Below are 57671 nucleotides of genomic sequence, written 5' to 3'. Positions count from 1 at the left end.
ATGAAAGGTTTTTTTTTATTTGTTAGAAACCACAAAAAGAGCAGAAAATAAATTTCCTGCTCTTTTTAAAAGGATTACATCTTGTTTATGGTAGCGCATTTATTAATGCCGTTAAACCAGCTTCTGTTCCTGTGTTTGTGTCTTCTAAAGTAAAAGTAATTACATGGTTTGCAATGATGGTAACAGGTTTTATTGCGTATCTCCAAACACCATTATCTTCGGTAACAAAAATAACGTGACATTCTAAACCAATTGGTATTGTCCGTAATGTTCACTAAAAATACTCGTAGCATCATCATAAGTATCTAGATAGGCTAATGCAGGAGCTTCACCATCATACGATAAATAAACAGCACTATTTAAGTTTGTATAACCAGCAGGAGGTTGTACTTGAATTGGTGTTTTTGGTCTAGTGTCGCTGTAAAAACGATCTACATTTGTCCAACCAAAATCTAGAAAAGCATAATACGAATTCGCTTCAACAAACACTTCTCCTTCTCCTACGGCAGGTAGTAATTCTTCCCAAGTTAAATTATCTTCATTGTCTATTTGCCCCTCCCATAAAGTCATTGCTGTATCTGGACCTCCAGTTAAACTAGCAGGAATAACCATTTGTATATCGCAATTTGTAGCTAATTGGTTTCCGTTTTGTGTAGCTTCGATAAAAAACTCACCACCAGAAATTAATAAAGCTTTATCGCCATTTGGTAATTTTCCCATGGTAGGTTTGTTGGTGGCTAACATGTTTCCTTTTTCAAACAGTTCTACAAATTCTATATCTACTTGTCCTGTTATTTCGTTTCCGTTTAAGGTTAAGCAATCCCCATTAATGTTTATTTGTACTCCAGCTTCTGATGTTAGTGTTATGTTTCCATCATCTGAGTTAAACTGAAAAGTTTGTGTTACATTTTCTAAAGCTTGATCTTTTAATGCTGAAAATGCTTCCGCATCTGGTACGTATTGTATTGTGCTAGAAGTACCATCGTCATCCGGATTACAACTTGTAAATAATATAGTTGCGAAAATTAAGCTTCCAAAGACTTGCTTTAATGTGTTGTTTACCACATTTCTGATTTTTAATTGTTGATTTAAATTCTTCATAATTAGTAAGTTTAACGGTTATATATTTATATAAACTGGGTACTCCTTTTGTTACCCAGTTTTTGGATTTGTTTTATTATTTCGGGCTACTAGCAATTATTCTGTAGTTAATGATGTCTCCTTTTGCTACTAATTGAATCATTCTTTTCGCTGTAAATTCTGTTGAAGCAAATCCTTGTGCTTTTGCGGTTTCGCTATTTACTTCCCAGTAATACAGTCTAGATTCCTTTTTATTTAGTTCACTAGCAAGCATATAATAGCTGTTTATTTGTCTTTCTAAAACAACTTCTGCTTGACCAACAATATTTGCCATTCGTTTTGCATCAAATAAGCTTAATGCTGTTCCCGAAAATTCGCCACTTGTTGTTTTTACTGTCCAATCATATACTTGTATTAAATCGTCTTTTGTAATTTCTACACTAGTTGTTGTAGTGTTAAGGTTCTTGTTACTTGTTGTAGCATTTAGGTTTAATAATCCGAATACTACTGTTGCGATAATTAAAATTGATTTTCTCATAATTTCTAAATGTTTATTATTTTATAATTTGTTTTTTTCTCGTTTGCCATATTGGCTTTTACAACCTTATATCAAAAGCATTTAAAAATTGTTACCCTTTTTTTGTAAAGTTTTTTTAAATTCGTTGGCAACCAACCGAAAACAAAAGGTTTATGAGTGAAAAGAAAATACACGAAGACCAAAAATATATAGAAGGATTACTTCAAAACAACTCCTTTATTATACAAGCTATCTATGATACCTTTGTGCCCAAGGTTGTTAATTACATAAAACAGAATAGTGGAGATGCAGATCAAGCACAAGATGTTATTCAAGAAACATTAATCACAATATATAATCAGGCTAGTCAAAAAAAACTACAGTTAACCTGTCCTTTCGATGCTTACTTTTTTCTACTATGTAAACGTAAATGGTTAAATGAATTAAAAAAGAAAACCAATAAAGAGGTAACAATTAATGAAGAAGTACTATCTAAAGATGACGACTCGCAAGAATTAGCTTTCGAAACCTCTTTATTTGGTGAAAAACAAGAATTGTTTAATACCATGTTTCAAAAGTTAGGGAATGCATGTAAAGATTTATTAAAAGCAACTTTTAAAATAAAGTCTATGGAAGAAGTTGCCAAAAGTTTAGGCGTAACTTATGCGTATGCTAGAAAAAAGAAGTCTTTATGTATTGGTAAATTGACCAAGATGGTTCAAGAGTCGCCCCAATTTAACCAACTTAATTATTAGAAAGATGAAAGAAGAAGATTATATATTATTTGAAGCCTATTTAGCTGAAGAGTTATCAGTTGAGGAAAAAACAGCTTTTGAAAATCGATTAGAAACAGATGCCGCTTTTAATGCAAGCTTCAACACTTATAAAGAACTATCTGGATATTTAGAGCATACTATTAAAAACGAAGCGGAAACAAATGCCTTCAAATCAAACTTAAAGTCTATTTCTAATCAGCATTTCAATAAGACGAAAGGAGCTTCCGAAGGAAATAAAAAATCGACAACATTTAGTCTGTTAAAATATGCTATTGCAGCATGTGTTGTTTTACTATTTGGTATTGTTACATTTAATAAAATGAACCAGCCTGCTTATAGTGATTATAACGAGCATGGCATTATGGATCTAACCGTTAGAGGCGGAAACATTGGTTTATTAATTAAAACAACAAAAGCTTTTAATAATAAGGAATATGAAAAAGCTTCGGGTTATTTAGAAACCTTATTAGAAGAAGATCCAGAAAACAAAGAATATCAATTGTATTATGCGGTAACGAATATTGAGTTGGATAAGTTTGAAATCTCAGAACCAATATTACAAGATATGGCAAAAGGAGATTCGGCATATAAAAACAGAGCTATTTGGTATTTAGGACTAAGTAATTTTAAGCAAGACAAAGAAGAAGAAGCTATAAAATGGTTAAAACAAGTTCCGGAAGGAGCAGATTATTATCGTCAAGCACAAGAGCTTTTAAATAAATTAGAATAATAAGGGAAAGCGATACGGTTTTAAATTAGCTATTTTTGCAAAATGATAATTACAGATACACATACACATTTATATAGTGAAGCCTTTGATGATGATAGAAACGAAACCATACAACGTGCTATCGACGCCAATGTTACTCGTTTTTTTATTCCTGCAATAGATTCTACGTATACAGAGTCTATGTTGCAATTGGAAGCAGATTTTCCAGAAAACGTTTACTTGATGATGGGTTTACATCCAACACATGTAAAAGAGAATTATAAAGAAGAACTGGCGCATGTAGAAGAGATGCTAGCTAAAAGAAAATTTGTAGCTATTGGCGAAATTGGTATTGATCTTTATTGGGATAAAAGCACTTTAGGTATACAACAAGATGCTTTTAGACATCAAATTAAATTAGCAAAAAAATATAAGCTTCCTATAGTTATTCATTGTAGAGATGCTTTTGATGAAATTTTTGAAATTTTAGAAGAAGAAAAAGACGATACCCTTTTTGGGATTTTTCATTGCTTCACAGGTACTTTAGAACAGGCACAGCAAGCAATTTCGTATAATATGAAGCTTGGTATTGGAGGTGTAGTGACTTTTAAAAACGGAAAAATAGATCAGTTTATAAATCAAATAGATATAAAACATATTGTTTTAGAAACCGATTCGCCATATTTAGCACCAAAACCATATCGAGGAAAGCGTAACGAAAGTAGTTATATTGTAAAGGTATTAGAAAAACTAGCGGAAGTTTACGAAGTTACTGAAGAAGACGTTGCTGCCATTACTACAGAAAATTCAAAAGAAATTTTTAGTCTATAATAATATGCCTAATAAAAAGCCAAACATTCTGTTAGTATATACAGGAGGAACTATAGGAATGATTAAAGATTCTAAAACGGGAGCTTTAAGGGCTTTCGATTTTAAAAATCTATCTGATAAAATTCCGGAACTTAATTTATTAGACTGTACTATTGAGGCAATTTCCTTTAGTGAGCCCATAGATTCTAGTAATATGAATCCAGAATATTGGTCGCAAATAGCGACTATTATTCAAGATAATTATAATCAGTTTGATGGATTTGTGGTTTTGCATGGTAGTGATACTATGAGTTATACTGCATCTGCTTTAAGTTTTATGTTAGAAAATTTAAGCAAACCAGTAATATTTACAGGATCGCAATTACCAATAGGGGATTTGCGTACAGATGCAAAAGAGAACTTAATAACCTCTATACAAATAGCTTCTTTACAAAAAAACAAAAAGCCCGTAATTCAAGAAGTGGGTCTATATTTTGAATACAAATTATATAGAGCCAATAGAACCACTAAAATAAATGCAGAACATTTTGAAGCTTTTGCATCCTTAAATTATCCAGATTTAGTAGAATCTGGAGTCCATTTAAAAGTCTATGAGGAGTATTTGTTAAAACCTAAAAAAGCGAGTAAGTTAAAAGTCTTTAAAAATTTTAATGAAGATATTGCATTGATAAAACTATTTCCAGGAATCTCAAAAGCACTTTTAGAATCCATTTTTGCTACTCCAAATTTAAAAGGAATTATTTTAGAAACGTACGGCGCAGGAAATTGTACAACCGAAAAATGGTTTACAGATTTGCTAGAAAATGTGATACAAAAAGGGATACATATTATTAATGTAACACAGTGTTCTGGCGGAAGTGTTGCCATGGGACAGTATGAAACAAGTGAAAAACTTAAAAAAATAGGCGTAATTTCGGGAAAAGACATAACAACAGAAGCTGCTATTTGTAAATTAATGTATTTATTAGGGCAAAAAATAATGGCTAAAACGTTCAAAATCACATTCGAAACTCCTTTGCGAGGAGAAATGGGTTAAAATTAACCTTCAAAATTTTACCAACTAAACTTTTTTTTGTTATTTGCTCTACTGTAATTAATGATTAAAAAACTATAGAGAGGTGGCCGAGTGGCTTAAGGCGCACGCTTGGAAAGCGTGTATATGTTAATAGCGTATCGAGGGTTCGAATCCCTTCCTCTCTGCAAAAGATTTTTATAAACAAACTAAAAATTCTTTTGTTGTTTATATAATAGGAAGAATTAATAATAATTTTTTTCCTTATGTATAAGCCGTATTTTTATTTTTTAATTGCATTTTTTTTATATCTTTAACACTTTAACTAATAAAATTAAGATCAAGAACCAATGAAAAGATTATTTTCAATTCTAGCCATAGTATGTTTTATGGCTTTCGGAACAGCAAATGCAACAACTAACGCAAGTACTATTGCAACTACAGTTGTTACAACTCAAGATGATGCAGCAGATGCAGCAACAGTTGAATCAGAAGGATTTCACCAAGAACTTAAAAGACGATTTATCGAAGGTGGACCAGGATTCATGGGAATCGTATTATTATGTTTAATTCTTGGATTAGCAATTGCTATCGAAAGAATTATCTTTTTAAACTTATCAAGTACTAATACAAAGAAATTAACACAAAACGTTGAAGACGCATTACAATCTGGTGGTTTAGAAGCTGCTAAAGAAGTATGTAGAAACACAAAAGGACCTGTTGCATCTATATTCTATCAAGGATTAGATAGAGCAGACGGAGACTTAGAAGCTGCTGAAAAAGCTGTTGTAGCTTACGGTGGTGTTCAAATGGGTCAATTAGAGAAAAACGTATCTTGGATTTCTTTATTTATTGCATTAGCACCAATGTTAGGGTTCATGGGAACTGTAATTGGTATGATTCAAGCGTTCGATAGAATTGAAGCTGCTGGAGATATGCAACCTTCTCTTGTTGCAGGTGGTATTAAAGTAGCACTTTTAACAACAGTATTTGGACTTGTAGTAGCAATTATTTTACAGATCTTTTATAATTATATCATTGCAAAGATTGACAGTATCGTTAACGACATGGAAGATTCTTCTATCAACTTAATGGATATGTTATCAAGATATAAGAAGTAATAGTAACAATTCTAATTTTAAAAAATATTATGAATTCACAAAAAATAATTACCATAATAGCAGGAGTAATTGGCGTTATTGCCATGTTCTTCCTAATTAGAATTATTGGAGTAGGTGATGAAGCTATTAAAGCTGGCGAGTCTAGCGGGATAGTAAACACCTTTATGTATATTGCTTATGCTATATTAGCTCTAATACTAGTTCTAGTGGTGCTATTTACATTGAAAAATATATTTTCTAACGCTGCAACATTAAAGAGTACTTTAATGGCTGTAGGAGCGTTTTTAGTAGTAGCTTTAATTTGTTATTTTCTAGCAACAGGAGTAGAAACAGAAATGAAAGAAGGTGAAATGCTTTCTGCTGGCGATTCTAAATTAATAGGAGCTGGATTATACATGTTTTATGCACTTGCTATTATAGCAATAGGATCTATGTTATTCTCTGGAATTAAAAAAATGATTAAATAAAATAAGATGGCAAAAAGAGCAGCACCAGAAGTAAATGCAGGATCGATGGCTGATATCGCTTTCTTGCTTCTCATTTTCTTCTTAGTAACAACAACTATTGAAACAGATTCTGGTTTAAACAGAAAACTGCCTCCAATGGAAGAGTCGGAAGATGACGTTATTATTAAAGAAAAAAACATTTTCCAATTAGAAGTAAATAGAAGCAATCAATTGTTTTTAAAAACCGGAGGAGAAGAAAAGATTATTGAAATTAAAGATTTGCGTAAAGCTGCAGTTTCTTTTTTAGATAATGGAGGAGGAGCAGGAGATAATGCTTGCCAATACTGTCAAGGAGAAAAGAACCCTAGATCATCTGATAATTTTCAAAAGGCTATTATTTCTTTACAGAATGATAGAGCAACGCACTATGATACATATATAGCAGTACAGAATGAAATTATTGCTGCTTATAACGAGTTAAGAGATAGAGAATTTAAAAAAGCAAATCCAAGTTTAGATTTAAGCTTTGTGGAAGCTAGTAATGCATATTCCGATGCTAGAACGGCTCCAGCAACAAAAGCAAAACTAAAGGTGAAATTGCAAGAAATTAAAGATAGAGTACCTCAAATATTCTCTGAAGCGGAACCAAAAAAGTCTAATTAGAAAAAAACTTAAATATGTCTAAATTTAAAAAGAAAAAAGGAGGCGAAATGCCAGCAGTGAATACTGCATCCTTACCAGATATTGTATTTATGTTATTATTCTTTTTCATGGTAGCTACTGTAATGAGACAAAACACTTTAATGATTGAGAATAAATTACCTCAAGCAGATCAAGTTGAAAAACTAGATAAAAAGAGTTTAGTAATGTATATTTATGCTGGTAAACCAAGTACAAATTACAAAAGTCAATACGGTAGTGAGGCTAGAATACAGTTAAACGATAAGTTTGCTGATGTTAAGGATATTGCCGCTTTTATAGCTTCTGAAAGAGCTTCTAAAAGAGAAGAAGAAGTACCTTTTCTTACTACTGCTTTAAAAGTAGATAGTAAAGCAAACATGGGACTTGTAACAGATATCAAACAAGAATTGCGTAAGGTAAATGCATTAAAAATTAATTATACAACTAGAAAAGGGGATGCCTTAGAAGGTTTAAAGAAATAATTATAAATCTTAATTTTATTAAAAGGCGTTTTGAGAAATCATAACGCCTTTTTTTATATAACAAATGAAAAATATTCTTTTAATTTTACTGTGCTTATTTAGCATTACAAGCTCTTTTTCGCAAGAAGAAAAGGCTGAAGAACAAGTAGTAGATTCTTTGTATAAAGAAGATCAATTTTATATTGGGGTTACCTATAATTTATTGGTTAAAAGACCTAAAGGAGTTTCACAAAGTGGTTTTTCTAGCGGATTTCACTTGGGTTATATAAAAGACATGCCAATAAATGTAAAACGTAATTTGGCCATTGGTGTAGGTTTAGGGATTTCTAGTAATTCTTTTAACCAGAATATGTTAATTGTTAAAGATAGCAATGGCGATTATAACTATTCGGTTATAAACGATAGCGAAACGTCTTATACCAAAAACAAATTTACTACATATATGATAGAAGCTCCTATTGAGTTTAGATGGAGAACTTCTACACCAACAGAGTATAAATTTTGGAGGATATACACAGGTTTTAAATTTGGCTATGTGATTGCAAATTCTTCAAAGTTTGTTGGAGATAGTACCATTAAATATAACAACATTTCAGATTTTAATAAAATGCAATATGGTTTTACTATAAGTGCAGGCTATAACACTTGGAATATTCATTTCTACTATGCGTTAAACACACTGTTTAATAAAGAAGCACAATTTGATAATTCAAGCCTAGATATGCATGCTATTAAAATTGGTTTAATGCTATATCTTCTCTAAGTTAACCAGTAATTTAATAATGTAAATTGCGGTAAGAAACCAATACAAAAACCAGCAATTAACTCCACATTATTATGTGCCTTTAAATGCAATCTTGAGGTTGCTATCGCTCCCGTAATTATAGCCATAAGCGCTAATGTTCCATTTATGTTTATACCAAAATGTAAGCTTAATGCGATATAAAACATAAACACTCCAGAAATAGCTATCATGTGTATGCTTGCTTTAAATTTTAATATAGCAAGAATGAAGCAAGTAATATTAGATAGCAATATACCTATGAAAAAATAGTAAAGCTCTATAATCTCACTAGGAGGAAAAATACGCTTTACAATTAAGTAAATAATAATACAATTAACGCCTAAAGGTAAAATACGCTCTTTTGCAGTTTTTAAATAGATACTATGTGTTTTACCTAATGTTTTTAGTAAATAATAAATAAGGATTGGTAATATTACCGTCAATATGGTGATAGAAATAAGCTTTGCTTGTATTATTTCTATTGGAATAAATCTTGGTGATTTTGAAAAGTAAAAAATCACACCAAGTAATGGCATGATTAAAGGGTGGAAAATAAACGATATACTTTTTAAGATGTGATGCATTAAATCTTCTTACGTAAACGAGCCACAGGAATATCTAACTGCTCTCTATATTTAGCAACGGTACGTCTAGCAATTGGATAGCCTTTTTCTTTTAATATTTTTGCTAAAGCTTCGTCTGTTAACGGCTTTTTCTTGCTTTCTTCTTCAATGACTGTTTCTAGTATTTTTTTAATTTCTCTAGTAGAAACTTCTTCTCCTTTATCATTAGTCATCGACTCGCTAAAGAACTCTTTAATTAACTTAGTACCATAAGGCGTGTCTACATATTTGCTATTTGCAACACGGGAAACGGTAGAAACATCCATTTCAATTTCGTCTGCAATATCTTTTAAAATCATTGGTTTTAGATTACGCTCATCTCCAGTTAAAAAGTATTTTTCTTGATAATGCATAATCGAACTCATGGTAACAAAAAGCGTTTGTTGTCTTTGTTTAATGGCTTCAATAAACCATTTAGCTGCATCTAGTTTTTGTTTGATAAACATAACAGCATCTTTTTGCGACTTGCTTTTTTTCTTGGTGTCTTTATACCCTTTAAGCATGTTATTATACTCTCTAGATACATGAAGTTCTGGTGCGTTTCTTCCGTTTAAGGTAAGTTCTAGTTCTCCATTTACAATCTTTATAGCGAAGTCTGGAACTACGTGTTCTACTCTTCGGTTGTTTCCTGCATAACTTCCTCCTGGTTTAGGGTTTAAGCGTTCTACCTCGCGTATAGCGTCTTTAAGTTGTATTTCGCTTATGTCAAATTTTTGTAAGAGTTTTTTGTAATGCTTTTTTGTAAACTGCTCAAAAGCTTTATCAATAATATTAGTTGCTAGTGCTACATCTGGATGCTGTTCTTTTCTATGTAATTGTATAGATAAACACTCTTGTAAATTTCTAGCACCAACTCCTGCGGGATCTAATTGATGTACAATTTTTAGTACCTTTTCTATGTTTTCTTCGGTAGTAAAAACGTTTTGCGTAAACGCTAAATCGTCCATAATATCAGGCAATTCTCTACGTATATATCCGCTTTCGTCTACACTACCAACCAAAAATTCTGCTATATCGCGTTCTTCGTCGCTTAGTCTATAAGTGTTTAATTGGTTTATTAAATGTTGGGTAAATGAAGTTCCTGCAGCATAAGGCATCGTTTTTTCTTCATCATCTGCACTATAATTATTGACTTGTGTTCTGTATTCTGGTACTTCATCATCGCTTAAATACTCATCGATATTAATATCTCCAGCATCAATAGTTTCGTTATCATCATACTCATCTTTGGTGTTATCCAGGTCATCATCATACTCACTATCGTTTTCTTCTTTGCCACCTTCTAATGCTGGGTTTTCTTCCAGTTCTTGCTTTAAACGTTGTTCAAATGCTTGTGTTGGCAACTGTATCAATTTCATTAATTGAATTTGTTGTGGCGACAATTTTTGAGATAATTTGAACTGTAAATATTGTTTAAGCATTGTTGAATTTTGATTTAAGCTAAAAATAAAAAAAACAATCTAGATTATAACTAATCTAGATTGTTTTAATTAAAATATTTTTAAGACGTGCAGTTATTCCGTGGCTTTGTTATCCTTGAAATATTTATAAAGAATACTAACAGCAAGAAAACTCCAAATTAGTCGGTATACCCAAATATTTAATTCCATACCAAATATAGAAGAGTGCTTTACATTACTGAAAAAACTATAAACTACGTTTGCTATAGCTAATATTCCTATTATTAATGATAATTTTCCTTTCATATTTATTTGGTTTCTTATTTACTAGGTTCGTAATAAAGTAAAGTGCTTTGTCGTTACGACTAAAGTGGAGAAATCTTTTTTGTATTTTATATAAGAGATTTCTCGGCAAGCTCGAAATGACAAAACAAATATTTTAAAACTCTGCGTTTTGTGGTGTTCTTGGATAAGGTATTACGTCGCGAATGTTTGTCATTCCTGTTGCAAACATTACTAAACGTTCAAAACCTAAACCAAAACCAGAGTGTACAGCAGTACCATATTTACGTAAATCTAAATACCACCAAAGCTCTTCTTCTGGCATATCTAGTGCAGCCATTTTTTCTTTTAAAACTTCTAAACGTTCTTCACGTTGTGCACCACCAACTATTTCTCCAATTCCTGGAAAAAGAATATCCATAGCACGAACCGTTTTACCATCTTCATTTAAACGCATGTAAAATGCTTTAATATTTGCTGGATAATCAAATAAAATCACCGGACATTTAAAATGCTTTTCTACTAAGAAACGTTCGTGTTCACTTTGTAAATCTGCTCCCCATTCTTCAATAATATAATTGAATTTTTTCTTTTTGTTTGGCTTCGAGTTTCTTAAAATATCGATAGCTTCGGTATAACTAACACGTTTGAAGTTATTATCTACAACGAATTTTAATTTTTCAATTAAACTCATTTCACTTCTTTCGGCTTGTGGTTTCGTTTTTTCTTCGTCTAATAAACGAGTTTCTAAGAATTCTAAATCTTCACGATTGTTTTCTAAAATATAGTTTATAACCGATTTCATAAAGTCTTCCGCTAAATCCATATTTCCAGCCAAATCCATAAAAGCAACCTCTGGTTCAATCATCCAAAATTCAGATAAATGACGCGAAGTATTCGAGTTTTCTGCTCTAAATGTTGGTCCGAAAGTATATACTTTACCAAGAGACATGGCATATGTTTCTGCTTCTAATTGTCCCGAAACGGTTAAGTTGGTTTCGCTTCCAAAGAAATCTTCTTTAAAATCTACTTTACCTTCCTCTGTTAATGGAGGGTTTTTAGCATCTAAATTAGTTACTCTAAACATTTCACCAGCTCCTTCGGCATCACTTCCTGTTATAATAGGTGTGTGCATGTAGTAAAAACCGTTTTCATTAAAGTATTTATGTACCGCAAAAGATAAGCTAGAACGTAAACGCATGATGGCACTAAATGTGCTAGTACGTGTACGTAAATGTGCGTTCTCGCGTAAGAATTCGAAAGAGTGCTTTTTTGGTTGAATCGGGTAGGTTTCCGGATCAGAATCCCCAAGTATTTCAATGCTTTTTACCGCAATTTCTACTTTTTGACCTTTACCTTGGCTTTCTACTAATTCCCCTTTTATATGTACTGCAGCTCCTGTTGTTATGCGCTTAAGCGTGTCTTCGTCTGTGTTTTCAAAATCCACAACACATTGTATATTGTTAATGGTAGAACCGTCATTTAAGGCAATAAAACGTTTCGCACGAAAAGTTCTTACCCAACCGTTTATTTCTATTTCTTGACCAAATTGGTCTTTAGCTAATAATTGTGAAACTGTGTTAGTGTTCATTGTATTTTAATTTTTGTCATCTATGCCAAGGCTTCGATGTATATGGATGCAAATATAATTTATTGTTGTATTTATTCTTTGGAAAGATCTAAATTTTCATCTTCATCATTTTCTTCTGGAATAATATTTATCGCTGGTTCTCTTAAGACTTCTTTGTTTGCTATACTTCTTTCTAACGAAAGTAATAAAGATGGTAAAAGTAATAGGTTAGAAAGCATGGCGAATAATAGCGTTGCAGAAACTAAAGCTCCTAATGCTACGGTACCACCAAAACTAGAGAATGTAAATACTAGAAAGCCGAAAAATAATACGATAGAGGTATAGAACATACTTACTCCAGTTTCTCGTAATGCTGCATAAACCGATTTTTTAATTTTCCAGTGGTTGGCAATTAATTCTTGTCTGTATTTTGCTAAAAAGTGAATGGTATCATCTACAGAAATACCAAATGCAATACTAAATACCAATATGGTAGATGGTTTTATAGGCACTCCTAAATACCCCATTAATCCAGCAGTTATTAGTAATGGTAGTAGATTCGGAATTAAGGAAACAACAATCATTCGAAACGATCGAAACATATATGCCATAAATAAGGCTATTAATAAAATAGCAAGTGATAATGAAATGGCTAAATTTTTAACTAAATACTTTGTTCCTTTTTGAAAAACCAAAGCTTTACCGGTCATGGTAATATCAAAGTTTTCAGCAGGAAAAACCTTATCTATTTTAGTTTGTAGGTTTTCTTCAATACGTTCCATTTTGTCTGTACCAATATCTTTCATAAAGGTGGTGATACGTGCATATTGCCCGGTACTATCAACAAAGTTTTTCAGCAAGTCTACATCTGAAGAGGAGTTTTTTGCATAAGACATGATAAAACTATTTTCTTGACTTGTTGGCAATTGATAGTATTTCGGATTACCATTATAGTATGCTTGTTTAGAATATTTCACTAAACTTACCACAGAAATGGGTTTAGAAAGTTCTGGTGTTTCTAGAATTACTTCTTCTAGCTGATCCATTCGTTTTAAGGTGGAAAGTTTCATAACCCCTTTTTTACGTTTGGTGTCTACTAGGATTTCTAAAGGCATAATACCATTAAACTCTTCTTCAAAGAAACGAATATCTTGAAAGAATCCAGATTTTTTAGACATGTCTTCAATTAGACTACCAGAAATTTTAATCTGAAAAATACCAATGATACTTAATGTTAATAGTACAACGGATGTGATGTAAATGGTAATTCGTTTTTGTTTTACCATGCGCTCTACCCAATCCACAAAACCACCAATCCATTTTTTATTTAGGTGTTCTAAATGTCTGTCTTTTGGATACGGAAGAAAGGTATATATAATAGGAATGATCAATAAGCATAACATGAAAATGGCTAAAATGCTTAAAGATGCAACAATACCAAATTCTTTTAAAAGCTGACTTTCGGTTAAAATAAATGTAGCAAAACCAGAAGCAGTGGTAACATTGGTCATTAATGTAGCATTACCAACTTTGGTAATTACACGTTGTAAAGACCTTACTTTGTTACCATGTAACTTTACTTCTCTTTGGTATTTGTTAATTAAGAAAATACAGTTAGGTATTCCAATTACAATAATTAATGGCGGAATTAACGCGGTTAAAACCGTGATTTCATATTTAAGTAAACCAATAATACCAAAGGTCCACATTACACCAAAGCAAACTACAATTAGCGAAATGAAAGTTGCTCTAAACGATCTAAAAAACAAAAAGAAAATTAATGATGTAACAAGAAGGGCTAGTCCAATAAAAGTACCAATTTCGTCTACAATATTTTGTGCATTTAGAGTTCTAATATAAGGCATTCCAGATACCCTAACATCTAGATTGGTTTCCTTTTCAAAAGCAGCAATTTTTGGTATTAGGTTATCAAAAACAAAATCTTTTCTTGCAGCAGTATTTACAATTTCCTTGTTCATGTAAATTGCTGTACGAACTGTTTTTGTGTTTTTATTGAATAGAAAGTTATCGTAAAAAGGATATTTCTCAAACAGTTCTTCTTGCAGAAGATCTATTTGTTCTATAGAAGTGATAGAGTCTTTTATAAAAGGTTCTAGCGCAAATTTTTCGTTTTTGGTATCTTTAATAAGCTTTTGAAGATCGCTAATAGATACAACAGTTTCTATTTCGTCAATGTTTTTAAAGCTTTGAGAAAGTTTGTTCCAAGCGTTTAATTTTTCGACAGTAAAAAGGGTAGTATCTTTTACTCCTAAAACAATAAGATTTCCTTCTTCACCAAAATATCAAGAAAGTTATTATACTTTATGTTTACTTCGTGATCATCTGGTAATAAATTAGCTTCGGTATACGTAAAACGCATGTATTTCCATTGCGTAGCAAGTAATCCTGTAGCTAGTAATATACCAAGAATAATGGCAATCTTATTACGTAGTATTAGTCTTGCAACAACATCCCAAAAACTTTTTGTAAATAGTTTGAACATAGTATGATTAAAAAAAACAATTTAATTACTAGTAATAGCTTTAAATTTTAGCGAGATTAGGTAGTTAAATTGGAGTGCAAAGGTAGGAAAAAGCTAGGTATAACAAAGTCTTAAATTGTTATAAAGTAACGTTAAAAGTAAATTTTAATGCCATATTATCTTCTAGCTTAGGTAAATGATATGCACCATATCTATACGTGAAACTTAAACCGAAACCAAAAAGGAGTTTATTGATTTCTAATCCAGATTCTGTAAAACCTTTTTCAAGGGTGTTGAATGTTATTTGTTGATGCCTTTCTGTATTGCCCATATTACCAATGGCAAACCTAGAAATTAATACCAATTCTGGTTTAAATCGTTTACTTATTTTAAACGGACTCAAGTGGTGTTTAAATTGTAATGTTGTAATCCTATCTGAAAAAAACTCGTTAAAAAACATGGTTTCAAAACTAGTCACTCCAGCAACAGAAAATCGTTGCATTACGGTTTCCTTATTTATATTATTTGGATAGGCGTGATATAAATGAGATAATGGCGTTTTTCCGCTTGCCAATCCTGCTGTTACTGTTAATAAGGAAAATGCTTTGTTGCCATATTCTTTTTTAAAGATGGTTCTAAAGTCTAGTTTCGAAAAATTAAGATCTCCTTTAAAAACATCACTAAAACTTTTAGTGTATTGTAATGTGAATTTTGGATAGCCTTCTTTTAATATTTTAAATTTATTATCTACCGTTTCAAAAGAACTAAAAGGACTCCATTGTACTGCTGTTTTAGAAGTGCTTAATCGTATTTGGTTGTATATCGTATTGTTTGCTTCAAAAGTATAATCGTAAGTAGTGTTTATTTTACTAACGGCAAACTCGGTTTCTCCAATTAAACTTGGTGTTAGTTGATGCTCTAAGGAAATCGTTTTTGTAATGTGCTTATAAAACAAATTAATATTTAAAAGTCTTGGTTCAAAAAGCTGAAAAAACCTGCTGTCTGTTAAAAAAGTAGAGCTCCCGGTTTCGCTTAAATCATCCGTGTACGAAAAGTTTAGCCATGTGTTCGTTTTTTGGTTTAATTTAATTCCGGAACCAAAACTATATTTAAAAGCATCATCTCTAAAACCATAAACGACGTAGGTGTTGAATCTTATTTTTTCTGAAAAAGCATTATTTGTTTGTCCGCCAAGTCCGTTTCTAGAGCCTTCATATTGATTGTATTTCACTAAATATCTTAAGTCTATATCAAAATATTTTGTTGGGAAATAACCATTACCTAATTGTTGTAAGAAGACTTTTCTTTTAATAGAGTCTTTTTGTACAATTTTAGTAGAATCTGTTGCATTAGGGGTTTGTGCTTTACTTAAAAAGAAGGATAAACAAAAGACAAGGGTAAAGCAGTATTTTTTCATTAATGTTTATAATGATGCATTAATTGAAGTAGCTAATACTTCTTTGATGTTTGTTCTATAACCTATTTCTTTAAGAACAATTTCGCCTTTTTTATTAATAACAATACTTGTAGGGTAACTATTTACACCATACATTTTTATTACATGATTAGCATCTGCTAGAATGGTATATTGAAAGGGGGTGCTTTCTAAGAATTGATTTACCACTGCTTTTTTATTAAAAGTTAGTGCTAAAAACACAACATCTTTATCCTTAAAATTAGAAGCTAATGTATTTAGTTGTGGCATTTCTGTAATACAAGGTCCACATTTTGTAAACCAAAAATTAAGCACAACTACTTTACCTTTTAATTCGGAAAGCTTATAGGTTTTACCATGTATATCTTTCGCTATAAAATCTAAAGCTCTTTCTCCAGGAGAAAATACAGCTTCTGGATTTTGTTTTATTAAAACAGATTGATTACTTTTTTTAATAAAGATGAGACTTTTTACTATCCCTTTATCATTTGCATAAAAAATAGGTTTGTAGTCTGTATTTGTCATTAAAGACAAGCTAGACATAGGAAGTAATTTTCCTTTTTCATTAAACAATAGTACGTCTGGAGTAATATTAATTGGTGTGCTAGCTATTTGCGTATCTGTTAAGGCATACTGATTGCTAGGAATAAATGGATATTTATTTGCGCAACACCAAGTGCATACTGTAGTATACATATTAATAAAAAAAAGTACCGTTTTTTATGCATCATTAGATAAACGAAAAATATATGTTATTGGTATAAAAAAAGCGACAATAGCGTCGCTTTTAATTATACTGTCATGATTTCCTTTTCTTTAACAGCAAAGACTTCATCAATTTTTTTGATATAGTTATCTGTTAAGCCTTGGATATCTTGTTCTGCATTTTTTTGATGATCTTCAGAGATGCCATCAGCTTTTTTAATATCGTTATTCGCTTCTTTTCTGGCATTTCTAATACCAACTTTAGCATCTTCAGCTTCCGCTTTCGCCTGTTTTGCTAAATCACGTCTGCGTTCTTCTGTTAATGGTGGAACATTTATGATAATAGTATCTCCATTATTCATCGGATTAAAACCAAGGTTTGCATACATAATACCACGTTCAATTTCTTGTAACATATTTTTCTCCCATGGTTGTACCGTAATGGTTCTACCGTCTGGAGTATTTACATTTGCTACTTGTGCTAATGGCGTTTGTGAACCATAATAATCTACCATAACACTACCAAGCATTGCAGGACTGGCTTTACCAGCTCTAATATTGGTTAGTTGTTTTTCTAGATGCTTCATAGCATTAGCCATTGCTTCTTTTGTTCCGTCTATTATAAATTGAATTTCTTCGTTCATTTTTAAAAATTTTAATATACTAGTTTAGTTTTCAAAAACTAAGCCAAAGTTTAGGTTCTCTTTTTAAGAGAGTTATCATTTTGGTTGCAACAAGTTAATTACTTGTTACGAAATTTACAAGTTTACTTTTGTTCCTATATTTTCTCCAGAAACTACTTTCATTAGGTTTCCTTTTTTGTTCATATCAAAAACAATGATAGGTAATTTATTTTCCTGACTTAATGTAAATGCTGTAGTGTCCATAACTTTAAGACCTTTACGTAATACATCATCAAAAGTGATATGTTCAAATTTAATGGCATTACTATCTTTTTCTGGATCTACATCATAAATACCATCTACACGAGTTCCTTTTAAAATTACATCTGCTTCAATTTCTATAGCACGTAAAACGGCTGCAGAATCTGTTGTGAAATAAGGATTTCCTGTTCCTCCACCAAAAATAACAACACGCCCTTTGCGTAAATGACTCATTGCTTTTCTACGAATGAAAGGTTCTGCTACTTCGTTAATTTTTATTGCTGTTTGCAAACGGGTTTTAACATCTGCATCTTCTAATGCATTTTGTAATGCTAAACCGTTTATAACGGTTGCAAGCATTCCCATGTGATCTCCTTGTACACGATCCATACCATTCATGGCTCCAGCAACACCTCTAAAAATGTTTCCTCCACCAATTACAATGGCAACTTCTACACCTAGTTCTGTAATTTCTTTAATGTCTTTGGCGTATTCTGCTAAACGTTCTGGATCTATACCATATTGGCGGTTTCCCATTAATGCTTCACCAGATAATTTTAAAAGAATTCTTTTGTATTTCATTTTTTGTTTAGCTAATTGTGAAATTCCAGCTTTTGCAGGAACTTGCCGTTTAGCAAATATAATCAATATCTTTTTTTAAGAAAGCAGAATGTTAGAAATAAAAAAACCACTACGTCTTTTTAAAAAAGAGTAGTGGTTTTTAGTATTGTGAGATTCCGTATCAAGTACGGAATGACAAGTCTATCCTAAAGATACACGTTTAAATGCAGTAACTGTAAGATTTTTTGATGCTACATATTCTGCAACAGTCATTTTTTCATCTTTAATAAACTTTTGATCTAATAAACATTGTTCTTGATCTAAAGTTGTGTTATCGCTAATAAAACGCTCCATTTTTCCAGGAAGAATTCTATCCCAAATTTGTTCTGGTTTCCCTTCTGCTTTTAATTCTGCTTTTGCAGTTTCTTCAGCTTGTGCTAAAACTTCTGGAGTTAATTGTGCCATAGAAATATATAGAGGTACGTTTTTAAGTGTTTTACCTAAACGACCTAACTCGATATTATCTTTTTCTATAACTGCAATTCTTGCTTCTGTTTCTGATGCTACAAATGCTGGATCAAAATCTTTATAAGATAAAGAAGATGCTCCCATAGATGCTACTTGCATTGCTACGTCTTTTGCAACGGTTTCAGAATCTGCTGTTTTTTCAGATAAACCAACTAAAGCACCAATTTTGTTAATGTGTACGTAAGTACCAATATAAGCTGCTTCTAATTTTTCAAAAGCGTTGATTTCTAATTTCTCTCCAACAACACCTGTTTGTTCGATTAATTTTTCGGCAACTGTCATTCCTTCAAAATCTGCTGCTAAGAAATCTTCTTTGTTGTCAAAGTTGATTGCTATATCTGCAAATTGGTTAGCTAAAGCTAAGAAAGATTCATTTTTACCAACAAAATCCGTTTCACATCCTAATACGATAGTAACACCAACAGTGTTATCTGCATTAATTTTAGAAACTGCTGCACCTTCGCTAGAATCACGATCTGCTCTTTTTGCTGCTACTTTTTGTCCTTTTTTACGTAATACTTCAATTGCTTTATCAAAATCACCTTCCGCTTCTACTAAAGCTTTTTTGCAATCCATCATACCAGCTCCTGTAGCTTGTCTTAATTTGTTTACTTCTGCTGCTGTTATTTTTACCATAGCTTCCATATAGTTTTTTAATTAAAAAAGTCGTCCATCAGATTTCTAAAGAGAAAAAAAACGAAACGACTTTTTTTATGTTGTGTTTACTTGTTTTATTCTTCCTCGTCTTTTGCTACTTCTGCTTTTTCAGCTTTTTTAGCTGGAGCTGCTTTCTTTTCTGCTTTTGGAGCATCTTTTTCCGCTTTGCGCTCAGATAAACCACCTGCAATTGCATTAGTAACATGCGTTAAAATCTTGTCAATTGATTTAGAAGCATCATCATTTGCTGGTATAACGTAATCTACTTGACGTGGATCAGAGTTAGTATCTACCATTGCAAAGATAGGAATGTTTAGTTTTTGTGCTTCTTTAATTGCAATATGCTCACGCTTAATATCTACAACAAATAAAGCTCCTGGTAAACGAGTCATGTCGTTAATAGAACCTAAGTTTTTTTCTAACTTCGCTCTTAAACGATCTACTTGTAATCTTTCTTTTTTAGAAAGTGTCATGAATGTTCCATCTTTCTTCATTCTATCAATAGTAGCCATTTTTTTAACAGCTTTTCTAATAGTAACAAAGTTGGTTAACATTCCACCAGGCCAACGCTCAGTAATGTAAGGCATGTTTACTGCTCCTGCTTTTTCTGATACGATGTCTTTTGCTTGTTTTTTTGTAGCAACAAATAAGATTTTACGTCCTGAAGCTGCAATTTTAGCAAGTGCATCTCCAGCTTCGTCCATCTTAGCTGCTGTTTTATAAAGGTTGATTATATGGATACCATTACGCTCCATATATACGTAAGGGGCCATGTTTGGATCCCACTTACGTGTTAGGTGACCAAAGTGTACACCTGCTTCAAGTAATTCTTTTACTTCTACTGCCATTTTGTAATAGTTTACGTTCTGTTGATTAGCAATGTTCCAATAGGCTTTTAGTATATAACTAATAGCTTCTGGCTTCATTTAGATGCTTAACTAAATCCTGCGGTCTTATATTAAAGACGCTAGGACAACAATAACTGTTTAAATTTTGTTTTGTGAAATGTAATGCTTCGACAAGCGTAGCATAACATTTCAGGATAATATTAACGTTTAGAGAATTGGAATTTCTTACGCGCTTTCTTCTGACCGAATTTCTTACGCTCCACCATTCTTGGATCTCTTGTTAATAAACCTTCTGGTTTAAGAATTAATCTGTTTTCAGCATCTATTTCGCACATTGCACGAGATAAACCTAAACGGATTGCTTCTGCTTGACCTGTAATACCTCCTCCGAATACATTTACTGTAATATCAAAGTTGCCATCGTTGTTAGTCATAACTAAAGGTTGATTTACTTTGTACTGCAATGTTGCAGTAGGAAAGTAATCTGTCATGTCTTTTTTATTTACTGTTATCTTACCAGTTCCTGCGGCAAGATATACACGTGCAACAGCCGTTTTTCTACGACCAATTTTGTGAATTACATCCATGTTATTTGAATTCTTCTAGGTTAATTGTTTTCGGTTTTTGAGCTTCATGAGTATGAGCTGCACCTACAACAACATTTAAATTACGGAATAATGCTGCACCTAATTTGTTCTTAGGAAGCATTCCTTTTACTGATTTTTCCACTAATCTTGCTGGATCTTTTCCAAACAATTCTGTAGCAGTTAAACTTCTTTGACCACCTGGATAACCTGTGTGACGGATATAAGTTTTGTCCGTCCATTTTTTTCCAGTTAAGTTGATTTTTTCTGCATTGATAACAATTACGTTATCTCCACAATCAACATGTGGTGTGAAGCTAGGTTTATGTTTTCCTCTTAAAAGTTTTGCAACTTTAGAAGATAAACGACCCAAAGTTTGACCTTCAGCATCCACTAATACCCACTGCTTATCCACAGTAGCTTTGTTTGCTGAAATCGTTTTGTAGCTTAATGTATCCACGTTATTAATAATTTTTTTACCTGTCTTTGACTAGGTAGATTAAACATTCCTCTCTTAAAAAAGAGTTTGCAAATTTACGATTATATATTTGAATACCAAATACTGCGGTAACTTATTTTTTCGGTGATTTTCAATAGGTTAAAGTTCTTTACCTAAATAGGATGTTTTATAATGGATTTTTAAAGCCATTTCTACTATCTAATGTTCTCTTTTATTAGCTTTGCACTTTTTAAAAATATATAGATATGATTTCAGTAGATGCCTTAGCAGTAGAGTTTAGTGGTCACACCTTATTTAGTGATGTGTCTTTTACTATTAATGAAAATGATAAGATTGCCTTAATGGGTAAAAATGGCGCAGGTAAGTCTACCATGATGAAGATTATTGCTGGTGTACAAAATGGAACTCGCGGACATGTACGTTATCCTAAAGAAGCAGTGATTGCTTATTTGCCACAACATTTATTGACCGAAGATAATACTACTGTTTTTGACGAAGCTTCTAAAGCCTTTAGTCATGTGTATACTATGCGTGATGAAATGGATGCTTTGAATAAACAATTAGAAACGCGTACCGATTATGAATCGGATGAATACATGAAAATCATTGAACGTGTATCCGATTTAGGTGAGAAATATTACGCATTAGAAGATGTAAATTATGATGCCGAAGTAGAAAAAGCGTTAAAAGGTCTAGGGTTTAAGCAGGAGGATTTTACAAGACTGACCAATGAGTTTAGTGGTGGATGGCGAATGCGAATAGAGCTTGCTAAAATTTTATTAAAAAAACCAGACCTTATATTATTGGATGAGCCAACCAATCATATTGATATAGAATCGGTGATTTGGTTGGAAGATTTTTTAGTTAATAAAGCGAATGCCGTAGTGGTGATTTCGCATGATAAAGCATTTATAGATAATATTACCAATCGTACCATTGAAGTTACTATGGGACGTATTTACGATTATAAGGCAAACTACAGTCATTATTTGCAATTGCGTGAAGATAGACGTTTACACCAAATTAAAGCATACCAAGAACAACAGCGATTTATTGCAGATAATCAAGCGTTTATCGACCGATTTAAAGGAACGTTTTCTAAAACCAATCAGGTGACTTCACGTGAGCGTATGTTAGAAAAGTTGGAAATTATTGAAGTGGATGATGTAGATACTTCTGCATTAAAACTACGTTTCCCAAAAACACAGCGTTCTGGTGATTATCCGGTAACTGTGAAAGATGTTTCTAAATCCTATGATCAACTTGTGGTATTTAATAATGCCAACATGTCTATTGCTCGTGGAGAGAAAGTGTGTTTTGTAGGTCGAAATGGAGAAGGGAAATCTACCATGATTAAAGCCATTCTAGGTGAAATTGATGTAGAAGGAGAGTGCGCTTTAGGTCATAACGTGAAAGTGGGATATTTTGCACAAAACCAAGCTGCTTTGTTAGATGAAGGATTAACTGTTTTTCAAACCGTAGACGAAGTTGCAAAAGGGGATATACGAACTCAGATAAAAAATATTTTGGGTCGCTTTATGTTTAAAGGCGAAGACATTGATAAAAAAGTAAGTGTGCTTTCTGGTGGTGAAAAAACAAGATTGGCAATGGTGAAACTTTTATTAGAGCCTGTAAACTTGTTAATTTTAGATGAGCCTACAAACCATTTAGATTTAAAATCTAAAGATGTATTAAAGGAAGCGCTACTAGATTTTGATGGTACTTTAATATTAGTATCGCATGATAGAGATTTTCTACAAGGGTTATCGAACAAAGTATTCGAGTTTAAAGATAAACGTGTGATTGAACACTTTGAAACAGTAGATGATTTCTTAGTTAGAAATAGAATTGAAAGCTTAAAAGCGATTGATTTATAGTACCTTAATTTAGTAAGGTTTTTAAAAGCTTTTCATTTTTGGAATCGTTTTTGTAATTATCATAATGCACAATATTTAATGTAACCATTAGTTATGTCCTTATGAGAGTAGTATTAGCCATCGTATTTCTGTTGAGTTCTCTAAGTTCTTTTGCACAATTAAAGCCAGGTTTTAATGTGCACGAAGTAACTTCTACTATTGCCATGTGTAATAGTTTTAATTTTATAAAACAATTTGGTACTAGCGAAACTATAATTCCGGAGCATTTTAATTTGCATTATTCTTCAGATATCCTGAGTATGGATAATAAGTTTGAAGTCTATGAAAACGAAAATATTGGCGTAATTAACTATAGAGGTTCTACAGATAAAATGATTAGTTGGGTAGAAAATTGCTATTCTGCCATGATTCCTGCAAAAGGGACTATTGTTATAGATGAAGAAGCGCATGATTATGCTTTTGCTTCCGAAGAAAACGCAGCCGTTCATGCAGGTTACGGATTAACAGTAGTGATGCTTTCCGAAGAAATAAAAGAACAAATAAAAGCCTTAAATCAAAAAGGAATCTACCAAATTATCATAACAGGTCATAGTCAAGGTGGTGCTTTAGCAAGCCTAACTAGAGCGTATTTAGAGCATTTACCAAAAGGCGAACTATCTAAAAAGAACACTTATAAAACCTATGCTTATGCGCAACCCATGTCTGGGAATAAAGAATTTGCTGAAGAATACAATGCGCGATTTAGTGCCAAGGGAACCAGTTATTCCATCATAAATAAAGAAGATCCTGTGCCATATATGCCTTTTAATTATGAAGAAGAAAAATTGGTTACTAAAGAAAAAATAGGAGGATGGCTTTTTGGAAAGAAAGAATTTAATGCAAAAAAGCTTGGTCAAGATGCTTTTATTCGTTTGTTTGAAAGAGGACTTACGGGGTATGTAAAAGGAAGCAACTCTTTAATTAATAATATTCTAGGATTGAAATTTGGAAAAATTGAAATGCCTGCATTTGTCGCAGATATTAATTATTATCCAATAGGAACACTAAAAGAACTTCCAATATTTACGTATCCAAAAGTAGCAGTAGACGTTTCCGATTTGACAACAGATGAAATAAAAGACTTAGAACAAGATGCTAACGGGAAATGGTATAAAAAAGAATCTAAATTATTTCAACATAAGCCATACAACTACTATGTTGCTGTGCTAAAAAAGTGGAATACTTCCGCATATAACCGTTTAGAGAGCACGTATTTGGTGAGTGATTTGTAAATTATAACGCACCTTATTAATCCGTAGTTAGCGTGTTTCGTCTACATAAATATTTGCTAAACCCTTTTATAATAATGGTTAAGAGTGTTTTTTTGACTATTTTTGCAGCAATATGCAAGAATTAAAACTTTCAGATTGGTTACCTACCACAAACAAAGAGGTAAAAATACGCGGTTGGCAAGAACTGGACGTCATACTTTTTAGTGGTGATGCCTATGTAGATCACCCAACGTTTGGTCCAGCAGTTATTGGACGTATGTTAGAAAGTTTTGGCTTGCGTGTAGCTATTGTTCCGCAACCTAGTGTTACCGATAATCTTCAGGATTTTGTAAAACTTGGTGCTCCAAAATTATTTTTTGGTGTTACCGGTGGTTGTATGGATCCTATGATTAGCAATTATAATGCGAATAAAAAACGAAGAGATAAGGATGCTTATACGCCAAATGGTGATATTGGTTTTCGTCCAGATTATGCCACTTCTGTCTACTCCAAAATATTAAAGGAAAAATGGCCAAATACCCCAGTTTTAATTGGTGGTATTGAAGCGTCTTTACGTCGTGTTACCCATTACGATTATTGGAGTGATCAACTAATGCCTTCTATTTTAGAAACTTCTAAAGCAGATATGTTAGTTTACGGAATGGGGGAACAACCCTTGCGTGAAGTTGTGCGTTTATTAGAAAAAGGAGTTCCTTTTAATAGTATTAATACGGTGAATCAAACTGCTGTATTAATGAATAAAGATGAAAAAATCCCTAAGAACAGTAACTGGGAAGATATAGAAATACAGTCTCATGAAGTTTGTTTAAAGGATAAGAAAAAATACGCATCCAATTTTAAAGTCATCGAGCAGGAATCGAATAAATTAGCTGCAAGACGAATTTTTCAAAAAATAGGGGATAAGACGTTGATGATAAATCCGCCATATCCTACCATGACAGAAGCTGAAATTGATGCTTCTTTCGATTTACCATATACAAGATTACCACATCCAAAATATAATAAGCGTGGACCAATTCCTGCGTTCGAAATGATTAAGTTTTCCATCAACATTCACAGAGGATGTTTTGGTGGTTGTAGCTTTTGTACCATTTCGGCACATCAAGGAAAATTTATTGCGTCACGTAGTAAAGAATCTATATTAAAAGAAGTAGATACGGTTGCAAATATGCCGGACTTTAAAGGCTATTTGAGTGATATTGGAGGCCCAAGTGCTAACATGTATCAAATGAAAGGGAAAGTACAATCTATTTGTGATAAGTGTGTTGCGCCTAGTTGTATTTCGCCAGTAATATGTAGTAATTTAGATACGTCACATAAGCCTTTAACCGAATTATATCAAGCAGTAGATAGTCATCCAAAAGTAAAAAAATCATTTATTGGTTCTGGAATTAGACACGATATGTTAGTGCCAGAATTTAATAAGAATGCAGATCCAAAAGAACTGGATGCATATACCGAAGAAGTGATGACCAAGCACGTTTCTGGCCGACTAAAAGTAGCGCCAGAACATACTAGTGATCCGGTTTTAAAACTAATGCGTAAGCCTTCGTTTAAATACTTTCATAAGTTTAAAGAACGTTTTGATAAGATTAATGTAGCGAAGAATTTAAAGCTTCAACTGATACCCTATTTTATATCGAATCATCCTGCTTGTGAAGTAGAAGATATGGCAAACCTAGCTGCCGAAACCAAAGATATGGGCTTTCAGCTAGAACAAGTACAAGGATTTACACCAACACCTATGACGGTTGCTACGGTAATTTATTATAGTGGATACCATCCGTACACGCTTAAAAAAGTAAATACGCCTATTACTAGAAAAGAAAAAGATGAACAACATCGTTTTTTCTTTTGGTATAAAGACGAAAACAAAGCGTGGATAAAAAAGACGTTAAATAAACTTGGTCGTGAAGATTTACTAAAAGTATTACTTCCTGATAAAGACGAGAAATGGCGTAAAAACAAACCTACTGGTGAAGCTAAAAACACATTTAATGATGCTGTTGCACCTATTCCTTTTAACCAAAGAAAGAATAAAGCAAAGTTTAAAACCAAGAAGAAGCGACGTTAGGTCTATAAACGTGTTATTTTAAAAATATAGTTTTTTTCTGAAAACACTTTTTTTTCAAAAACACTCTCTAGTAATAGCTTGTTTTCTGAAGCAATTTCTTGAATTTTATTAATATTGCAATCTTGCGATAATATCATTAATGCATTCGTGTTATTTAAGAAATTAGGAAGTTGTTGGAATAGCTTTTTAAAGTATTCAAAATCTTCTCCGCAAAACCATGCTTGTTCTTTTATGTTTTCTGGGTTTTTAGGATAATAAGGCGGATTGATAATGATATAGTCAAACGATTTATTTTTAATAGCGTCGAATAAGTCTGAATTTAAAATGGAAATGCTTGCGTTATTTTTCTTGGAAGCTATTTTTAAAGCATCTAAAGCGATAGAATTAATATCTGAAGCAGTGACATTTGCTCCTTTAGAACTTGCGAATAAGGAGATGATTCCAGAACCACAACCTAACTCTAAAACAGATTTATTTTGCAGGTTTAAAGGTTTAATAAAGTCTAATAATATTTTGGTGCTAATGGTGAGATGCGGAGGAAATACTTCGGGATATACTAAAACCTCGATATTTTCATAGCTGTATTTTCTTGGCTTTTTGTAGTACTTAGAAAAGCCAAACTTTAAAAATGGATCTAGAATTTTTTTAATAACTCTCCTCATGATAACGATTAAAATTATTCAGAATAAAAACCTTCAATTTCTGGTTGGCGATATTTCCATATTTTGTGTAATACTTTGATTTCGTATGGAAATTTATAAAACCCAGTTTTGTATCTTAATTTAGAAATTCCGGTTAAGATTGTTTTTTTATAACCTCGAATTCTAAAGTCGGTTACTGTTGGGTAGCATCCATTTAAAACGGTTTCAAAGTTTTTAATAGTGTCTATCATGTATGGCTTAAGCCATGGTGTTAATGGGTTTTTTCGTAAGTCGAATTTTTCCCAACTAGGAGCAATCCATTCTTCAAGTGTTTCCGGAAACGAAAAACCTGCATCTATAATTTGTTGGTATAAATCAGAGCCTTCCGTTGGTACAGGACTATATAAATAAATGATTATTTCGGTATTTGGGTTGATTGCTTTAATCTCTTTAATGAAATTGATATCCCAAAGTATTTGCTTGTACACTTGTTCTTCGGTATCTGCAGGCATTCCTAGAACAAAGGAAAGTTCTGGAATGATATCTACATTTTTCATTCGTTTTACAAAATCCTTAATCATTTGGCCACTTTGTGTACCACCTTTATTCATTTGTTTTAGAACTTCATCATTTCCTGTTTCGGCACCTAAAAACATCATTTTGCAACCCGCTTTTCGCATGAGTTTTAAATCTTCATCTGTGTATTTATTAATGGTGTCTATACGTCCTTCTCCCCACCATTCTATATTGTCGTTTAAAACCAATTGTGAAAATTCTAATACGCGTTTTTTAGAGGTAAAAAAATTATTGTCATGAAATTCGATAGCATCAATATTATATTTTTCTTTAAAAAAACGAACATCATTATATATGTTTTCTGCAGATTTGGCTTTCCATTTGGCATTGTAAATAGGTACCACAGCACAAAAAGAACAGGAAAACGGGCAGCCCATACTGGAGTGATATGAGAATGTTTTTTTACCCATGAAGGTCTTTGCTAGATAACGTTCTAAAGGGTAAAATGTATTAAAATAAGTGTAAGGGTATTGCGGTAAAGTATCTTGGTTTAGTAATGCTTCTTTAACGGTTTGTATAATTTTACCATCGGCATCTTTAAAAATGAGGTTTCGAATTAGGATGAGTTTTTCATCACTTTTACCTTCTAAAACATCTAGTAATTGCGGAAATGTATTATCGCCTGGTCCATTAACAATATAGTCTACATAACCAGAATTTAGACATGCTTTGTATTGATTAGAGGCAAAGTATCCTCCCCAAATGGTTATGCAATCTGGATATAGTTCTTTTATTTTTTTGGTAAAAGGAATGGCTTGTTTTAATTGAGGTCCTGGCATTACTGTAGAGCAGAAATACTTAAAGGCACCAGTTTTAAAATAGTCTGAAATAGTTTTCCAAGGATCTGGTTCTGTATTCCCATCTACAAAAACATAGTCGTATTTTCCATGTATAGCAGCACCAACTTGTAAAATAGAATTTGGGAGTCTATGTTTACCATTGGCACTTTTAGGATTGAATATTATGATTTTGTTATTAGGCATATCTGGTTTAATTTGTATACTTTTAATTTTAATGAATAAAACATCAAAAACGAAACTTGCTATTGTTAATTTTTTTCCTATTCCAAGTGTCAAAAAGGCAAAATACAAAATTACAAAGTATTATCAATCATTTGATTATTTATATGAGCTGACAAACCATTATGATATTCAGGTGTTTGATAGAATAGGTAAAACCGTGTGTTTTAATTATAAAAAAGTAACGTTTAATTATTTCCGTGCTTTTTTTAAATCTAAACTTATAATCCCGATAAAACAATTTCTCGCTATTAAGAGGTTTAAGCCTGATATTGTGTTTATTGATGGTTTAGGGTATCCTCATTTTATTGTTTTATTAAAAATTATGTTAGATGCATCTACAAGGTTTATTGTTAGAGATCATGCAGATAGATTACCTAGAAAAACACTAGAGCCTTTATATAAATTAGCAGATAGGTATGTGGAGTCTTATTTGTTTACGGCAAAAGAAATGGGAAAGGAATGGGTGGATAGGAATATTATTAAATCTGAAGATAAGATTTTAGAGTGTGTAGAAGGTTCTACAAAATTTAGTTATCTAGAGAACGGTATTAAGTTACCTAGTCATTTTTTATGGGTTGGAAGATTGGATAAAAATAAAGATCCTTTGACAATATTAGAAGCTTTTTCAGAATATGTGAAAACAGATAAAAAGGCAATTTTAAAAATGATTTTTGATTCAGATATTTTATTCGAAACAGTGAAGTCTACCATTAAAAAGAATAAATTAGAAAGTAATGTGATATTAATTGGTAAGGTGCCACATGCGGATATAGAACATTATTTTAGAGAAAGCACTTTTTTTATTTTAGGTTCTTATAAAGAAGGAGGCCCTTTTTCTTTAATAGAAGCTATGGCCTGTGGTTGTATACCAATAGTTACTAACATACCAGCATTTAAAAAAATGTTGGATAATGGAAGATTTGGTTTTATGTATTCTCCAGGAAATTCTGAAGAATTAAAACAAATATTATTCCATTTAAAAAAACAAGACTTAGATTTTCAAAGAAAAGAAGTTTTGCATTGGTTTGATAAAGAACTCTCCAATAAAGCTATTGCAGAAAAAATAAAGCAATTAGATTAAGAGACGTTTAGCTTTAAAGATTAAGTATGTTTTTTGTAATTAAAACATGCCATTAACTCCTGGTCCACTTTGGTATTTATATATGCAAAATCATTTTTACTAAAATCGTTTTCCCATTTTTCTTTTAGGTAATATTCTTTATAATTATCAAAGGTTAATTTAGAGTCTTTAGTAGATGTTAAATGGTTTTGAAACTTGTCTGCTACAAATTCTATGTTTCCTTTACTCGCAATATTTTGTATGCACAGTTCTGGGTTTTCTAGAAGTTCTTCATAAGTAATGTTTATAACCTTTTTGGATACTTTGTTTTTTAAATCTAGATACGCTTTGTTTTTTATATCCCATAAGGATATAGGAGATTCTAAGTGTTTTTTGTTGCACAAATCTCTTTTTCTTGTAGTCCATTTTTTGGTAATAAAACGGGCTAAGCTTTCTGGTTTTTTGCCTTTAATATGGTATGGGTTTTTGTATAAAGAGCTTAAAAAACTATAAGGGTTTTTGGTAATGGTTATTATTACAAGTGTATTAGAATTATAAGATTCAATTTCACGTATACTTGGGCAACCATGTTTCCATCCTAATGTTTTTTTTCTTTGTAACCTATATATTAGATCTTGAACAAAATCATATGGGATTGTTTTTAATAAAAATAGAGACCACCAATTAATTCGGAATTTTATAAGTGCAACTTTTAGGTTGGCTTCTATCAGTTTTTCCAAATAATTAGTGCCGCTGTTTCGCTCACCATATATTTTAATTTTCATATTCTTTGAATAACAAGGCCATTATTTTATCATATTCTTTTTCTGCTTTAAATAGTATCTCTTCATCTAATTTTATTTGAACAGAATTGGTTGTAATGATATCTCCTTTTTTTATGTTTTCTGAAGGATCTCCCCAAATTTGAGTGTATTTTTCAATTTGATACTTCGAGGTTAAAGGAGACTTTAGGTCTAAGAATAAAGATAGTTCTTTTAATGTGTTTTCGGTGTTTTTAGTTAGCTGCTCATAGGTTAGGAAAAATCTATTTTCAGATGGTATTTTAGGTGTTTCCTTTAAAAAATAGTGTAACCTTTCTGTATATATTTTAAGTGCTTCGGCAGGATTACTATGTCCTAACTTTTTTTCAGATAATTGCAACAGACTTGATAGAGACTCTTGTGGTTTCCGTATTAAGAAGATATACTTTATGTTCTTGTAATTTGCTAAATGGAAGTTTTGAGTAATCGAATTGTCGTTAATTTGATTTGCAACATATTTTTTATTTCTTAAAAGAGAGTTTGTTTTTCTTCTAATATCAAACTCGAATTTTTCAAGGGAAAGATTCGTTTTGTATTTTGTAAAATACTCTCCAAAACCAATCACTTCTTTATTATTAGTTAGAAGCTGCATAAGTAAAGAGCTTCCACTTCTAGGATGTGCCATTATAAAAATGTATTGCTGTTTTTTCTTGAAGAACATAGTTTTCCAAAAGAAAAAAGCAAAGGATTTAAGTGCTTTTTTTAAGTATTTAAACATGATACAATTTTAAATAAGCGTTAACAGTATCACTAATATTGTATAATTTAGTGGCTTCAAAAGTATTTTTTAACAGCATTTTTTTACAACCAATAAGGAGTTCTTCTTTCGTGTTTCCAAGCTGCCAGAAATCACTTTTGTTTGCTATGCCAATAGGTCTAGAAACTATAGGTGTTTTTAAGGCCAAAGCTTCGGCAAACACCATCCCGAAAGATTCATAATTACTGGTATGTAGTAAAACTTTCGATTTGGATAGAAATTCTTGCGTTTTAGTATAGGAAAGTGCTCCTAATAATTTGATGTTTTTTTCTAGTTGCAGCGTTTTAATTTGCATTAAAAGTGCTTTTTTTTCTTTTCCATCTCCAATGATTACGGCGTTTATATCTGGATAATCTAATTTGAGATTCTTAATTATATCAAGAAATAAACTGTAATTTTTAAGAGGAATTAAAGAACCAATACCAATAATATCTATCGTTTTTTCTGAAGTTTTGTTTTCTGTTATTTCAGCATGTACTCCCCAAGGTATTATTTTAGAAGGAATATTGAAGTTGTTTAATAACGTTTGCTGATGAAAATTAGATAATGTTATTAAGGCTATTTTTTTTAAAGGTAAAAGCCTGGAGAAAATATTTTTGTGATTGGCATCTTGTCCCATTAAAGTTGTTACATGGTTTAGCTTATTTTGTTTTGAAAAATAATATCCTGAAAATGCACATTCTCCCAGCCAAAACGAATGTATGGTATCTATCGGATTGTCTTTATGAATCTGTTTTAATTGCTTCCAGGTTTTAAATAAAGAAATGGGTTTTTGTAATTTGTTTGTTGGTAAAGCTAGTGCTGTTACTTTAATGCCATTCCAGTTATACGACGTTCTTTTATTAGGATAATATAAGGTGACTACTGATACAGTAATAGTATTTGTATTTACTAGTTTTTTAACGAAAATTTGAAGCGCAGGAATACATGTTGAATCTTCTTCATTTTCAGGAAAACCAGGTGTTAATATAACAAGGTGCTTTTTCAATTTACGATGTCCTTTTTAAAGTATTAATGTCGTAACTTTTTTCTATAATCTGATCTATGTTCGTGGAGTGTGAAGCAATAATAACAGCGAAATTATTTTCTTTTGCACGATTTTTTAAATACGTTAAGATGCTTGCTTCTAATGCGTCATCTAGTTGATTTGTAGCCTCGTCTAAGATTAATAGTTCAGGGTTGCTATACAAAGCTCGAATTAATGCAATGCGTTGTTTTTGTCCGCCAGAAAGTGTTAATGAGTCGTGAGATAGTTTTGTTTCTAGTTTATCTGGTAGGTTGTTTAGGTAGTCTGTTAATTGGAATGTTTCTAATAAGTGTGCTATTTTTTCAAAATCAATATCTTTTTTAGCTGTTCCAATAACAATATTTTCTAATATCGTTCCATTAAATATAAATGGATGTTGTGGCACATAAGAGGCTATATTAAATAAAAGATCATCCAATTTTATTAACGTATTATCCAGATATTTTTCACCACTAGAAGGAGTAATCATACCTAATATTATATTTAGAAGTGTTGTTTTTCCAATACCAGATTTTCCTTTTATTGCAATTATTTCGCCTTTGTTTATGGTTAGGTTTACGGAGTCTAAAATTAGTTTTGACGGATTATAACCAAAAGAAATGTTTCGTAATTCTAATGTGTTTTTAAAAGGCTTTGTATTATAATTAAGATTCTTTTTATTATTTAAATCTTTGAAAACATCCATAGTATAGCTAAATGATTTGATGTTAGTAATACTTAAAATGATTTTATTTAAAGACGGAAATAATTTAAGAGATATACCCGCAATAAAAGAAGTTAAGACTATTCTATTGGTTTCTGGGTCTGCCAAATTTTTTATAAAAATGATAAAAAAGGAAAGTCCTATTATTAAAAATATCTCGAGGTACTTTATGTTAGAATTCTGTATTGTTTTTAGCTGAACAAAATTAGCATTGAATTTTTTTAAAGATTTTTTAAATTTTAATTCGAAATAATCTTCTTTTTTTAAACTTCTAATTTCTAAAAATCCATTTAATATGTTGAGTAAATTGGAAGAGGTAGAAGCATATCTTTTTTTTATGGAAGCGCTTATGTTTTTAATTTTTCTTTGTTTGAAAAAATAGAGAGATAACAAACAAATAAGAGCAAAACAAAGGATGTAAAGGGTTAAAATAGGATACAAAAATAAACTAACCGTAAGTAAGATAAGTATCACTAAAGTCTCTGTAAATATATAATTAATAGAGAGTAGAATATTATTTGCAAACTCTGCACCCGACATTTGAATTTTATGTAACTCTTTCCCTTTGTTGATGTTTTGTAACGCACTAAATGGTTTTTTTAAAAAATCGGAGGCAAGATTAAAGGAAAGTTCTGTTGCTATATCAAAAACTAAACGAGACTGAAATTTTATGATAAAGGTTTGAATGATATTTTTAATAATAAACAGAACAATACCACCAATAACCCAAGCATATAAATTAGCGCTATTAAAAAAAGGCAACTTATTTACAAAATCAGGTATTTTGGTTTCGTCTAAAATAAAAATGAATAGCGGAATTATATATGCTATGGAAAGTAAATCCAGAAATACATTAACAAGCGAGAGTAGAAGATATCTTATCGATAAACTTCGAAACGGTTTTGGTATGATATGTAATATTAGTTTTAACATTCTTTTTTGCAAACTATAAAATAAGGTTCAATAAAGCTTCCGTGTTTTCTGAAACGAAAATTCCAATATTTAAAATAGAGATAACTGTTTAATAGATTAGGATTAAAAATAGATTTGATTATTTTTTTTCTAGTGAACTTTTCACTTTCGTTATTATTTTGTTGGTCGTCTAATGTATTAATAAAAAAACGTAGCGGTTTAAAAACGATAGGTTTTAAGTTAGATTTTGATAAAATGTTCTTTAGAGTACTCGGTTTAGCAATATTAGATGCTTGAATTAATTTATACCTTTTAAGGATTTCTTGATTTCTTTTATTAATTATTTCGGAGCTAATAGGTTCTTTCCATAAAGATTCATTTAATATCAACAAGCCATTACGTTTAAGTACTTTATTTACCTCTGCTAAAATGATGTTTAAACTATTTAGGTCTTGTAAAGCAATTACAGATTCACAAAAAACAACATCAAAACTATTTGGTTTAAAAGGATAAGAATTTTTATTAGTATGATGTATGAATTTGTAATTTTCCATTTTTAAATGGCTTTTTCTTTCTTCGCAAGCACATATCATTTCATTAGAAACATCAATTCCTGTATACTTAAAAATATTCTTGTGAGCATGTAGTATACTTGCTGTATGCCCAGTGCCACATCCAATTTCTAAAATTTCAATTTTGTTTTTAGGTAAATGGTTTAGTAGTACTTGCGTACCTTTTTTTCCATAGGGATGCTGGTTAATCCTAAAACTCTTCGCTATGTAATTTAAATAATTCAAAATAATTAAAGATTTCCAGTAGTTTTATACCAACAAAAAGGAGAATCTTTTACATTTAAAACCTTCCTTAATATTTTATTCTTTTTTTTATACAATACTTCAAAACCTTGAATGTTTTCTTCCGAATGATGAAAATAAAGCGAAGCCATTTCTGGAAAGCCTAATTGGGTATAGTAGCTAAGCGTTCTTTTTTTTGCATCTGCAATATCAATTGGTTTATAAAACAGACTATCAATAATGTGAATCTCTCCTTTAGGTTTTAAAAAAGTTTTTAAGGTAGAAAGTAAGACTTTAAAACCTGAAAAATATTGCACACAAGCATTTAGTGTTATCATATCAAATTGGTATTTAAAAGCATTTGTTTTAAAAATATCGGCATATATAAATTGGGTGCTTTTCGGTTAAATAACCAACGTTATTTTTTACGTATAAAAAGTCTAATTCCATTATTTATAGATTTTCATACCTAAATAGGCAAGTTGCGATTTCGTTTTTAATTTTAAATAAAGTAGGTTGTTTTTATCTTTTCCTTTTAAAACTTCTTTATTGTAGTTTACTTCATTAACAATATGTTTTACTGCAAAATCATAATATTTCCGGGAATATTTCCGCTTAAAATCAATATCTCTATCTGTCGATGTTTCCCAGTTTGGTTGTACTGTAATGCTTTTTTCAATTTCAGTGTACAGCGATGTTCCTTTTATAGGATACGCTTTTGTTATGGTAAAGTGCGTCGGGTTTGCAGCTTTTAAATAGGCAATGGTTTTTATAATATCCTCTTCCTCTTCTCCAGGATAACCAACCATGATAAAAGTTCCTGTTTCTATATGTAAAGCATTGGTTTTCTGAATCGCCTTTTTTACAACATCTACATCCACACGTCTGTCCATGGCATCAATGATTTTTTGCGAACCACTTTCTGCACCAATCCAAATTCGATAACAACCTGCTTCTTTTAAAAGTTGTAACACTTCGTCGTTTAAACGTTCTGCTCTGGTAATGCATTCAAAAGGAATAATAGCGTCTTGTTTTAGTACTTCTTCATGAAATTCTTTAATCCATTTATGGCTCACCGTAAACACGTCATCTACAAACCAAATGCTATCCGGATTGTAGGTGTCTTTCAACATTTTTAACTCTGCAGCAACCATTTCTGCTGGACGCCTTCTATAGCTTTGTCCGTAAACTGCTGTGCTACACCATTTGCAGGTATACGGACAACCACGTTGCGTGCTTACCGTCATCGAGCTTTTTTGATGGTGTGTTTTCCAAGTTTCTAAATATTTATCTATAGGAATTGCCGCTCTATTAGGTAAAGGCAAGTCTTGTAGACTCTTCATTTTTACTCTTGGAGGTGTTTTTTTAACAACACCAGCTTCTAGATATGCAATTCCGGTAATTTCGGTATAGGGCTTGTTTTCAATAATGGCATTATAAAGCTCTAAAGTAGTTTGCTCTCCTTCGCCAATAATTAAAAAATCTGCTCCTGTTTTTAAATAGTTATTGCAGTTATAGGTAATATCTGGACCTCCTAAAATAATTTTTGGAAAGCCATATTTTTCTTCTGTTTTTAATGTTTTAACCAGTTTAATAACATTAATTTTTGTCATTAAATTCGTGTAAATAGCAACGGCCTTTGGTTGTTTCTCTTCTATAAAAGCAAGTTGTTTTTCTTTGGTGTAAAATGTAGAATCGTATAAGTGATTAGTAGCGTTGTTTTCGTTTAAAAATGCAGAAATATATAACAAGCCAAGCGGAGCATAAGGCTTCATGATAAGCTGCTCTTTTGGATCTTCGAATATGTAATAGGCATGTGTAAGTACGATACTCATTATGGTATTCTGTATTTTATTTTTTGGTTAACTCTATTAAAAAATGATCTGCATATTTTGCCCAAAAAGCACCTGTTGCAATAGTATCTATTCCTTTAAAAATAGATAATAAAGGTTTTTTTGTCAAAATGGAATTTTCAAGATACGAAGGCGGTATAGCCAAACCAATAGGTTTTATCTTGTTTACAGTAAATCCTTTTTTTGTTAAAGATAAGATTTCTTTAGGATTGTAATACCACGTTTTTACAGTAACGCCATCCACAGGTACGGCTAAGCTTTGGTCGGTATTTCTTCTATTCGCTTTTTTAAATTGGCCTTTTGCCGAAAAGTAAATTTTTTCCCAAAGACATTTTTTAGGCATAATAACTAAGATGAGCTTTCCATTTGGTGCAAGTAGCTGGTTGGCTGTTTTCAGGAATTGCTCCAGTTGCGTTTTAGCTAAACAGTTTAAACCACCAAAATTGGAAAAAATCAGATCGAACTTTTGTTCAAACGAAGTATTACGGATGGTATTTATATCTTGTACTTGAAAGACTACGTTCTCGGTATGTTTTTTTGCTTTAGCAACCGTAATCATGCCTTCCGAAATATCGGTAGCAATAACAGAATGTCCTGATTTTGAAAAATGAATAGCATCTACTCCTGTACCACAATTGAGCTCTAAAATACGAAGCTTTCTTGCTGTTTTTAATAACGGATTTACATACGTAAAAACACGCTTTCGTTGCGCTTTACCAATCTTTGAAAATGTAAACGTATCGTCATACTTTTTAGACGCATTGTCAAAATCGTTATGCATTAGAAGGTTTCATTTTTTTTAATTGCAATTTATCTATAAAGGCAGAAGGTACATAATACGCTAGTTTTAGTATCGATTTCAAATGATTCGTATTCAAATGCTTTAGATGCTCCAAGCCTTGGCTAATTCTATATTCTTTATGTACATAGCGTTGCAGTTTTTTGTAAAAAGCAGAGCTATACGTTCCTTTAAAAAGCATGGCAAGATCGTCAGAGTCTGTCCAATTTGCCTTTAACTTTAAATCGTCTTTTACCATATCATAAAACTTAGTTCCTGGCAAAGGATAGGAAACCGAAACACCAATATTATCTGGAACAAGTTCTTTAATCATGCTAATGGTTTTAGCAATATCTTCTTTGGTTTCTCCTAAATAACCAAACTGAATAAAGAATGCCACGCGAATATTTTTCGCTTTTAGTAATTTTGTTGCTTCATAGATTTGCTCGACTTTGGTGTCTTTATCCATGGCATCTAAAATAGCCTGAGAACCACTTTCTGCACCAACCCAAACTTCTTCTAATCCGCTTTCTGCTAGTGCATCGATAGTGTCTTCTTTTAATAATAAATCGACACGACTTTGTATGTAATAAGAAATGGAAAGCTTTTCTTTTTTAAGCGATGTATTAAAATGTTGTACCCAATTTGGTTTCAGTCCAAAAATATCATCACACATCCAAAAGCGTTGTACGTCATACGTTTCGCTGAGGTATTTAATATGTTTGGTGATGTATTCTGGCGAATGCGAATTATAACGATTGCCATAAATAGGCTTTGCACACCAATTGCATTTGTAAGGGCAACCTCTTGTGGTGGCAATATTTAAGGTGAAATCACTTCCACTATGTTTCCATATGGCTTTGTACGCTTCCATATCTACTAAATCCCAAGCAGGAATCGGAAATTCATCTAAGTCTTTGGTTACTATTCGTTTTTTAGTTTTTATAATTTCTCCATCTTGTTGGTAAACAAGACCGTTTATAATGGAAGTGTCTTCGTTTTTAGTGAGTGCATCTACCAATTCTTTTAAGCTAACTTCTCCTTCTCCTTGAATAATAAAATCTGCTCCAGCTTCTAGATATTTTTCATAATGATCTGTAGCATCCGAACTACAAACAATAACCTTGCAATCTAGCTTTTTGGCAATTTGAATCATTTCAAAAGCAGCTTCACGCATTTTGGTTAAGCACATTTTTGTTAGATAATTAAATCCATCATCGTAAAGTACAAATGTTTTTGGTTGGTGTTTTTCTAAAAAAGGTTTTATGGTTTTCGGATCTTCTAAAAGGTTCGCATCAAAAAGACTAACCGTATATCCATTTTCTCTCAAATAAGAAGCAGCATAAATAGTCCCTAACGGCGGAAAAGGGGTTTGGTTTTTCCATTGTTTGGCATCAAATTTATAATAATACGAATGTGAAAATACAATATCAGTCATGTTCTGGTTCTAGTATTATTTCGTGTTGCTCTTTTACTTCAAGATACTTTTTATTTAAAGCATTAATTACTTTTTTCTGAAAATTCTGCGGATGATGTTTCGATACATCTGTTGTAGATTTCATAGCAATATCCAGCTCTTTTTTACTGAGTGTTGTGAATTTGTTTTTCCACTTGTTTAAGGTTACTTTTCTAAAAAAAGCTTCTAGCATGTTTCCTAATTTAGAATTGCAGATTGCTTCAATAATTCTAGGTAGTACAGGTTTTTTAACTTCTATAATGCCTTCGGAATTGTTAATCGTTACATTAGGTAAATAGTTTTTTGGCCACGTATTATGCGCCATAAACTTTTGAAAAATAGCCTTTCCAGTGATAGGAATCAAGGTCATTAATTCTGTGGCTGTAAAAATATTCTTTTCGTGAATTTCTAAATGCTGATCACTTATAAAGTAGTTGACACAAAAGTGTTTTTTGTTGTTTCGTAAAAACACTTTTTTATAGAGTATTAAAAGCGTTCTAGCAATCCATAGTCTTTTTGTTTTGGTGATAATAAAGAAATCAAAATCCCCATCATCATCATAATACCCTTTAGAAAGTCCTCCAGATAGACTCACGCTTTCTACATAAGGGAACTTCGCAATAAATTTTGCTCTTTTAAAAGCTTTTGGGAGCACTTGCTTGGCGTGTTCGTTTCCGGTTAATCTTTTTTTTACAATAGAAGTAGTGTCTTTGTAAATATAAAAACCATTGACGTTTTTAATTACTTTTTTAGATTCTAATTCTTTTAATTCTGCTTCTAGATCTTCCTTTTTTTGCGTTTTAGAAAATTTAAAAATCTCGTCTTTTTTCAGCGGATAATTAAAAATAGAAAAATATAATATGGCCTTTAAACTTTTCAAAAGTGTATTTTTTGTGCTTTATTAGGTTTTAATAGGTCTAATAAAGTGTAAAGTTATGGCTTTTTCTTTGTTTAAGATTTGTATTAAGTCAGTTATGTTTGTCGTTAATCTACGTTTTTCGTGTTTTTTGAAGGGGCAAGCAATACCGTTTTCCGTTTAATACCTCATAGAAATCATTATGGTGTTGCCTATATAGTCGATTTTAAAAAGTACCTTTGTGACGTATTATTTACCAGTTGTAATTAATTGTGTTTTCGCCCTTTTTCAGCGGAATTTGAAGTCTTTTTATAAAGTATTTCAGTAATTAATAAAATACTGGTGAGCAATTCACTTTAACTCGATACAAACTATGATTTCTGAAATAACTATAAACAAGCCAGAACCTTTTTTACCAGAACAACCTTTACCACAATTTAACAGATCTATAAATGTTAAACGTACTATTAGAGGTTTAGAAGCTGGTAAACCTATAATGATTACAGAATTTTATAGTAACGGATTACAGTTGCTTAAAGAGTTGCAAATGCATCTTAAAGAGAAATTCCCTGGAGATTCTTTTACAGAGCAACGTGCATATCGTTCGGCGTTTAGAGAGTTGTCTAGTCTTATTTATATTAAAATTGTAGATCATCAATTAAATGTAAAAAAAGCACCTTCTATTGGTTGGTTAGAAAAGTTGTATCCTGAAAATAAGAGTTTTTTATTACCGTTTACTAAAGTGCAAGGACTAAATAGTGCTTGGCAATGGAACCTTAACGGAATTACCCTTCCTGTATTACGAAACAAAATTCATCCGTATTATGGTGTGTATTTTCCAACGCGATTTGATCATTTAATCTTATTCGATAATTGGCTGAAGCGTTACGAAGGGCCAAAAAAATCGGCAATAGATGTTGGTATTGGCTCTGGTGTTTTGTCTTTTCAAATGGTGAAACATGGTTTTCAAAAAGTATTTGGTACCGATACGAATCCTAATGCTATTGTCGGACTTACAGAAACGTTAGGCGATACCAAGTTATCTAGAAAAATAGATCTTGATTTTGCACCGCTTTTTGGGAAGTTTGAAAAACAAACAGAATTGATTGTTTTTAATCCGCCTTGGTTACCAGCATCTCAAGAAATGGATACCAATGACGAAGCTATTTATTATAACGAGAACCTGTTTCCAGAGTTTTTTGCAGCAGCTAAAAAGCGATTATTACCAGATGGTAAGTTGGTTATTATATTCTCCAATTTAGCCGAAATAACAAATGCTACAGAAACACATCCAATAGAAAAAGAACTTGCGGAAGGAGGACGTTTTAAATTAGTAAACTGCCTAAAACGAAAAGTAAAAGGAGCTTCCGATAAAACCAAACGCGATCAAAATTGGCGTGGAGAAGAAATGGTGGAGCTTTGGGAGTTGACAGGCGTTTAATGTTTTTTTGTACAACCTATAATCCTCAAGGGGATATTTGTTTACGTTGGTTATTGTGTATAGAAAATTAACGAGAAAGTTTCTTGGTTTGGCTTGTCCCCTCGAGGGGACTTTAGGGGTGTTTTTTAAATCAATATTTAACCAAAATTGCCCAATTCCACTACAGTCTTTTTGACAACCAATACAACACGAGTTATATTCTTTTTAGTTATTCAACGGCAATATTACCGTTAAAGTTCCTCGGTTTAGATTGTCTTCTTGAGGGGATCTTAGGGGTGTTTTTTAGAGTTTTTATTAAGCGGATTTCATAAAGTTTTTTGTACACCCCTATGAGCGACGCTCAGTATCTTCAATGAAAATATATTTTCATTTCGATAGCCCTCAAGGGGATATTTGTTTACGTTGGTTATTGTGTATAGAAAATTACCATTAAAGTTTCTCGGCGTAGATTGTCCCCTTGAGGGGACCTTAGGGGTGTTTTTTAAATGAATATTCAATCACTCAATTCCTTTACAGTTTCTTGGATAACCAATAACACACTAAACATGTTTTTTTTAACTTCTTCATTAGAAAACCTTAAGAATTTCACACCATAACCTTCTAATGCACCTTGTCTTTTTGCGTCGTATAAAAAACTATGGTCGTGACTACTGCCATCAATTTCAATAGCCAAACCAATTTCATGGCAATAGAAATCAACAATATAATTAAGCATAGGTACTTGTCTATGAAACTGCACACCGTAAGCACGTTGCTTTATATTTTGCCACAATAAAACTTCTGGTAGCGTACTGTTTTTCCGCAGCTGTCTTGCTAATAGTTTTAATTCTGGACGATATGGAATTATTTTGTTTCTCATTGTTTGTGACACTTTTATAGGTAATGCTATGTATCTTCAATGAAGATGTATTTTCATTGAAGATAACCCTCAAGGGGATAATCTTACCCTTTTAATTTTATACTAACATTTTAAGGGATGCCTTCTTTTATTGTGCCTTGGTATAAAATTAGGAAAATAAAATTACGAATAGGAAGAAATGGTGGAGCTTTGGGAATTTGCTTAATGTTTTTTGTACACCCCTATAATCCCCTCAAGGGGATATTGGTTTGCGGTTGTTACTATATTTAGATAAGTATTGATAAAGTTCATCGCTTTAGGCTGTCCCCTTGAGGGGACCTTAGGGGTGTTTTTTAAATCAATATTTAACCAAACTTGCCCAATTCCACTACAGTCTTTTTGACAACCAATACAACACGAGTTATATTCTTTTTAGTTCTTCAACTGCAATATTACCGTTAAAGTTTCTCGGCTTAGCTTGTCCCCTTGAGGGGACTTTAGGGGTGTTTTTTAAACCCCTTCTTTTTGTGCATTCATAAAAGCATAAAAGGTTTTTTCATGGATGCTTTTTGCAAAATACATTTTCAAAACCCCTTTGTTTTTCACATCCATTTCACCTCTATATTCACATGCAAATGCATCTTTAATTAGTTGGTAGGTGTTTTCTGCAATATTAATTTTTCCTGCTATAGAATTAGATTCCATTCTGGAAGCTACATTAACAGTGTCTCCCCAAATATCATAAGCGAACTTTTTTGTACCTACAACTCCGGCTACACAGGGCCTGTATTTATACCAATACGAATATCAAAATGTGCTATATCAGGATTGTTTAAGTTTTTAGAATCTTCTACAAATTGTATAATTTCAAATGCTGCAAGTGTCATTTTAATTGCATGATCTTTCGTTGGAAATGGTAATCCTCCTGCACACATGTACGAATCTCCTGCTGTTTTAATTTTTTCGAGTTTGTATTTTTCGATGATAGTATCAAACTTCGAAAAATAATAATCCACACTTTTTACCAATTTCTCTGGAGTTAGCTTTTCGGAATAACTTGTAAAACTTTTAAAATCGGTAAATAAAACGGTTACAGAATCAAATCGTTTTGCTTCTACTTTGCCATTTTGTTTCAGCTCTTGTGCTGTTTCTTCAGGTAAAATATTAAGCAATAGATTATCGGAACGGTGCTTTTCTTCTTCAATTATTAATTTTGTTTTACTGATGTATTTGTTACGTCTATATAATCCGAAAGCAAGCATTACAATTAAAAATAAGGCGATAATGGTTGCTATCACTACATTCTGTTTGTTTTTATTTTGTTGGTTTAATAATGCAACTTGAATGTTTTGCGTTTTTTGCTGTTGCGTTAATAAGTCTACTTCTGTTTGTTTTTTGGAAACTTCAAACTCGGTACGCAAATCTGCCATTTTCTGGACTTTTTCAATATTAGCAATACTATCTTTAAAGGTGGAATGATTCTTAAAATGACTTAACGATTTTTTATAGCTACCATTTTGTTCGTATAGCTCTGAAAGTTGCAAATTAGCATCACTTATTTGTTCTTTTAAACCATATTTTGTCGCTAAATCTAAGCTTCTTTTGGAATATGCAATTGCTGCTTTTCTATTGTTTTTAGATGCATATATATCTGACATATATCTAAGGTAAACCGAAATAGGATAATATAATTCTAGATTTTCTAGGATGCGGATGGCTTCATTTATGTTGGCTTCCGCTAAATCGTCTTTCCTTTCTCTGCATAGACCATTCCCATGTTTCCTAAAACAAAAGCATTCCCTTCTAAAGAGTTAATTTTTCGGAATATTAAACCAGATTCCATAAAACATTCCATGGCTAAGTCATATTCCTTTTTATTAAAATACTCGTCCCCTAAATTGGATAAACCATTGGCATAATTTTCAAGATCATTTTCTTTTTTTAATATATCCATTCCTATTTTATAGTACTTCACTGCATTTTCATGATTATTCGTAATGGAGTAAACATCTGCAATAGAAATATTAACCAATCCCAAATCCCGTTGGTTTTTAATTTTGGAAGCTATATTTGCTGCCTCAAAATAGCTTTCTAATGCTTGTGTGAAATCACTTTTTAATCGAAGGGAAGCACCTTTGTGCATATAGCCTTGAAAGAGGAGTTTGCTAGAATCTAGAAGTTTGGCGTTTTTAATTAATTCTAAACTATAGTGTAATTTTTTCTGTGGATCTGGATGGTTTTGAGCCAATTCGTTTAATAGCGTGAGCTTTTCACTTTTAGAATAGTTATTATTGGTATACCTATATTCTAAAAGGAGGGATTCTGATTTTTCCTGACTAAAGCAAATAGCAGATATGCAAAATAAGCCCATAAGAAAACAGGTCTTTATTGTTGTTACGAAAGGAAGTGCGGAATGGAATTTCATTTTATGATAAAATAATTTGAAATGTTATTAAAGCTTCACTGTAATTTTTGGGTCAATAGTATAGTTTCCACGTTTTCTACCGTCATTATAAACTGTGATTTTAATGGCGTATTTTTCGACGCGTCCTTTGGTGTCCGGATTGACTTTACCAATAACAACTTCGCGAGTTTGACCATTTCCCTTTAAAACATTTTTTCCAAAAACATTCTCACCACCATGATGATTTATGGATCTTACATTAATAATATCTCTGTCGGGATTAATAGAAGACACACCTCTCCAGATGATTAAATCTCCAGGATGTACTTCAATATTAAAATCTTCAATGTTTCCAACGGATTTTGTTATTACGCCACTTGGTGATTCCGAAGTAAAATAACAAACCTTTAATTTATTGCGGCTGGTAATTTTGTCGGTTTCTACATGAATGGTAACGTAATAAGTATCTTGGGCAAAGGTTGTTGCAATATTAAAAAATAGCGCAACAAGAAGTACTTGAAATAATCGTTTAGACGTTTTCATTAGTGAATAAGTTAGAATTGATTAATTATAACGACATTCAAACTAACTGAATAATTTGAAAATCGTATAGCGTTCACACGTATAAGTAGTATATGTTTTGGTGTGATTTGAAGCGATTGCTAAAGGCTAATAAATATAGTGAATAATTATTTGTAAATGAATCTTGTAGGGTTTATCGTCTTAAAACGGAATATGTTAGTGCTTATGTAGTTGCTAAGTCGTAGACTCCAAAAGCGCTAAGTTTTTATTTTTTCTGAAGGTTTTATAGCGTTTGCAATAGGAGGTATGATACCTATGGTTTTTAATAAATTTAATTTGAATATCAACCCATTCGTCTTCACTTAAATCTGGATTAAAATGCAATAACTCTTGATACAAAGAAGTACTAGTTTTTAGGTATTTGGAAGTTGCTAAATATTCTAAATCGGCATCGGCTAAAATTTCTTCTAGTAGGTTTTTTGGGCTTTGCGGAATCTTTGTTGCCATAATCATTTCGCAAATAGTTTGTATTTCTTCCTTTGAATAGCCATAATTTTTCAACTGCTTTTTGGCAATTTCACAACCTATCTTTTCATGTTCTAGATGCGATTTTGTAAAACCAATATCATGATATAAAGCAGCTATTTTTAGTAAGGCGATAGCTTGGCTATTTACCTTTTCCTTATTCGCAATATGTATTGCCTTTTCAAATACATATAAAGTGTGTTCGGTATTATGGTAGGTAAAATGTTTCGGTAGGTTTTCGTCTAAAAAACGGACAACATCTTTCTGTATTTCATTAATACTCGGTTTCATCAGTGACCAGATTTTCTGCTAATCACACCGCCATCTACTTCTTTTATGTTTTGAATAAACATAAATGCTTTTGGATCTGCTTTCGCAATTGCTTTTCTCATTTTATGTACTTCTAATCGTGTAACAACGGTTACAATAACCTCACAATCATGTTTTATATCGTAGCTTCCAGGTAAGTTTCCACGTTCGCCTTTATAGATGGTTATTGGCTTGTTGAATTGATTCACAATCAGTTCTTTAATCACTTGGTCGTTAGGCGAGATAATAGTTAACGAAATTAATTTTTCAAAGCCATCTACCACATAATCGGAAATCTTTAAAGCCGTAAAAAAAGTAATTATCGAATACATCGCTTTTTCCAAACCTAAGAAGAAGGCAATAATTAAGAAAATGGTGGTGTTTATGGCCATAATAATTTCGGTAGTAGAAATACCAAATCGGGTATTGGTGTATGCAGCAATGATTTCTAATCCGTCAATAACACCGCCACCTCTAATGATTAAACCAATACCAAGTCCAACAAAAACACCGCCAAAAACAGCGACTAGAAAATGATCTTGGGTTACAGTAGGAACGGGTAATAGACTTAAAAATAAACCAAGAAAGACTAGTGATAGAAAGGTGTGTGCGGCAAAATTCTTTCCAAATTTTCTATAGCCAATATATACAAAAGGTAAGTTGAGAAGTATTAACGGAATAGAAACATCGATATGATAAAACTCATGAATAAGAATGGAAATACCCAAAAGCCCGCCATCTAAAAAAAGATTAGGAATCATAAATCCTTTAATGGCAATAACTGTACAGGAGACGCCAATAATTTTTAATAGTATGGATTTAAAGGAAAAAACAGAACTTAGGTCTAAGGTGTTTAAATTGCTTTTGCTCATTGCTGGAAGATTAATTAATAGCGTTGTAATCTTTACCTAACTAATTTAAGCAATTATTTTTAAACTTGTTGGTGTACAGGTGGTTATGTTGGGGGTGAGCTCTTGTACAGAAGAAATAACCAATGCTACAGAAACACACCCAATAGAAAAAGAACTTGCCGAAGGCGGACGTTTTAAACTAGAAAACTGCCTAAAGCGAAAAGTAAAAGGTGCCTCCGATAAAACCAAACGCGATCAAAATTGGCGTGGGGAAGAAATGGTGGAGTTATGGGAGTTGGTACATGCTTAGTATTAATAGCTGTTAACCTTTTGTGTGTTTGGAATAAAATAACTCCCTAAATGTCAGTTCGAGTGATTTTTTGTAAAAAATCGTATCGAGAACATATCTAGAAACTAAAATTCTAATTCTCGATACAAATTATACTCATTTCAATCGTTACATGCACTCGAATAGTTAAAATTTCATCAAAGTGCACAACGTAGAGTTTTGGGAGTTGATGTATGCTTAAAAGCCTTTTTAAGGATGTTGTTTTTTTAGATAAATAAAAGATAACGCTCAGTTTTAAAGCGGGTAGAAGTTTTTTTATGTAGATAATTTTGAGTAAGTTTTAGTTCCATATTTTTAATACTATGAAAAAAAAGCTACAAATTAGTAACGGTGTCGCATTTGTATGTGTTATTGTAATGAACTACTTGTCTAACACCGGTTTATTAAACAATACAACCATTGGTGAAATCTCTAAAGACTATAACACCTTATTTACACCAGCAGGCTATGCCTTTTCCATTTGGGGATTAATCTATCTTTTTTTAACTGGGTTTATTGTGTACCAAGGACGTAGTTTGTTTGTAAAGGTTAGAAACGACGATTTTATAATAAAAACAGGTTGGTGGTTTGTCATTTCGTGTGTTGCTAATTGTGCATGGATTGTTACCTGGATTTATGGTTACACGTTATTATCTTCTGTGTGTATTTTTATATTACTATTTTCCTTAATAAAAATTGTGCTTAAAAACAGTATGGAACTAGTAGACGAGCCCATATCTGTAATCCTTTTTTTATGGTGGCCATTTGTCATTTATAGTGGTTGGATTACGGTAGCTAGTATTGCAAACGTATCTGCGGTTTTAGTAAAATACAATTGGGATGGTTTTGGACTATCTCCAACATTTTGGACTGTTTTATTAATAGCTATAGCAAGCATAATAAACATAGTAGTAACCTGGAAACGTAACCTACGCGAATTTGCACTTGTTGGTGCTTGGGCTTTGATTGCTATTTATGTTGCCAATAACGATGGGAATACTACTGTAGCGTATACAGCGCTAGTTACCGCTGTTATTTTAATTATAAGCAGTCTTACACATGCTTTTAAAAACCGAAAGACTAATCCTGGGATTAAGTGTGTCGAGTATTTTAGGGGAGAGTAGAAGATTGTTATGTTTTTTGTTGAATCAACTCAGTTAAACTAGTTGTAAAAGGTTTTGCAGATGCATTACCAGAATTATAATTTTTTAGTTTTCTGAAATCCCAATCGTTATTTCCAAATTCAGAAAGATTAACTTTTTCTAATTCAATGATTAAATAATGTCTTTCATAATCAGATGCTTTTATTGCTTTAGGATATCCTTTTTTTTCTAGATTTAATCTAGAATAGACCTTTGGACCCTTACTTACAATTTTCCATAAATCTCCAGATGATTGTTCTCCATGAGTATGCAATAGCAAATATTTAGCAGAAACTGTTTCCTTGTCTAAAACTAATGAGCCGTTACCTGAACCCATTCTGAAATTGTACATTCTTTTTTTAGAAATCCAATCATAGTGTGTTTGGTTATTATAGAACCCAACCAAAACATAGGCGTCGTCAGGAATTAATTTTTCATCATTAAAGTATTCAGGAATTGGCTCTGAAATTTCGTTTGGTTTATCGTTTTTATGAATGGTATAACTTTTATGAGCAATATTTTCACGTTGTGAAGCAGTGTTTAAAAAGTGATTTAAAACTTCTTTAATAAAATTTTCTAAATGAATTGTTTCATTTGTATTTTCAGTTGGTTTTATAGGAAATGCACCTAATCCAGGTAATACTTCGTGAAAACCTCTAATAGGTTTGTTTGTTTCTCCTGGATATAAAACATAGGCGCCACTTGTTCGTCTAATTGCATCTTTATAAGCATGCATTTTTAATAAATCTGCATTTTTATATATCCCTTTGAGATTTTCTTTTTTCTCTTCTGTTAAAGTTTTTTCATTTTTATCTTCTCCTAATATTTGATTAATATTAGCAACCTTGTATTTCGCATCAAAATGAATATGAACAATTTGCTCTGTAGCTTCAGCTTCAAACTCTTTCAGCTTTGTTGGCCAAATTGATAAAGTATAATCTGGTCTTAATGTTGTGGTCCAACTTCCTGTTTTAGAAATATCTTGTGTTCCACCAATAAAGCTTCTATTGTAATTAAATTTAACCGTTAAATCTCTATTGGCTTTGGTGTAACTACCTTTTAGAGCTGTTACTTTTCCTTGTTTAAGTTGAAGACTTAAATCATCTTTTGAAGATGTAATGAGGTTTTCTAGTTCCTTTGGTTCAATATCAAAAACTTGTTTTAAAACGTCTAATAATTTAAAGAATAACCAATACTCGTATAATGTAGCAATATCTTTTTTTCCTCCACTATATACCTCGTCTCCACCATTCCAAACAAGCTTAGCTGCTAAATCAAACTTTAACCACACTTTTAATATTTCTCTATAACCTTCCTTTTTTTGAAGTGTTGGACTATTAAGTTTTAAAGTATTGGGTCTAGAAACTTGTTTAAATAAGTCATGTTGAAGATGGGTTTCTAATGTCTCTGAAACAATATCTGCTTCTTCTTTAAGTCTGTTTCCTGCATTTGGATGATTTGAAATATCCATACAGAATTTTAAAAACGTTTCTAAAGCATGTTTTATAAAACGATTTTCTGAAGTGTCAACACTTTCAAATTTTCTATAAGATTCTATTTTTGTTGCAACAGATTGTATTCCTTTTTTAAATAAAGGATGCGTATCGTTTAATTTTAATCTGTTATCAGAATTTATTAATGACCTTAATTCTGAATTTTTAAATCGCTTTATTTTTCTAGCATCAGTTAGTTCTGATTCCTCTGTCCAATTTGTAGTTGGGCTAGTAACAATACGTTGTACTGCATCTTCAAAATCTTCAGAATTAATTATTGAACTTATGAAAGCAAAACGTTGGTATAGCGTTTTGTTTTTAGTTTTTGGGTCAATTTCAAAAGAATGACTTACAGGAGAATTCGCTTGAATGATTAAATCTGTACATTTTGATGTTATATCATTTAACATGTACTGATAATCTTCTCTATAGCTTGTTTTTTTAGACTGTACTTCTAGTTTTAAATCCCATTTTTTATTGGGATTCTCCTTGTTTAAAATTTGTAATGTTAATGTGCCAACAAATATATTTGGTGTAATTACACCAATATACTCTTTCCTTTTTCTGTTTTTTACAATGTTTTTTTGGTCACTACAAAAAAGACGATAGTCTTTTGCAATACTTTCTATTTTGTGTGAGAATTCAAAATCATAGAAGCAACCTTCTTTTAATTGGTAGGTTGGTTCATGCTCATAATCGTTATTGGTATCTACTTCAATATCGCCTTTCTCTTGAGTGTCGATACATAAGTACAAGCCATCTTCTATATAAGATAAATCTATTTCTATGGATTGTTCTTTTTCCATATATTAAGCTTCTGCGTAACTAGCAAAACCATTATCTATTGCGCCTTTATACATTCTAGTAATTTTCTCTAAGGATAAAGGATATAAAACTTTTTCATTGCCTTTAAAAACTAAGGTTTCTTTATTGTTTAAAAAGTCTTTCGCAACATCCGTTTTCTCTTCAACACATAAAGATGCTAATACTTCTAGAATAGGACATAATTTACGTCTAGAACCATGTAGTTTTGGTAATAGTTTTTGCATAATAGCAATGTCTATTTTGTCATCTTCTTGCATAGCATTTTCTAAAGTGCTTAACTGATTGTATAGTCTGTGAATTTCTGTTGCAGAACGATAACCGAACTCAGCTCCTGTTTTTTTCAATTCTTCAAAGAATAACACTAATTTGTCGTTTAACTTAGTTGTATCTGTTTTTGGGAATTCTTTATTAGAGGCTATTGTTATAAAGTCTTCACCCATTGAAGCACCATTACAGTTTAAATTAGTAAAATCTATTTCCTTAGGGGCATTTAAAAAAGCTTTAATATCTTTTTTATTAACCCTAAACTCTATAACATTAGCTCTGTCTAAAACTTTAGGACTAAACATATATGTTGTTTCGTCGATGTTTACAGTCCCAACTATAAACAAGTTACTTGGCCAACCCAAACTTGAAGGTACAATACCTTTGTCATTTTTAGAACTATGTAATTTAAGTTTGTCATTAGACTCCATTACACTTAAGAAATCTGCAAAGTATCGCTCCACATGACTTAAGTTCATTTCATCTAGTATCAAAAAATAAGGCTTGCTTTTATTTTCTTCTTTATTGGCTTCAATGAGTAATTGTAATGCGCCATTTTCAGGTAATATGTATTCATCATCATTCAATGCATTAACATAACCTAATAACGGTTCTCTGTTGGTCCAATCAGCTCCAACAGGTACAATACAATATTGTTCTTCACTTTCGCAAATCCATTGTGCAAAAGCTTGTGCTAATTTTGTTTTACCAGAACCAGATAAACCACTTAATAATACAAATGGTTTAGTTACTAATGATGAAACGTATCTTGTGATTAATTCTGGCTTGTAGTTTAAACCTGAATTTTTACAATCTACATTGAAAAAAGAAAGGTCGAAATCAATTTGTTTAATTTTCTCTTTATTTTCATTAGTAGACTTTAAATCCTGCTCATGTTTTTTAGATAATAATTCTTTTAAAAATTTAATATAGTTGTTATGACCTAATATAGCCTTAACTGATTCATTACCTACAGTTCTTTTATCTATATCTCCAATTACAGTATTTACATCAATAATATTTGTTTCAAGCTCATTAATTATAGTTTCTAAAGAAAATTCAGGAAAACTAAATATCGAAATTCCAAAATCATTTTCATAAGCTTTTTCAAATTCATTTAATTTTTCAATTAAAACTGTTGGATCATTCTTATAAACTCTTTTGTATTTACCTAGATTAAACAGCCAATCTGCGAATGCTTCTTTTAAGTTTTCTTGTTTTCTTGTTAATTCTTTTGGAGAAAGTATGAAGTTTTTATCTTCTTGAGTTAGTATGTAACTAGGGAACTTGCTTTCAATGAAGTTTTTTAAGTTTATAAAAGATAAATTATATTCACCATTTGCATTCCATTGCGTTGTGAAGTAATAATATTGTTCTTCATTTATATAAATTGGTTTTTCAAAAAATCTAATTGTATTTGCAGAAGAAAGAGATTCCTTGTTTTGAGGTTTATCAAATTTACCAATAAGGTTTTTGAACCATTCATGGTCATAAATAATATATTTTTTACCGCTAATAGTAGATTCTCTAGTTTGTGATTCGTTTAAAAGAGCATCCCAATTATCGCTATAGAAATGTTCAAATACCATTAATGCAAAATCTCTTATAGAATTAGAGGAAACTTTTGTTACTTCATTCTCGATAGCTGTATCTGGTTTAAATTTATTAGTCAGTTCGTCAAGTTGAGTAATTGCCTTATCTAAATTGGATAGCTCGAGATTTATATATTGCTCTGGGTTAATATTATCTAAGGTTGGCGCGTTAGCCCACATTATTATTTTACTCAAAGTTGTAAACATTGGTTTTGTTTGAACAGTTATCTGAGCGTTAGCAGGTCCATCATTGAAGTATTTACTTCCTAAATTTCTCCATTCACCTTCAATATAATCTTCATGACCTACAAATTCTGATAGATGAGTTTTTATATCTTTCAAACAGTTCAAAAAAGTTTCTAAACTCAAATTGAAAAATTTTTTATTACCTCCTTTTCCTGAGTTGCTAAAAGTAATATTGCCACCTCTCTCTTGTAGTTCTGCCGTAAATTTAGAATTACTGTTTTCAAATTTAGAAAAATCTAATAAATTACTTTTCATTGCTTAATAATTGTTTTTTAATTTCACTAGCTAATGTTTGTACAACAGGAACAGAAACACTGTTTCCAAATTGTTTGTATGCTTGATTATCTGAAACAGGTATTTTATACCAATCATCAATTGGATAACCTTGTAATCTTGCTGCTTCTATTGGATGCAATTTACGTGGCCTATCTTCTCTGTCTTTAATGTTTTTCTGCTCGATTAGTATTTCACTTCCGTCTTTATAATATCTTGCAGAAATTGTACTTGTGTATATCGATTTTTTATTAAATAAAGAATATCCAAAGCCATTTCCTTTTCTTGCATGTTCTTCCTTTCTTCGTTTATGTCCAGTCCAAAGTTTTTCTGAAATTGTATAAGTTTTATTAGCTAATAATTCAAGTTTTTTGAGTTGTATGTTTGTTAGCAAAATATCACCAAGTTTTGTTTTTTTAGCCTTTTCTTCACGTTCATATTTATCAAAAATCACTTCGTCATTTTCATTTAAACCAAAAGGGAAATTAAACTCTTTAGTTTTTATTTGTTTTTTATGCCAAGCGACTATAAATATTCTTTCTCTATTCTGAGGTACACCAAAATATTTACTATTAAGCACTTCTGAACTTACTTGGTATCCCATTTTATTTAAAACGCTTTCAATAGTTTTAAAGGTTTTTCCTTTGTCATGGTTTTTAAAACCTTTTACGTTTTCTAATAAAATTACTTTAGGGATTTTTACATTATTATCCTTTTTATTAGCTTTTATTTTCGAGTGAATTATTTCTTGTATGTTAAAAAACAAAGTTCCTCTGGTGTCATTAAAGCCTTTTTTTAAACCAGCATTTGAAAATGGTTGGCAAGGAAAACCACCACATAAAACATCAAATTCAGGTATTGAATCGTAATTTAATTCAGGGTCTGTTATGTCAATATTAAAATTACCGTTTTTGAAAAGATCAGGGGATGTGTTTTTGAAATTTTCTTCATAAGTCTGTCTTGCAAATTTATCAAGTTCAGATGCAAACACACATTCACCACCATTTTCATGCATTGCTATGTGGAAACCACCAATTCCTGCAAAAAGGTCAATAAAGTTAAATTTATTTTCTTTCATTTTTTTTCTAAAATCACGGCGTTTTATTTAGAAATCAAACTACTGATTCCAAATATAAACGATTACTACTATTGTGTTTTACGGTTTCCCGTATTTAGCTATTTTTTATTTTAATTAATGCGCCTCCAACCAATTCAACCCAATATCCATTTCCACATCCAAAGGAACATCCATTTTAAAAGCACTCTCCATTTCCGTCTTAATCAAAATTTTCATTTCGGCTAATTCTGGTTTGTAGACATCAAAAACCAATTCATCATGCACTTGTAAAAGCATTTTGGTTTTATAATTACCAGCTTCTAATTTGTTATAAATATTAATCATGGCGATTTTAATAATATCTGCAGCAGAACCTTGAATAGGTGCATTCACCGCATTACGCTCTGCAGCACCACGAACAATAGCATTAGCGCTATTAATATCTTTTAGGTAACGTCTTCTGTCTAAAACTGTTTTTACATAGCCATGATCCCGCGCAAAATCGACCTGTTCGCTCATGTATTTTTTAAGCTTCGGGTAGGTTTCGTAATAGGTATCAATAAGCTCTTTGGCTTCCCCGCGCGATAAATCGGTTTGGTTACTCAGTCCAAAAGCAGACACACCATACACAATTCCGAAGTTTACCGTTTTGGCATTGCTACGTTGTTCTCTGGTTACTTCTTCTAACGGAACACCAAATACCTTAGATGCTGTAGAAGCGTGAATATCTTCACCGTTTTTAAAGGCTTCTATCATGGTTTCCTCCTGACTTAAAGCAGCGATAATACGAAGTTCTATTTGGCTATAATCGGCTGCCAATAAAATGTACTCGTCATTTCTCGGAATAAAAGCTTTACGCACTTGACGTCCGCGTTCGGTACGAATCGGGATATTCTGTAAATTCGGATTGTTACTGCTCAAACGACCAGTTGCTGCAACGGTCTGCATATAATCGGTGTGCACTCTGCCTGTTGCTTCTTCCACCTGAAGTGGTAAAGCATCCACGTACGTACTTTTTAGTTTTGCTAATCCGCGATACTCTAAAATATCTCTAATAATTTCATGCTCTTTTGCTAAAGCAGATAAGATATCTTCACCGGTTTTATACTGACCCGTTTTGGTCTTTTTCGGTTTGTCTACCAGTTTTAGTTTTTCAAAAAGGATGATTCCTAATTGTTTTGGAGACGCGATATTGAACTCTTCACCTGCAACCTCGTAAATTTTGGCTACTAAGGTTTCAATGTCTTTATTTAAGTCTTCGGCTAAGCCATTTAAAAAAGGAACATCTAATTTAATCCCTTCCAATTCCATGGCAGCTAGCACGCGCACTAAAGGCACTTCGATATCTGTAAATAATTTTTTGGTATTTGCTTCGCCCAATTCTTTTTCAAAATGTGCTGCTAGTTGTAAAGTGATGTCTGCATCCTCCACAGCATATTCCGTTTGTTTGTCTAACGGAACATCACGCATAGACAATTGATTTTTTCCTTTCTTACCAATCAATTCTGTAATAGGAACTGGCGTGTAGTTTAAGTACGTTTCTGCCAATATATCCATATTATGACGCATGTCTGGATTGATCAAATAATGCGCAATCATGGTGTCAAATAACGGCCCTTTCACTTGCACGTTATATTTGGCTAATACTTTGATATCGTATTTTAAATTCTGACCAATCTTCTCTATGTTTTCTGCTTCAAAAAAGCATCGTAATGCTTCGATGATAGCCTGTGCTTCTTGTTTGTCTTCCGGAAACGGTAAGTAAAATCCTTTACCAATTTCCCATGAAAAAGCGATTCCGACTAACTCGGCAGTCAGCGGGTTTAAGCCTGTAGTTTCGGTATCAAAACACACCGAAGTTTGGTTCATTAAGTTTTTTATAAATAGCGTGGTTGCCATTCCTGGTGCTACACTTTGGTAGAAGTGCGAATAGGTTGCTATGGTTTTTCTTGCTAAAGGATCTTCGGTTGTCGCTGTTGCGGAATTTGGTTCTCCTCCAAACAAATTGAATTGCCCTGCTCCAGCACTTTCAGCTTCCTTTGGTGTTACTTTTGGTACTGCTTTAACGGAAGGTGTATCGGTAGCTGTCGCTGTTGCTTCTGCTCCAGAACTAAATGTTTTTGTGAAATTATCTATTAATCGTCTAAATTCTAACTCTTGAAATATCTCCACCACTTTAGGAATATCTGGTTGGTCTAATTCATAATCTTTCGCATTAAAAGTCACTGGAACATCTAGCATAATCGTTGCTAGTTTTTTGGATAGTAAACCAATTTCTTGATTGGCTTCAATCTTTTCTTTCATTTTACCTTTTAGCTCGTGCGTATTAGCAAAAAGGTTTTCCATACTTCCATAAGCCGCTAAAAACTTCTTAGCTGTTTTTTCTCCAACACCAGGAAGTCCAGGAATATTATCACTGGCATCTCCCATCATTCCTAAAAAGTCAATCACTTGTAACGGATCGGTAACTTCAAATTTCTTTTGTACTTCCGGAATTCCCCAAGTTTCATATCCGCCACCAAACATAGGTCTGTACATGAATATGTTTTCGCTAACTAATTGCGCGAAATCTTTATCCGGAGTCACCATAAACGTTTGGTAGCCTTCTTTTTCCGCTTGTTTTGCTAAGGTTCCTATAATATCATCTGCTTCAAAACCTGCTTTTACAACAATAGGAATATGCATGGCTTTTAAAATCTCCATGATATATGGGATTGCTGTTTTAATACCTTCCGGAGTTTCGTCTCTGTTGGCTTTATAGGCTTCAAACATTTCTACACGATCTGCACTTCCGCCTTTGTCAAAACAAACAGCTAAATGATCCGGTCTTTCGCGCTTGATAACGTCTAAAAGGGAATTCATAAAACCCATAATTGCGGAGGTATCTTCTCCTTTAGAATTGATTCTCGGATTTTTTATGAAGGCATAGTAGCCACGAAAAATTAATGCAAAAGCATCTACTAGAAATACACGTTTGTTATCTGACATTTGATTTTGAGTATAAGTGTTTGTCTGTTCGAGCGCAGTCGAGAACTCTCTTTTGGGTGGTGTTAACCTCTCGACTGCGCTCGAGAAGACAAAAGAATGGTGATTTTAAATTAGAAATCAGTCCGACTGCAAATTACAATTTCTTTAAAAACTAAAGAACCTCATTATTAATAAAGTTATTAAAAAATTGCTACGTATTTTTGCTGAAAATATTTATAGATGAATACATTTTCAATTGCCATTCATGGTGGAGCAGGAACTTTAGTAAAAGGAATGATGACTCCGGAACTAGAAGCGAAGTATAAAGCTGCTTTGCAATTAGCATTAGATGCAGGTTATAAAGTACTAGAGAATCATGGAACGGCAACCGAAGCTGTGGAGAAAGCTGTAGTTGTTTTGGAAGATTCCCCATTATTCAATGCGGGAAAAGGAAGCGTTTTTACAGCCACCGAATCGCATGAAATGGATGCTTCTATCATGGATGGAAAAACCTTAAATGCAGGAGCGGTTAGTTTAATTACCGGAATTAAAAACCCGGTGCGTTTGGCGCGTGATGTGATGGAAAAAAGCGAACATGTTTTTCTTGCTGGTGCAGGAGCTATGCAGTTTGCAAAAGAGTTAGATTATAAATTAGAAG

51 protein-coding genes, 1 tRNA gene and 2 pseudogenes (1 of these 54 running past the window's edge) are annotated in these 57671 nt (G+C 32.0%); 18 read left to right on the top strand and 36 right to left on the bottom strand.

The window, feature by feature from the left end:
- Nucleotides 1-243: 243 nt before the first annotated feature.
- Together AMD28_RS09255 and AMD28_RS09250 are read right to left on the bottom strand one after the other, a co-directional pair.
- Complete coding sequence (locus AMD28_RS09255; protein ID WP_338035233.1) at nucleotides 244-1101, bottom strand: hypothetical protein; 858 nt, start codon at nucleotides 1099-1101, stop codon at nucleotides 244-246.
- Nucleotides 1102-1177: 76 nt separating this feature from the next.
- Nucleotides 1178-1618 carry a hypothetical protein gene (locus AMD28_RS09250; RefSeq protein WP_055443850.1) on the bottom strand — a complete coding sequence of 147 codons (441 nt, stop codon included), beginning with the start codon at nucleotides 1616-1618 and terminating at the stop codon, nucleotides 1178-1180.
- Nucleotides 1619-1770: 152 nt separating this feature from the next.
- Between AMD28_RS09250 and AMD28_RS09245 the strand changes: the two genes are divergently transcribed.
- The 10 genes from AMD28_RS09245 to AMD28_RS09200 all read left to right on the top strand — a co-directional run bounded on the left by AMD28_RS09245 (nucleotide 1771) and on the right by AMD28_RS09200 (nucleotide 8418).
- A complete protein-coding gene (locus AMD28_RS09245) occupies nucleotides 1771-2352 on the top strand; it encodes an RNA polymerase sigma factor (protein ID WP_055443849.1) in 582 nt (193 codons plus the stop codon).
- Nucleotides 2353-2356: 4 nt separating this feature from the next.
- Entirely contained in the window at nucleotides 2357-3103 is a 747-nt protein-coding gene (locus tag AMD28_RS09240; protein ID WP_055443848.1) for a tetratricopeptide repeat protein, read from the top strand.
- A 42-nt stretch (nucleotides 3104-3145) separates the two neighbouring features.
- The gene (locus AMD28_RS09235) at nucleotides 3146-3913 is read left to right on the top strand and encodes a TatD family hydrolase (RefSeq protein WP_055443847.1); all 768 of its coding nucleotides are present in this window, start codon (nucleotides 3146-3148) and stop codon (nucleotides 3911-3913) included.
- A 4-nt stretch (nucleotides 3914-3917) separates the two neighbouring features.
- Nucleotides 3918-4949, top strand: a complete 1032-nt coding sequence (locus AMD28_RS09230; RefSeq protein ID WP_055443846.1) for an asparaginase — start codon at nucleotides 3918-3920, stop codon at nucleotides 4947-4949.
- Nucleotides 4950-5025: 76 nt separating this feature from the next.
- Nucleotides 5026-5113 (top strand) — tRNA-Ser (locus AMD28_RS09225).
- A gap of 162 nt (nucleotides 5114-5275) precedes the next feature.
- Nucleotides 5276-6046, top strand: coding sequence for a MotA/TolQ/ExbB proton channel family protein (locus AMD28_RS09220; protein WP_055443845.1), 771 nt, complete (start codon nucleotides 5276-5278; stop codon nucleotides 6044-6046).
- Between the two features lie 29 nt (nucleotides 6047-6075).
- Nucleotides 6076-6513 (top strand): hypothetical protein, encoded by a 438-nt coding sequence (locus AMD28_RS09215; protein ID WP_055443844.1) that lies wholly within the window; start codon nucleotides 6076-6078, stop codon nucleotides 6511-6513.
- 6 nt (nucleotides 6514-6519) lie between these two features.
- The gene (locus AMD28_RS09210; protein WP_055443843.1) at nucleotides 6520-7155 is read left to right on the top strand and encodes an ExbD/TolR family protein; all 636 of its coding nucleotides are present in this window, start codon (nucleotides 6520-6522) and stop codon (nucleotides 7153-7155) included.
- Between the two features lie 14 nt (nucleotides 7156-7169).
- Entirely contained in the window at nucleotides 7170-7655 is a 486-nt protein-coding gene (locus AMD28_RS09205) for an ExbD/TolR family protein (RefSeq protein WP_055443842.1), read from the top strand.
- A 64-nt stretch (nucleotides 7656-7719) separates the two neighbouring features.
- The gene (locus AMD28_RS09200) at nucleotides 7720-8418 is read left to right on the top strand and encodes a porin family protein (protein ID WP_055443841.1); all 699 of its coding nucleotides are present in this window, start codon (nucleotides 7720-7722) and stop codon (nucleotides 8416-8418) included.
- On the opposite strand, the gene AMD28_RS09195 is transcribed toward AMD28_RS09200, so the two are convergent.
- The 12 genes and pseudogenes from AMD28_RS09195 to rplM form a co-directional block, all read right to left on the bottom strand.
- Nucleotides 8415-8975, bottom strand: coding sequence for a hypothetical protein (locus AMD28_RS09195; protein ID WP_241492474.1), 561 nt, complete (start codon nucleotides 8973-8975; stop codon nucleotides 8415-8417). The genes AMD28_RS09200 and AMD28_RS09195 overlap by 4 nt on opposite strands.
- 47 nt (nucleotides 8976-9022) lie before the next feature.
- Nucleotides 9023-10483: an RNA polymerase factor sigma-54 gene (gene rpoN, locus AMD28_RS09190; RefSeq protein WP_055443839.1), complete on the bottom strand. Its 1461-nt coding sequence runs from the start codon at nucleotides 10481-10483 to the stop codon at nucleotides 9023-9025.
- 418 nt (nucleotides 10484-10901) lie between these two features.
- Entirely contained in the window at nucleotides 10902-12335 is a 1434-nt protein-coding gene (gene asnS, locus AMD28_RS09180) for an asparagine--tRNA ligase (RefSeq protein WP_055443837.1), read from the bottom strand.
- Nucleotides 12336-12406: 71 nt separating this feature from the next.
- Nucleotides 12407-14817: pseudogene (locus AMD28_RS09175) on the bottom strand (efflux RND transporter permease subunit).
- A gap of 118 nt (nucleotides 14818-14935) precedes the next feature.
- Nucleotides 14936-16213 (bottom strand): hypothetical protein, encoded by a 1278-nt coding sequence (locus tag AMD28_RS09170; RefSeq protein ID WP_055443836.1) that lies wholly within the window; start codon nucleotides 16211-16213, stop codon nucleotides 14936-14938.
- 6 nt (nucleotides 16214-16219) lie between these two features.
- On the bottom strand, nucleotides 16220-16927 hold the full coding sequence (locus tag AMD28_RS09165; RefSeq protein ID WP_055443835.1) for a peroxiredoxin family protein: 708 nt from the start codon (nucleotides 16925-16927) through the stop codon (nucleotides 16220-16222).
- 95 nt (nucleotides 16928-17022) lie between these two features.
- On the bottom strand, nucleotides 17023-17580 hold the full coding sequence (gene frr / locus AMD28_RS09160; protein WP_055443834.1) for a ribosome recycling factor: 558 nt from the start codon (nucleotides 17578-17580) through the stop codon (nucleotides 17023-17025).
- Nucleotides 17581-17694: 114 nt separating this feature from the next.
- Nucleotides 17695-18402 (bottom strand): UMP kinase, encoded by a 708-nt coding sequence (gene pyrH / locus AMD28_RS09155; protein ID WP_055444350.1) that lies wholly within the window; start codon nucleotides 18400-18402, stop codon nucleotides 17695-17697.
- A gap of 180 nt (nucleotides 18403-18582) precedes the next feature.
- Nucleotides 18583-19545, bottom strand: coding sequence for a translation elongation factor Ts (gene tsf, locus AMD28_RS09150; RefSeq protein WP_420806047.1), 963 nt, complete (start codon nucleotides 19543-19545; stop codon nucleotides 18583-18585).
- Nucleotides 19546-19640: 95 nt separating this feature from the next.
- The gene (gene rpsB, locus AMD28_RS09145; RefSeq protein ID WP_055444349.1) at nucleotides 19641-20414 is read right to left on the bottom strand and encodes a 30S ribosomal protein S2; all 774 of its coding nucleotides are present in this window, start codon (nucleotides 20412-20414) and stop codon (nucleotides 19641-19643) included.
- Nucleotides 20415-20614: 200 nt separating this feature from the next.
- Nucleotides 20615-21001, bottom strand: a complete 387-nt coding sequence (gene rpsI / locus AMD28_RS09140; protein WP_055443832.1) for a 30S ribosomal protein S9 — start codon at nucleotides 20999-21001, stop codon at nucleotides 20615-20617.
- Between the two features lies 1 nt (nucleotide 21002).
- Entirely contained in the window at nucleotides 21003-21458 is a 456-nt protein-coding gene (gene rplM, locus AMD28_RS09135; RefSeq protein WP_055443831.1) for a 50S ribosomal protein L13, read from the bottom strand.
- Nucleotides 21459-21703: 245 nt separating this feature from the next.
- On the opposite strand from rplM, the gene AMD28_RS09130 reads away from it, so the two are divergent.
- The 3 genes from AMD28_RS09130 to AMD28_RS09120 all read left to right on the top strand — a co-directional run bounded on the left by AMD28_RS09130 (nucleotide 21704) and on the right by AMD28_RS09120 (nucleotide 26680).
- Complete coding sequence (locus tag AMD28_RS09130; RefSeq protein WP_055443830.1) at nucleotides 21704-23335, top strand: ABC-F family ATP-binding cassette domain-containing protein; 1632 nt, start codon at nucleotides 21704-21706, stop codon at nucleotides 23333-23335.
- Between the two features lie 101 nt (nucleotides 23336-23436).
- Nucleotides 23437-24606: a lipase family protein gene (locus tag AMD28_RS09125; protein WP_083478274.1), complete on the top strand. Its 1170-nt coding sequence runs from the start codon at nucleotides 23437-23439 to the stop codon at nucleotides 24604-24606.
- 112 nt (nucleotides 24607-24718) lie between these two features.
- Entirely contained in the window at nucleotides 24719-26680 is a 1962-nt protein-coding gene (locus tag AMD28_RS09120; protein WP_055443828.1) for a YgiQ family radical SAM protein, read from the top strand.
- Between the two features lie 2 nt (nucleotides 26681-26682).
- Here the strand turns inward: AMD28_RS09120 and AMD28_RS09115 are convergent, their stop codons facing one another.
- Together AMD28_RS09115 and AMD28_RS09110 are read right to left on the bottom strand one after the other, a co-directional pair.
- Nucleotides 26683-27342, bottom strand: coding sequence for a methyltransferase (locus AMD28_RS09115; RefSeq protein ID WP_055443827.1), 660 nt, complete (start codon nucleotides 27340-27342; stop codon nucleotides 26683-26685).
- 14 nt (nucleotides 27343-27356) lie between these two features.
- Nucleotides 27357-28880, bottom strand: coding sequence for a B12-binding domain-containing radical SAM protein (locus tag AMD28_RS09110; protein WP_055444348.1), 1524 nt, complete (start codon nucleotides 28878-28880; stop codon nucleotides 27357-27359).
- Between the two features lie 31 nt (nucleotides 28881-28911).
- On the opposite strand from AMD28_RS09110, the gene AMD28_RS09105 reads away from it, so the two are divergent.
- Entirely contained in the window at nucleotides 28912-30000 is a 1089-nt protein-coding gene (locus tag AMD28_RS09105; protein WP_161804631.1) for a glycosyltransferase family 4 protein, read from the top strand.
- Between the two features lie 20 nt (nucleotides 30001-30020).
- On the opposite strand, the gene AMD28_RS09100 is transcribed toward AMD28_RS09105, so the two are convergent.
- The 10 genes from AMD28_RS09100 to AMD28_RS09055 form a co-directional block, all read right to left on the bottom strand.
- Nucleotides 30021-30764, bottom strand: a complete 744-nt coding sequence (locus AMD28_RS09100; protein WP_055443825.1) for a hypothetical protein — start codon at nucleotides 30762-30764, stop codon at nucleotides 30021-30023.
- Nucleotides 30754-31461 carry a sulfotransferase gene (locus tag AMD28_RS09095; protein ID WP_161804630.1) on the bottom strand — a complete coding sequence of 236 codons (708 nt, stop codon included), beginning with the start codon at nucleotides 31459-31461 and terminating at the stop codon, nucleotides 30754-30756. Before AMD28_RS09095 ends, AMD28_RS09100 begins: the two co-directional genes overlap by 11 nt.
- Nucleotides 31462-31510: 49 nt before the next feature.
- Complete coding sequence (locus AMD28_RS09090; RefSeq protein WP_055443823.1) at nucleotides 31511-32545, bottom strand: glycosyltransferase; 1035 nt, start codon at nucleotides 32543-32545, stop codon at nucleotides 31511-31513.
- A gap of 1 nt (nucleotide 32546) precedes the next feature.
- Entirely contained in the window at nucleotides 32547-34220 is a 1674-nt protein-coding gene (locus tag AMD28_RS09085; RefSeq protein WP_055443822.1) for an ATP-binding cassette domain-containing protein, read from the bottom strand.
- A complete protein-coding gene (locus AMD28_RS09080) occupies nucleotides 34214-34996 on the bottom strand; it encodes a class I SAM-dependent methyltransferase (protein ID WP_055443821.1) in 783 nt (260 codons plus the stop codon). Before AMD28_RS09080 ends, AMD28_RS09085 begins: the two co-directional genes overlap by 7 nt.
- Nucleotides 34997-35001: 5 nt before the next feature.
- Nucleotides 35002-35331, bottom strand: coding sequence for a hypothetical protein (locus AMD28_RS09075; protein ID WP_055443820.1), 330 nt, complete (start codon nucleotides 35329-35331; stop codon nucleotides 35002-35004).
- Between the two features lie 111 nt (nucleotides 35332-35442).
- Entirely contained in the window at nucleotides 35443-36828 is a 1386-nt protein-coding gene (locus tag AMD28_RS09070; protein ID WP_055443819.1) for a B12-binding domain-containing radical SAM protein, read from the bottom strand.
- 16 nt (nucleotides 36829-36844) lie between these two features.
- Nucleotides 36845-37627: a class I SAM-dependent methyltransferase gene (locus AMD28_RS09065; RefSeq protein WP_055443818.1), complete on the bottom strand. Its 783-nt coding sequence runs from the start codon at nucleotides 37625-37627 to the stop codon at nucleotides 36845-36847.
- On the bottom strand, nucleotides 37620-39062 hold the full coding sequence (locus AMD28_RS09060; protein WP_055443817.1) for a B12-binding domain-containing radical SAM protein: 1443 nt from the start codon (nucleotides 39060-39062) through the stop codon (nucleotides 37620-37622). Before AMD28_RS09060 ends, AMD28_RS09065 begins: the two co-directional genes overlap by 8 nt.
- Nucleotides 39055-39960 (bottom strand): hypothetical protein, encoded by a 906-nt coding sequence (locus AMD28_RS09055; protein ID WP_055443816.1) that lies wholly within the window; start codon nucleotides 39958-39960, stop codon nucleotides 39055-39057. The genes AMD28_RS09060 and AMD28_RS09055 overlap by 8 nt, the downstream gene beginning before the upstream one ends.
- Nucleotides 39961-40309: 349 nt before the next feature.
- Here AMD28_RS09055 and AMD28_RS09050 point away from each other — a divergent pair, with 349 nt between their 5' ends.
- Nucleotides 40310-41377, top strand: a complete 1068-nt coding sequence (locus AMD28_RS09050; RefSeq protein WP_055443815.1) for a methyltransferase — start codon at nucleotides 40310-40312, stop codon at nucleotides 41375-41377.
- A 493-nt stretch (nucleotides 41378-41870) separates the two neighbouring features.
- Here AMD28_RS09050 and AMD28_RS09045 read toward each other — a convergent pair whose 3' ends face one another.
- From AMD28_RS09045 to AMD28_RS09015, 6 genes and pseudogenes are all read right to left on the bottom strand, one after another.
- Nucleotides 41871-42236, bottom strand: a complete 366-nt coding sequence (locus tag AMD28_RS09045) for an endonuclease domain-containing protein (protein WP_055443814.1) — start codon at nucleotides 42234-42236, stop codon at nucleotides 41871-41873.
- A 489-nt stretch (nucleotides 42237-42725) separates the two neighbouring features.
- Nucleotides 42726-43477, bottom strand: a pseudogene (locus AMD28_RS18880) (adenylate/guanylate cyclase domain-containing protein).
- A 476-nt stretch (nucleotides 43478-43953) separates the two neighbouring features.
- Nucleotides 43954-44586, bottom strand: a complete 633-nt coding sequence (locus tag AMD28_RS18875; RefSeq protein WP_055443811.1) for a tetratricopeptide repeat protein — start codon at nucleotides 44584-44586, stop codon at nucleotides 43954-43956.
- Between the two features lie 81 nt (nucleotides 44587-44667).
- Complete coding sequence (locus AMD28_RS09025) at nucleotides 44668-45162, bottom strand: hypothetical protein (RefSeq protein ID WP_055443810.1); 495 nt, start codon at nucleotides 45160-45162, stop codon at nucleotides 44668-44670.
- A gap of 213 nt (nucleotides 45163-45375) precedes the next feature.
- Nucleotides 45376-45957 (bottom strand): HD domain-containing protein, encoded by a 582-nt coding sequence (locus AMD28_RS09020; RefSeq protein WP_055443809.1) that lies wholly within the window; start codon nucleotides 45955-45957, stop codon nucleotides 45376-45378.
- Nucleotides 45957-46847 (bottom strand): YitT family protein, encoded by an 891-nt coding sequence (locus AMD28_RS09015; RefSeq protein ID WP_055443808.1) that lies wholly within the window; start codon nucleotides 46845-46847, stop codon nucleotides 45957-45959. Before AMD28_RS09015 ends, AMD28_RS09020 begins: the two co-directional genes overlap by 1 nt.
- 85 nt (nucleotides 46848-46932) lie before the next feature.
- Between AMD28_RS09015 and AMD28_RS09010 the strand changes: the two genes are divergently transcribed.
- Both AMD28_RS09010 and AMD28_RS09005 read left to right on the top strand, forming a co-directional pair.
- Nucleotides 46933-47136 carry a hypothetical protein gene (locus AMD28_RS09010; protein ID WP_055443807.1) on the top strand — a complete coding sequence of 68 codons (204 nt, stop codon included), beginning with the start codon at nucleotides 46933-46935 and terminating at the stop codon, nucleotides 47134-47136.
- 341 nt (nucleotides 47137-47477) lie between these two features.
- Complete coding sequence (locus tag AMD28_RS09005; RefSeq protein ID WP_055443806.1) at nucleotides 47478-48278, top strand: hypothetical protein; 801 nt, start codon at nucleotides 47478-47480, stop codon at nucleotides 48276-48278.
- Nucleotides 48279-48285: 7 nt separating this feature from the next.
- Here the strand turns inward: AMD28_RS09005 and AMD28_RS09000 are convergent, their stop codons facing one another.
- The 4 genes from AMD28_RS09000 to polA all read right to left on the bottom strand — a co-directional run bounded on the left by AMD28_RS09000 (nucleotide 48286) and on the right by polA (nucleotide 57034).
- Nucleotides 48286-50595 carry a DUF2357 domain-containing protein gene (locus AMD28_RS09000; RefSeq protein WP_055443805.1) on the bottom strand — a complete coding sequence of 770 codons (2310 nt, stop codon included), beginning with the start codon at nucleotides 50593-50595 and terminating at the stop codon, nucleotides 48286-48288.
- A 3-nt stretch (nucleotides 50596-50598) separates the two neighbouring features.
- Entirely contained in the window at nucleotides 50599-52971 is a 2373-nt protein-coding gene (locus tag AMD28_RS08995) for an McrB family protein (protein ID WP_055443804.1), read from the bottom strand.
- Entirely contained in the window at nucleotides 52961-54067 is a 1107-nt protein-coding gene (locus AMD28_RS08990; protein WP_055443803.1) for a DNA cytosine methyltransferase, read from the bottom strand. The genes AMD28_RS08995 and AMD28_RS08990 overlap by 11 nt, the downstream gene beginning before the upstream one ends.
- A 114-nt stretch (nucleotides 54068-54181) precedes the next feature.
- On the bottom strand, nucleotides 54182-57034 hold the full coding sequence (gene polA / locus AMD28_RS08985; protein ID WP_055443802.1) for a DNA polymerase I: 2853 nt from the start codon (nucleotides 57032-57034) through the stop codon (nucleotides 54182-54184).
- Nucleotides 57035-57253: 219 nt separating this feature from the next.
- Between polA and AMD28_RS08980 the strand changes: the two genes are divergently transcribed.
- Nucleotides 57254-57671, top strand: the start of a protein-coding gene (locus AMD28_RS08980; protein WP_055443801.1) for an isoaspartyl peptidase/L-asparaginase family protein. 512 nt of this gene lie beyond the right edge of the window; only the first 418 of its 930 coding nucleotides appear in the window; the start codon lies at nucleotides 57254-57256; its stop codon lies off the right edge, out of view.

Origin of the sequence: Lacinutrix himadriensis (genome assembly GCF_001418105.1) — a bacterium.
Classification (GTDB): Bacteria; Bacteroidota; Bacteroidia; order Flavobacteriales; family Flavobacteriaceae; genus Oceanihabitans; species Oceanihabitans himadriense.
The sequence above is the reverse complement of the archived record's forward strand: the minus strand, read 5'-3'. Positions and strand labels throughout refer to the sequence as shown.

Coding starts and splice junctions, on each gene's coding strand:
- asnS (WP_055443837.1), bottom strand. CDS start 12,335: ATGAACACTAACACAGTTTCACAATTATTAGCTAAAGACCAATTTGGT.
- AMD28_RS09115 (WP_055443827.1), bottom strand. CDS start 27,342: ATGAGGAGAGTTATTAAAAAAATTCTAGATCCATTTTTAAAGTTTGGC.
- pyrH (WP_055444350.1), bottom strand. CDS start 18,402: ATGAAATACAAAAGAATTCTTTTAAAATTATCTGGTGAAGCATTAATG.
- AMD28_RS08990 (WP_055443803.1), bottom strand. CDS start 54,067: ATGAAAGAAAATAAATTTAACTTTATTGACCTTTTTGCAGGAATTGGT.
- AMD28_RS09100 (WP_055443825.1), bottom strand. CDS start 30,764: ATGAAAATTAAAATATATGGTGAGCGAAACAGCGGCACTAATTATTTG.
- AMD28_RS18875 (WP_055443811.1), bottom strand. CDS start 44,586: ATGGGCTTATTTTGCATATCTGCTATTTGCTTTAGTCAGGAAAAATCA.
- rpsB (WP_055444349.1), bottom strand. CDS start 20,414: ATGGCAGTAGAAGTAAAAGAATTACTTGAAGCAGGTGTACACTTTGGT.
- AMD28_RS09070 (WP_055443819.1), bottom strand. CDS start 36,828: ATGAGTATCGTACTTACACATGCCTATTACATATTCGAAGATCCAAAA.
- AMD28_RS09220 (WP_055443845.1), top strand. CDS start 5,276: ATGAAAAGATTATTTTCAATTCTAGCCATAGTATGTTTTATGGCTTTC.
- AMD28_RS09095 (WP_161804630.1), bottom strand. CDS start 31,461: ATGTTCTTCAAGAAAAAACAGCAATACATTTTTATAATGGCACATCCT.
- AMD28_RS09075 (WP_055443820.1), bottom strand. CDS start 35,331: ATGATAACACTAAATGCTTGTGTGCAATATTTTTCAGGTTTTAAAGTC.
- AMD28_RS09120 (WP_055443828.1), top strand. CDS start 24,719: ATGCAAGAATTAAAACTTTCAGATTGGTTACCTACCACAAACAAAGAG.
- AMD28_RS09050 (WP_055443815.1), top strand. CDS start 40,310: ATGATTTCTGAAATAACTATAAACAAGCCAGAACCTTTTTTACCAGAA.
- AMD28_RS09065 (WP_055443818.1), bottom strand. CDS start 37,627: ATGCATAACGATTTTGACAATGCGTCTAAAAAGTATGACGATACGTTT.
- AMD28_RS09170 (WP_055443836.1), bottom strand. CDS start 16,213: ATGAAAAAATACTGCTTTACCCTTGTCTTTTGTTTATCCTTCTTTTTA.
- AMD28_RS09110 (WP_055444348.1), bottom strand. CDS start 28,880: ATGCCTAATAACAAAATCATAATATTCAATCCTAAAAGTGCCAATGGT.
- AMD28_RS09230 (WP_055443846.1), top strand. CDS start 3,918: ATGCCTAATAAAAAGCCAAACATTCTGTTAGTATATACAGGAGGAACT.
- AMD28_RS09085 (WP_055443822.1), bottom strand. CDS start 34,220: ATGTTAAAACTAATATTACATATCATACCAAAACCGTTTCGAAGTTTA.
- AMD28_RS09235 (WP_055443847.1), top strand. CDS start 3,146: ATGATAATTACAGATACACATACACATTTATATAGTGAAGCCTTTGAT.
- AMD28_RS09205 (WP_055443842.1), top strand. CDS start 7,170: ATGTCTAAATTTAAAAAGAAAAAAGGAGGCGAAATGCCAGCAGTGAAT.
- tsf (WP_420806047.1), bottom strand. CDS start 19,545: ATGGTAAAAATAACAGCAGCAGAAGTAAACAAATTAAGACAAGCTACA.
- AMD28_RS09200 (WP_055443841.1), top strand. CDS start 7,720: ATGAAAAATATTCTTTTAATTTTACTGTGCTTATTTAGCATTACAAGC.
- frr (WP_055443834.1), bottom strand. CDS start 17,580: ATGAACGAAGAAATTCAATTTATAATAGACGGAACAAAAGAAGCAATG.
- AMD28_RS09010 (WP_055443807.1), top strand. CDS start 46,933: ATGTTGGGGGTGAGCTCTTGTACAGAAGAAATAACCAATGCTACAGAA.
- AMD28_RS09005 (WP_055443806.1), top strand. CDS start 47,478: ATGAAAAAAAAGCTACAAATTAGTAACGGTGTCGCATTTGTATGTGTT.
- AMD28_RS08995 (WP_055443804.1), bottom strand. CDS start 52,971: ATGAAAAGTAATTTATTAGATTTTTCTAAATTTGAAAACAGTAATTCT.
- AMD28_RS09000 (WP_055443805.1), bottom strand. CDS start 50,595: ATGGAAAAAGAACAATCCATAGAAATAGATTTATCTTATATAGAAGAT.
- AMD28_RS09130 (WP_055443830.1), top strand. CDS start 21,704: ATGATTTCAGTAGATGCCTTAGCAGTAGAGTTTAGTGGTCACACCTTA.
- AMD28_RS09240 (WP_055443848.1), top strand. CDS start 2,357: ATGAAAGAAGAAGATTATATATTATTTGAAGCCTATTTAGCTGAAGAG.
- AMD28_RS09015 (WP_055443808.1), bottom strand. CDS start 46,847: ATGAGCAAAAGCAATTTAAACACCTTAGACCTAAGTTCTGTTTTTTCC.
- AMD28_RS09250 (WP_055443850.1), bottom strand. CDS start 1,618: ATGAGAAAATCAATTTTAATTATCGCAACAGTAGTATTCGGATTATTA.
- AMD28_RS09025 (WP_055443810.1), bottom strand. CDS start 45,162: ATGAAAACGTCTAAACGATTATTTCAAGTACTTCTTGTTGCGCTATTT.
- AMD28_RS09125 (WP_083478274.1), top strand. CDS start 23,437: ATGAGAGTAGTATTAGCCATCGTATTTCTGTTGAGTTCTCTAAGTTCT.
- rpsI (WP_055443832.1), bottom strand. CDS start 21,001: ATGGATGTAATTCACAAAATTGGTCGTAGAAAAACGGCTGTTGCACGT.
- AMD28_RS09020 (WP_055443809.1), bottom strand. CDS start 45,957: ATGAAACCGAGTATTAATGAAATACAGAAAGATGTTGTCCGTTTTTTA.
- AMD28_RS09195 (WP_241492474.1), bottom strand. CDS start 8,975: ATGCCATTACTTGGTGTGATTTTTTACTTTTCAAAATCACCAAGATTT.
- AMD28_RS09060 (WP_055443817.1), bottom strand. CDS start 39,062: ATGACTGATATTGTATTTTCACATTCGTATTATTATAAATTTGATGCC.
- AMD28_RS09045 (WP_055443814.1), bottom strand. CDS start 42,236: ATGAGAAACAAAATAATTCCATATCGTCCAGAATTAAAACTATTAGCA.
- AMD28_RS09245 (WP_055443849.1), top strand. CDS start 1,771: ATGAGTGAAAAGAAAATACACGAAGACCAAAAATATATAGAAGGATTA.
- AMD28_RS09255 (WP_338035233.1), bottom strand. CDS start 1,101: ATGAAGAATTTAAATCAACAATTAAAAATCAGAAATGTGGTAAACAAC.
- AMD28_RS09165 (WP_055443835.1), bottom strand. CDS start 16,927: ATGTATACTACAGTATGCACTTGGTGTTGCGCAAATAAATATCCATTT.
- AMD28_RS09105 (WP_161804631.1), top strand. CDS start 28,912: ATGAATAAAACATCAAAAACGAAACTTGCTATTGTTAATTTTTTTCCT.
- AMD28_RS09210 (WP_055443843.1), top strand. CDS start 6,520: ATGGCAAAAAGAGCAGCACCAGAAGTAAATGCAGGATCGATGGCTGAT.
- polA (WP_055443802.1), bottom strand. CDS start 57,034: ATGTCAGATAACAAACGTGTATTTCTAGTAGATGCTTTTGCATTAATT.
- rpoN (WP_055443839.1), bottom strand. CDS start 10,483: ATGCTTAAACAATATTTACAGTTCAAATTATCTCAAAAATTGTCGCCA.
- AMD28_RS09215 (WP_055443844.1), top strand. CDS start 6,076: ATGAATTCACAAAAAATAATTACCATAATAGCAGGAGTAATTGGCGTT.